Consider the following 57,671-nt stretch of genomic DNA (forward strand, 5'->3'; position numbering starts at 1 on the left):
CGGACACCCGACCTGATCAACGACATTGAAAGACATATACGTGCGTCCTTCCCGGCCTACAACATCTATATCTATATTGAAACGGATAAGTACCGGAAAGATTACAAGAGATGAGAACAAAAGGTTTCTTCCGTCAAATGCGTGGATGCTTTTCACATAGCTTTAACGGGAGAACCGAAGTGATCCATTCAACAAAGACATGACCAAGACCGTCCTGGCTGTATTTTCTATCATCATCATCCGATACAAAAGCCCTTTCAATTTAACACGTTGAAAACGCAGATATGATTTTGAAAAACCATTACATAATTTCAAACAAATCATCTGCAAATAAAAAGAATACGTGTAAAAAGCAAGTCTGTAACAAGCAGTCAATCAGTTGGTTATTAATCCGCTCGTAAAAGGTGCCTGATTGGACTTCAAAAGGGCGTTAATAACACGCTAAGAGAGCACCTGTTGCAGGTCAATCAGGCATCTTTTAGAAGCCGGAAGAGCATGTGTTGCTTTGGACTGCATGAAAATGGTTTACAAACAGCGATGATATGAGAATAAGTTGTCTGTAGAAGACGGAAAGAAATGCTGATGGACAGACATCGTGTCTATTTGCCTTTCCTGCATCTTATCTTTCAGTTTATCCTCCTTTGTAAGATCATCTGATTTTGGACAGCCACGCCCTGCAAGTGCATAAGCCTTTATTCTCCAATCTACGCATTTAACGGAAGAACCAACAAAAGCCACAAGCCGGGAAGCATAAAGAAAAAGAGACCGCCATAATGACGGCGCAGCAGGGAGAGGACAGCCGGGAGAGAATACCTTATTGACCCTCTGAAATAAAAATGGCAATGGAAACCTATTCATCAAGTTTCCATTGCCATTTCTTCATGTCTACACATCCGTTCGGACGGAAAGTGATGCCCTCCGCTTCCAACAGGAGGCGCTGCTCCGGCCAGCCGGGAGCTATTCGGCCGACACTGTTGACGACCCTGTGACAGGGTACCCCTGCGCCTACCACAGTCCCATGCAGCACTCTCCCGACCAGACGGGCATGATCGGGACAGCCCACAAGCCAGGCCACCTGCCCATAGCTAAGTACATTTCCACGGGGAATAGAGGCCACAACACTATATACCTCCTTGCGGAACAAAGCAATGTCTACTGCCATCGGTATACCGGGAATCGGAGGGAGTCAAAGGGACTGATCCGATACAGCGGACTCGATTTCCCGCTTATATCATCTGCTGTTGCCAGATCGGAAGGGGCATAGGATGAATTTCATCACCTGCCGCCGTCCGCCATAACGCATCCATCACTACCTCATTTTCAAATCCATACAGACGGCACCGGAGCCATCTGCAAGTACGGGTTTAGAGTTCTGCTTCGACGGCCTTCCGTACCTCTTTGAGGTCGACTGTCGGCTCGAAGCGGGCTACCACCTCGCCGTTACGATTGATGAGGAACTTGGTGAAGTTCCACTGAATATCATTCTGCTTGCGCGGCTCCGTATTCGCCTTGTTGTACAGATCCTCCATGATGGCAGCCAACTTCGCCTCATAAGCACCGCCGGCATACCCCTTCTCACTCTTCAGCCATGTATAGAGGGGCAGCTCGTTCGCACCGTTCACCTCGCTTTTCTTGAACTGCGGGAAGTCCGCACCGAACTTCATCGTACAGAACTCATGGATTTCCTCATCCGTACCGGGAGCCTGATGGCCGAACTGGTCGCAGGGAATATCGAGAATTTCCAGCCCCTTGTCCTTCAGGCTGTGGTACATAGCCTCCAGGTCTTCATACTGCGGGGTAAACCCACAACCGGTTGCGGTATTGACAATCAACAGCACTTTGCCTTTGTATGTCTCGAGACTTACTTCATTGCCTTTCTTGTCCTTCAGATTGAAATCGTAAACTGTTGCCATAATTCTTTTCCTTGTTTAATTCTAATAGTGTTTTCTTATCATCCAAATTTCCAACAGAACCGTTCCTATACCGAACCTACATCCAGACACAGAGCATTCATGCCCTGAATGCTGCACAGATTCGTACATAGTAATTATTCCAATTTCTGTTTGATGCTGCAAAGATAGGACAAAGTCATTACACCGCTGACGATTACGGTCAGATTTAACATCATTTCGCAGCAGATCTCAATTTACACCATCACTGTTAAGCCGACTTAACAGTCTGTCCGTTTCCTGCAATTGCGGAAGCCGGAACTGCCTGACTGCACATCCGCCCGTCACTTTCTGGACAATATAGAAGATAAAGAAAAACGCCCGGGATTCCGACAGGATACCCGGGCGTTATGGTATTTGAGAAACTCAAAGGATGCTGCCACTATGCTGCGGCTGCAATCCACTCATATACGAAGCTGCATACACCGAAAAGGAGAATGCCGGCCATGCAGACTGCCAAAGCGAACTTGGTGTTGCAGTCGCTTCTGAAGGCCGGCAGCGGATTGTCGGTGCGGACAATGTACATCGCCTTGACAATCTTCAGATAGTAGTAGAGTGAGATGACGGTGTTGATCAGTGCGATGAAGACCACGGCGTATGCCCATGCGCCCATCGTCGTGTTGATGTCTGCTCCGTTGACACCTGACATGAATACGAAGAACTTGGAGAACATACCTGCAAACGGAGGAATACCGCCGAGTGAGAACATGGCCAGCGTCATCAGGAAACTGAGACGCGGATTGGTCCGGTAGAAGCCGTTATAGTCGCTGATATTGGTCTTTCCGCCATTGTTCTGCTCTACGACAGAAATGATCGTGAAGACCGCCATGTTGGCCACGACGTAAATCAGGACATAGTAGCTCAAGGCAGTGACCGAGTTCGCCCAGTCGTTGCCGATGGCTGCCAGCATGATATAGCCGGCCTGCGAAATGGAACTGAAAGCCATGAACCGCTTCAACTCGCTCTGCCGTACAGCAAAGAGATTGGCGACGGTAATAGACAGAACGACTACGATCATCAGCAGTACATGCCAGTAGGCCATGATGCCGCCGAAGACATGAAATAGGATGCTCAACAGCGTGAACGCCGCCGCTCCCTTAGAGATAACACTCAGGTAACCCGTGATGGTTGTCGGTGCTCCCTGATAGGTGTCTGCTGTCCAGAAGTGGAACGGAACAAGGGAAATCTTGAAACCGAGACCGCTGAAGAAGAAGACAAGCCCCATGACCGTCAATGGTGTCGCCTGCATCTTTGCAGCAACATCAGAGAAGTAGAGCGTCCCGAACTCGCCGTACAGGAAGCTGATGCCATAGAGCATCACACCGCTTGAAAAGGTTGCCGTCAAAATGAATTTGGCAGCCGCCTCGGCAGAGTTGTTGCGATACATATCAAAAGCCACCATACATGCCAACGGTACGGACGCCATCTCCAGTCCAAGGAAGAACATGAGGAAACTGCCTGCACTCATCATGGCAAACATACCGAGGAGTGTAGAGACTATGAGCATATAGAACTCTGCTTCCTTCCCGCTCTTGCCTGCCCAGACACGGCTCTGCAGAACAACGATGAACGTTCCCAGAGAAAGAATCGCCTTCATGACATTGACGGCAGAAGACGTAACGTACATACCGCCGAACGCCGTCTGTGCTTCCATCGGAAGCAGGCATACGAACGTATTGAGCAAAAGGAGCACAGAAGCCAGCGGATTGAACCACCTGCGCTCTTCAGTCTTTGCCGTTGCGAAGTCGGCAACGAACAAAACTATCAGGATGGCAACGAGACTTGCCTCCGGAATCATCTTAAAGAAATCACTATAATTCATTTCGCCAGTTTGTTAAAGATTACCCAGTGTTGGTACATATGCGATGATATGGTCGAAGATAGGATGAACGGCATCGATGATCATGTTCTCGAAGAAGAGCGGACAAAGTCCCAGCCCTGCAACGCAGAAAATCAAGGCGCCGACGGCAAAGCGTTCGTCCCATGTGGCATCATGCAGCTCATAGAACTTCTTGTTAGGTATCGCCTGGAAGAGAATCTTTCCGACAACGCGGAGGATGTAGACCGCCGTGATGACGATGGCCGTACAGGAAATGATGGTGGCCACACGATGGAACATGCCGGCATTCTCGAATGAACCGACGAAGATGGTCATCTCGGCAACGAAACCGGAGAAGCCCGGCAGACCGAGGTTGGCAAGACCCGCAACGACGTATGACACGGCGAGGAACGGAATGACCTTCATCAGACCGCCGAGGTAGCGGACATCACGTGTTCCGGCACGGTGGTAGATCATACCGATGCAGGCGAAGAACAGGGCTGTCATCAGACCGTGAGAGAGCATCTGCAGGATGGCTCCCGTAATGGCGGTCTGGGTCATCATCAGCAATGCGAAGAGCACCATGCCGCAATGGGACACTGATGAGTAGGCGTTGATATACTTCAAGTCGGTCTGCACACAGGCAGAAAGCGCACCATAGACGACAGAGATCGTCGTCAGCACGAGGAATACCGGTGCCCATGTCTGCAACGCATCCGGCATCAGGAACATGGCGATACGCAGACAGCCGTAGCCGCCGAGCTTCATCAGCACGCCCGCATGGAGCATGGAAACAGCCGTCGGGGCAGAAGCATGACCGTCAGGAGACCATGTGTGGAACGGGAACAGCGCGCCGAGCACGCCGAAGCCGATGAAGACAAAGGGGAAAAAGATGTTCTGAACATTCTTCGGCATGGCGTGCATACGTGCCAGCTCGGTGACATCCATCGTAGTGGCACCGCTGAAATAATAGATGCCGAGAATACCGAGAATCAGCAGTGCCGAACCGCCCATCAGCATCAGGGTAAGCTTCATGGCCGAATATTCCTTCGGGCCTGTTCCCCATACGCCGATGAGAAGATACATCGGGATAAGGGCCACCTCATAGAACATGAACATCGTGAACATATCCGTAGAGATAAAGAAGCCGAACACGCCGGAAGCAAGAAGGACAAACCAGAGGAAGTACTCCTTCTTCATCGGTTCGAGCTGCCAGCTGGCGAACGTTCCTGTGAAAACAATGACTGCTGAAAGCAGAATCATGACGACAGAAATCCCGTCTACACCTACCGAGAAGGCAATGTTCAGCGGTTTGAACCACATTACGGAGTTCGCCAGCAGCATCGCATCATGATTACCTGCGTTGCGCTGCTGGACAAAATAGACAGTCAGCCAGATGGCACCTACCAGAAGTGCCGTAGAGCCGGCCACCATCACACCGCGTACCTGATTATCGTTCTTGGCAACCCAAAGGCCGCAGAGCATCAGGACGGGGATAATTACAAATACAGTTAATATCCAACTCATTTCTTTAAATCAAGCAAAGTAATACCAATGTTAATGCTACTGTACCGGTGATGAACCATACGGCATACTGGCGGACATCGCCACTCTGCCAGGAACGGATGGACTCTCCGGCCTCCTGCGTACCCCAGGCCATGAAATTGAATGTACCGTCGATGACGTGGCGGTCGAACCAGGCGATGGGAATGGAGAAACAGCGGAACACGATCTTGTGTGTGAAGAACTGCCAGGCATCATCAATATAGAATCTGTTGAGGGCAGCCTTGTGCAGGCGTGGGAATGTACGCTGCAAGGCATCAGCAACAGGCTGCTGCTTGCCGGCATACATCCAGGTGGCAAGCGCAATGCCGATGACAGCCGCAATGATACTGGTCGTGGCAATGCTCCAGTCGATGTGGATGTCATAGTTCAGTCCGTTGGCACTGACAAAGTGGCCGAATGGAATCCAGCCCGCACAGACTGAAACGGCTGCGAGGAATACCAGAGGTCCCCACATGACGAAAGGAACTTCCTGCGGACGACGGCGGTTCTCGGGATCCTGCTCGTAATATGAGCTTCCCCAGAAGATGACATAGTAAAGCCGGAACATATAGAATGCTGTCATACCGGCCACGATGGTCATGATCCATTTCAACGCCTGACCTTCAACACCCGGCAGCGCATTGCAGGCGGAGATGATCTCATCCTTCGAGAAGAAGCCTGCAAAAGGAGGAATGCCGGCGATTGCCAGGCAGCCGATCAGGAAACAGATGTTGGTGATCGGCATGTACTTGTGCAGCCCGCCCATATACTCCTTGAAGTTGCTGCCGATGATGACAATAATGGCACCGGAGCAGAGGAAGAGCAACGCCTTGAACATGGCATGGGTGAAGAGGTGGAACATGGCTGCCATATAACCGAGGCCGCCATGATGGAGATACTCGGCACTGTTGAACGAACCGTTCCTGCTGTCATAGAAGCAGACACCCAGTGCAACAAGCATATAGGCAATCTGCGAGATGGTAGAGAAAGCCAGACCCCGCTTGATGTCACGCTGTGTGCAGGCTACCGCAGCGGCATAGAAGGCGGTGAACGCCGCAATCCACGCAATCCAGTGAAGCTGTTCCTGCGCACCGAACTGTACGTAGATCGGCAGCAGTGAAGCGACCTGGAACACACCGGCAACGACCATGGTGGCCGCATGAATCAAGGCAGAAACCGGCGTCGGACCCTCCATGGCATCCGGCAGCCAGATGTGCAGCGGGAACATGGCCGACTTACCGGCACCACCGATGAACATCAGGAAAAGTGCCGTCGGCAGTACCCAGGCAAGTGCCGGATTAGCGGCCAGTGCCGTCAGCTTTCCGACAAGACCGGGATTGACATTGAGGTCGTAGTTGAATGTTCCTACATAGAAGCTGAAGAACAGGATACCGATCAGGAAGAACAGGTCAGCGAAACGTGTGACGATAAAAGCCTTCTTGCTGGCGTGTACCGCCGTATGCTTCGGATAATAGAAGCCGATCAGCAGATAAGAGCATACACCCACCAGCTCCCAGAACAAATACATCTGGAAGATATTGGTAGCCACCACGAGTCCGAGCATGGACATCGTGAAAAGCGACAGGTAAGCATAGAAACGCTGGAAGCCGTGCTCATACTCCTCGAACTTATAGTGCTCATCCCGTTCGGCCATATAACCGAACGAATAGATGTGGACCATGAAGCTGACGGTGGTAATGACAATCAGCATCATCACACTGATAGGCGAAAGGCGCAAGCCAATATTGAAGGTCAACAGCTCTGTAAACTTCAGCCAGGTGAGGTTGAAAGTCGTAACAGTCGGGTACACACCACTTGCCAGACGGCCGTCAGTCACGCTGAAGGTCTCGCCCATAGCCGCATATTCGCCGGTATAGAAGAAATAGCGATAAGCGGTATAAAGGCTGAGCGCAAACAGCATACCCACCACACAGGTGCCGATGATACCGGCGACCTTGCGAGGCATCTTCATTCCGAACAATCCGAGTACAATCGCACTCAGGAACGGGAGAAGAAGTATCAAAAATGCGTAGTCAAACATATTTGTTTTCTCTTTATAATTTCATATTTTCAATACTGTTCACCTGATCGCTGTGGAAATGACGGTAAACATTGATGATAATAGCGAGTGCAACAGCCGACTCGGCCGCGCTTACACCGATGGAGAAGAGCGTAAAGAACAGCCCCTCGTAGCCGTCAGGGAAAAGCAGACGGTTGAACGCGGCGAAATTGATGTCCACGCTATTGAGAATTAACTCTACGGAGATCAGCATTGCAACGAGGTTGCGACGGGTTACGAAGCCGAATACTCCGATGAAGAACAGCAGTCCGCTAAGGACAAAGAAATATCCTACTGGTATCATTTGCTTTCCTCCTTTTTCTTATGGTTCAAAATAACGAGACCGCCGATGATGCAGGCCAGAAGGAATACGGAAATGAACTCGAACGGGAGCACATACCCGTATTTGTCGGCACTCATCAAGGTCTGTCCGACAGTATCCATCGTCAGTTCCCTGCTTAGGCTGTCCCCTTCCACGACAGTATTGCGGATAAGTTCGTTCTTCAGAAGAACAACGACCACCGTCGCGAATCCCGCCAAGGCGATAAAGGCAGCAAGGATAGTGCGCTTGCCCAGCCAACGTTCAGAGAGTCCCTGCAATGTTCGCTTGCTCACCAGTTGGATCGCGAAGATGTACATCATGGTGATACCGCCAGCATAAATGCTGATCTGTACTGCACCCAGGAAAGTATAATCGAGCAGGAAATAGAGACCTGCAACGCCAAAGAGCACAAACAGCAATGCTGTCGCCGCCCGCATGATACGCTTCGTCGACACGCAGAACACGGCGGAAGCCAGTATTACCACGGCGAGAACCGCAAACATAATCAATCTTGCCATATCTCTACCTCTTTATTTCTTTTTAGTATTGAATGTCCCGACTTTCCAGTCTGCACCGCCATCGATGAGATCCGGCAGCGAACCGCCCTTATAGACCTCCTTGTCAAGATGGAGAACCAGCTTGGAACGGTCGAAGACAGAGTTTTCAAAATCGTTTGTGAATTCGATTGCATCGAAGTTGCAGGCATTGACGCACAGCTCGCAGAACATACAGTCCCCCAAGTCGTACTGATAATCCAGAAGCTGCTTCTTCTTACGGCCTGTCTCCGGATTGGTGACCATCTCCGATGCTATCTTGATAGTACCGTTCGGACAGGCCTTCTCGCACATGGTACAGGAAGTACACTTGTAATTTCCTTCTTCGTCACGCTTGAAGACCAGACGGCCGCGGTGACGCTGGGCGACGTGCAGGGTTGTCTTGCGGTTCTCAGGATACTGCTCGGTAGACTTCGGTGTGAAGTATTCCTTCATGGTCACCTTCATACCCGTAGCAAGTGTCTTGAGCGCACTCCCGACCTCACCAAAATATGATTGTTTTTTATCTTCCATTCTCTTTAACCATTAATAGTGAATAGTCCAACCAAATGCTACGCACACAGTCATCAATACGAGGATAACCAGTGACAGCGGCATAAGATACTTCCACTCTAATTTCAGAATCTGATCGATACGGAGACGTGGGAAAGTCCACTTAATCCACATCAGCAGGAATACTACAACGAATGTCTTACCAAGGAACCAAACGAGTCCTGGAATGTAATTCATAATAGCATCGAAGCCATCTAATCCAATGTTCAAAGGAGCCCAACCGCCTAAGAACACAGTAGTTGCAATACCTGATACAACAAAAAGATTAAGATACTCAGCCAGATAATAGAAACCGAAGCCCATACCACTATACTCAGTGTGGTAACCTGCAGTCAACTCACTCTCAGCTTCTGCCAAGTCGAACGGACCACGGTTAGCCTCTGCATTACCAGCAACACAGAATACGAGGAAAGCCAAAGTAGCAGGAACATGTCCCTGCACGATCAACCACCGCAAAGGACCAGTCTGAGCTTCAACTATACCTGAAACCTGCATTGTACCAGTCAAAATAACTGCTGAAATCAAACAGATACCCAATGAAAGCTCATAGGAAATCATCTGTACGGCTCCACGCATGGCGGACAGGACAGAGTACTTGTTGTTACTGCCCCAGCCTGCAAGGAAGATACCGACCACCCCGATGGAACTGATTGCCGTCACGAGGAAGATGCCCACATTGAAGTCCAGGATATTCGCACCTTTGTTCCAGGGAAGGAAAGAGAAAGTGCCGACAGAGGCGATGATGACCAGGAAAGGAGCTAGATAATAAAGCAGCTTGTCGGCCTTGTCAACGGCGAAAATCTCCTTGATCAGCATCTTCAGCACGTCGGCAAAGACCTGCAACGTTCCCCACCATCCTACCCTGACAGGCCCGATACGGCACTGGAAGTAGGCGCAGACCTTGCGTTCCATGAAGATCAGCACGATGGCAAGCAGGGCATAGGCAAGCAGTATCGCCAGTCCTACCACCACGCACTCAATCAGAACGGTCCAGAAGTTACCCAGGCCACAAGTGACGCGGAGCAACTCATCGAACCATGTTGTTACTATTCTAAAATCGAACATAGTATGATTTTAATTCTTAATTGATTACTTTAATGAGAACCCCGTCAGCGGTCAATGTCAGGAATCACGAAGTCAAGAGCGGCACCTGTCGTCACCAGGTCGGCGATCTTCTCACCACACAGCATCTTGTCCATCGCACCGACAAGCGACAGGCCCATCGGACGGAACTTCAGACGATAAGCCGTCTTGTCGCCACGAGAGTCCAGGTAGGCGCCGAACTCGCCGCTGGCACCTTCCACGGAGAAGTACCACTGTCCTTCCGGCACCTTGATGATGGGCTTCTGCTTGATGTAGAAATCGCCCTCCGGAATATTGTCGACGAGCTGTTCGATGATATTGAGACTCTGGTAAATCTCCTGAATATGGCAATAGTAACGGTCCATGGAGTCGCCGTGAGACAAGGTCACCTGCTCGAAGTCCACCTTGTCGTACATCGCATACGGATGGTTCTTGCGGACATCGTTCTTCCATCCGCTTGCGCGGCCGGCAGGTCCCGTCACGCCATAACTGATGCAGTCCTGCTCGCTCATGAAGCCGATATTGCGGAAACGCTGGTGCGTAATGACGTTGTCGCCGAAGACATCCAGATATTCCTGGACCATCGGGCGCAGATACCTGCACAGCTCCTTGACATTCGAAACGAAATGCGGATCAATGTCAGCCTGCAGGCCGCCGATTCTATAATAGTTCTGGATCAGCCGGCCGCCGGTCGTCTCCTCCATCACATTCAGCACGTGTTCACGGTCGCGCATTCCATAAAGGAAGGCCGTAAGCGCACCCAGGTCCTGGGCACAGCAGGCCGTATAGAGGAGGTGATTGTCTATGCGCTGCAGCTCGTCCATGATGGTACGGACATACTTGATGCGGTCGGACAGTTCAATGCCCATCCCCTCCTCTATCACGCCGACCAGCGCATGCCGGTTCATCATGGCCGACAGGTAGTTCATACGGTCGGTCAGCGCCAGCGTCTGGGGATAAGTGAACTGCTCGCAGAGCTTCTCGATACCGCGGTGGATATAGCCCAGATGCGGATAGATCTTCACGACGGTCTCACCGTCCAGCACCGTCTGCAGACGGAGCACACCATGCGTAGAAGGGTGCTGGGGGCCGATGTTCACGACGAAATTATCGTCCGTGAACAGAGGATGCGGCGTGCCGACCAGCTCGCCGTTCTTGTCCAGGTTCCACTCCGTAGTCGTATCGAGTTCCACGTCATCCTCCGTCGTGTACATGTTCTTTGCGGGATCCATGTCATAATCCTTGCGGAGGGGATAGCCCTTGAAGTCGTTTCTCAGGTAGAGACGGCGCATATCCGGGTGACCGAGGAACTTGATGCCGTAGAAGTCGTAGACCTCGCGCTCCAGCAGGTCGGCATCCGCCCACAGCCGGCAGACAGAGGGGACCACCGACTCCTCGCCGACTTTCTTAGCGAGCTGCCTTACAGAGCAACGCTCGTGTGTGTCCGTATTCTCAAGGATATAGATACATCCAAGACCTTCTTCCGCACCAAAGTCTTCGCCGACAACAGTAACAAGGTAATCGAAATGCTTCTCATTCTTCAGCTTTGCCATCTCGGCGGCAAAGCTATCAAAACCGAATTCTTTGTTTTCTAATTTCATTCTCGCGTACCTTATATATTATTTGTTAGTAGCACTCTCGCCGGCAGATTTCCCGGCAGCGTCGATCTGTTCGATCTCCTTGCCCAGTTTCTCCACATCTTCTTTCGTAACCGGCCGGTTCACGACGATCGTCTCCTTTCTGGGAGCGGCAGCTTCAGGAGCAGCAGCCGGCTTTGCCGGGGCAGCGGCTTTCGCAGCGGCCGGACGTACAGGCTTGGGAGCCGGTTTCCTGGCAGCCTCCCATGCCGCCTCGCGCTTTTCCTTTATCTCTTCGGGGTTGATGCCCAGCTTCTCCTCGAAGATAAGTTCCTCGTTGCTCTTTCCGAGTTTACGTTCTTCCGCCGTCTGCTTGTGATTGACCCCGCCGAAGAATTTCTCGATCTTCACTTTTCGCTGGAGCTGCATCATACCGTAGACGATCGCCTCCGGACGCGGAGGACAGCCCGGGATATAGACATCTACCGGGATGATCTCGTCGATACCGCGCATGACATGATAGCTGTCCTTGAACGGACCGCCGGAGATGGCACATCCGCCTACGGCAATGACATACTTCGGTTCTGCCATCTCGTCATACAGACGCTTCAGGGCGGGCGCCATCTTGTTCGTGATCGTACCGGCGCACATGATCAGGTCGGCCTGACGGGGAGAGTTACGTGTCACCTCGAAACCGAAACGCGAGAAGTCGTAACGTGCACAGCCGACCGCCATGAACTCAATGCCGCAGCAGGACGTGGCAAAGGTCAGCGACCAGAGAGAGTTGCTGCGGCCCCAGTTGATCAGCTGGTCCAGGTTGCCGAGGACGAGGTTGGTACCGCCGTCGTTCAGTTCGCTTGCCATCTTGCTAAGCGTATCATTGTCCTTCCAATCCTCGTATGGAAGAGACTTGATTTTTGGCTTCCTTATTTCCATTCAAGCGCTCCTTTCCGCCAAGCATACGCAAGGCCAAATACTAATACCAGCATAAAGAACCCGATTGTGGCGAGTGCCCAAGGTCCAATTGTCTTTACAACGACTGCCCACGGGTAGAGGAAGACGGTCTCCACGTCAAACATCAGGAACAGGATGGCAAAGAGATAGTAGCCGACATGCATTGGTAACCAAGAGGTTCCATGAGTCGGAATACCACACTCGTAAGGCTCACCCTTCGCCGGATTGTATGACCGCGGGCCGATCAGCTTGGCGATAGCATACGCTGCCACTACCAGGAATGCGGCCGTCATCAGAACGGTAACAAAAAGTGTGAAATACATAAACTTATATAGCTATAATTTAAATGTGCAATCTTGCCCTGGTTAGACATGTTTTAAAACGTGTGCAAAGATACAAAAATATTTGAGAACAATTGCAAACAAAACAGAAAAACATACGAGTTTTTGCAAACTCCACATTACAAACCTACCCGTCACAGGCATACTGCCTGTTCGCTGACCAGTCTGTACCGTTGGCGGAAAGTCTGGGATCGGCGCAAGAATGTATGACAAATCATCTTCTGGAGGGGGTAGACAGTTGCAGAATGGCAGCATCTCCCCCGGCAATCGTGTCAACAGACCGCCTCTCCTGCGCATGGGCACATCCCTCCCGGCGGCGGGTTGTCAGGCAAAGAGTTCCTTGATTTTCTCCAGGTTCTCCAAAGCCGTCTCCCTGCCCTGGTCGTATGTGGCCTGCATCTCAGCAGGGTCGTGTGATATATGCCCGATGGCCAGCTTCCCTTTCGGACGGAGCACGAGCGTATTGGGCTTCTTTTCCTCCTCGCGCACATAGTCAAGCTCCGCATTGTACATGACGTGCCGCTGTTCCAATGCCCTTACGATACGCGGATGGCGGCGCAGCCATATCCGCATGAGGGGCATGAGCGGGTTCGGCGTTTTCACGAAGCCCTCCGGCTGGGTAAGGACGACAAGGTTGCGTGCATAGCCCTGTCCCTGGAAGAAGCGGAGAGGAATGGAGTCGGCTATGCCGCCGTCCAGCAGTTTCCGCCCATCCACGGTAACGATGCGGGCGGCGATGGGCATGGAGGCTGACGCGCGGATATACTCCAGGCACTCGTCGTCGACCTCCTTCAGCTGCCGGTACTCCGCCTTGCCCGTCCCCACATTCGTACAGACCGCCCAGAACTCCATGGGATTCTCCCGGAAAGCATCAACATCGAAATAGTCGACGTGCCGGGGCACATAATGATAGGCATACTCGCCGCCGAAGTAATCGCCGGTCGTCAGGAGCGACCGCAGGGAGGCATAACGCCAGTCGTGCGCCAGCTTCTGGTTGTACCGGAGCACGCGCCCGGGCTGTCTCGACTTCATATTGCAGCCGAAAGCCGCACCGGCCGACACGCCGATCACACCATCGGGTGCGATTCCGTTTTCCATCAGAACATCCATCACGCCGGCAGAGAACAGCCCGCGCATCGCCCCGCCTTCCAGTACGAGTCCTTTTTTCATGATTTTTTGTCCGCTTTTATGTTCTGACATATTCCAAGAATTCCACATTGACCGGCCGGTCCAATGCCCGCCTTCAGCCCTTCCGTCTCTTCGTCTTGTCGCAGCTTCCCGGCCCTGCACCTCCCGGCCGTACAGCCTGTCCTGCGCTTTCAAGGAGAAAGAAGAACCTGCCTGTCTGAAAGGCTGCTTCCCGAAAAAGGTGTCGCCGGAGCGCTTCCGTTCATCATTTCCCTCGACCGGAGACGGCATTGGGAAAGCCCCGGACCCGGCCTCCGTCGTCCCATGACCGGGGATGCCTGCCCTACGGTTCTTTCCGTATGACAACGGATGCAAAGTTACACAATTCCGGTGGAAAAGCAAGGCTATGCGCCCGATTATCATACGGAAGAAGCCCGGACAGGGAACGACCCGACCGGATGGGACAGCTGTTCCCGGCCGTCGGGAATCCTGTTCCCGGCCGTCGGGAATCCTGTTCCCAGCCGGTTGGGAATCCTGTTCCCGACGGCCGGGACCTAATCAGGCCGTACAAACAAGCGTACAGAGCGTTCGTTTGTTTCCGTTTTATTTCGTACTTTTGCAACGGACAAAAGATTAGAATATGAAACTTTCAACTATTGCACTCACCATCATGTTAGGACTCAGTTCTTCCACCATGGCACAACAGAAAGACATTACCCTCCAACTCATAGAGACCTCGGACGTTCACGGTTCGTTCTTCCCCTACGACTTCATCACCCGCAAGCCCAGAAGCGGCTCCATGGCGAGGGTCAGTACCCTGATAGAAGAACTGCGGCGGAAAAACGGCAGAGAAAACGTCTATCTGCTCGACAACGGGGATATTCTCCAGGGGCAGCCTGTTTCCTACTATTACAACTATGTGGTTCCCCAGAAGGAGAACATTGCCGCCAGCGTGCTGAACTATATGGGTTATGACGTGGCGACCGTGGGCAACCACGACATCGAGACGGGTCATGCCGTCTACGACAAATGGTTCAAGGAACTGAATTTCCCCATCCTCGGAGCCAACATCATCCGGACGAGCACCGGCAGGCCCTACCTCCTGCCTTATCATACCATCAGAAAGAAGAATGGTATCAAGGTATGCGTCATCGGCATGCTGACACCGGCCATCCCCAACTGGCTGAAGGAGAAGATCTGGAGCGGCATGCGCTTTGAGGAGATGGTGTCGTGCGCGAAGCGGACGATGGCCGAGGTGAAGGCAAAGGAAAAACCGGATGCCGTCATAGGACTGTTCCATTCAGGATGGGACGGCGGCATCAAGACGCCGGATTACGATGAAGACGCCTCGAAGAAAGTGGCAAGAGAAGTGCCGGGATTCGATGTCGTCTTCTTCGGGCACGACCATACCCCCCACTACTCCGTCGAGAAGAACGTCGCCGGCAGGGAGGTCGTCTGCCTCGACCCCGCCAACAACGCCCAGCGCATAGCCCTCGCCACGCTGACCTTCAGCACGAAGACGGTGAAGGGGAAGCGGCAATACACCTTGAAGAAAGCGGCCGGCAAACTTGTCGACGTCAGAAACCTGAAGGCTGACGAGACCTTCATCCGCCATTTCCAGCCCGAGATAGATGCCGTAAAGGCATGGAGCGGGCAGGTCATCGGCAGATTCGAAAACACCATCTACACCAAGGACAGCTACTTCGGCAACTCCGCCTTCAACGACCTGATCCTCGACCTGGAGCTGAAGATCACCAAGGCAGACATCGCCTTCAATGCCCCTTTGCAGTTCAACGCGTCCATACAGGCAGGGCCGGTCACCGTGGCAGATATGTTCAACCTCTATAAATATGAGAACAATCTCTGCACCATGCGCCTCACCGGCAAGGAAATCCGCAAGCACCTTGAAATGAGTTATGACCTGTGGTGCAACACGATGAAGACACCGGACGACCATCTGCTGCTCCTCTCTGACACACAGAACGACGCACAGCGGCTGGGCTTCAAGAACTTCTCGTTCAACTTCGACTCTGCCGCGGGAATCGACTACGAGGTGGACGTCACAAAACCTGACGGAGAGAAGGTACACATCCTCCGCATGAGCAACGGCGCTCCGTTCGATGAAAACAAGTGGTACACGGTGGCGGTGAACAGCTATCGTGCCAACGGCGGCGGAGAGCTGCTGACGAAGGGCGCCGGCATCCCACACGACTCCCTGCAGAGCCGCATCGTCTGGGAAAGTCCGAAAGACCAGCGCTATTATCTCATGGAAGAAATAAAGAAAGCGGGCGTGCTGAACCCACAGGCTCATCACAACTGGAAGTTCGTCCCAGAAGCATGGACGGCGCCCGCCGCCGAACGCGACCGCAGACTCCTGTTCGGAGAACAGAAATGATAAGGAGGGCGGAGGCAGATGCCTTCAGCCCTTCTGAAACACAGACATCGACACATGGAAAAATACTGGTTTGTTTTCTGCAAGACGGATGTCCTGCTGGAAAAAACAGGTGACAATTATACCATTCCCCTTGCGGAAGACCCTCCGGTCGCTCTGCAGCCCTGGATGCACATCATGCACATCACGCACATGGAGAACGGCACAGAGGTCAGAGCCGTCATGGTGGACCAGCCGGTAACAGACGACCCTCGCTATGAGATGTGCGGCCTGCGGCCGTCGTTCTACCTGCTTTCCACGGAGTTCTATCTCAAGGCCGGCAAATGCCGGGAACTGCTTTACTGGGACCAGAACACCAGGTTCTGCGGAGTGTGCGGCGCACCCATGAAGATGCACACCGACATTTCCAAACGCTGTACCCACTGCGGGAAGGAGGTCTGGCCGCAACTGACGACAGCGATCATCGTCCTCATCCACCGCGGCGACGAGGTGCTGCTGGTACACGCCCGCAACTTCAAGTCCGACTTCTACGGACTGGTTGCCGGCTTTGTAGAGACAGGCGAGACCCTGGAGGAGGCCGTACACCGTGAGGTGGCAGAGGAGACGGGCATCCGGATAAAGAACCTGCGCTACTTCGGTTCGCAGCCCTGGCCCTATCCCTGCGGACTGATGGTAGGATTCAATGCCGATTATGACGGCGGGAATCTCCACCTGCAGCACAGTGAGCTGTCCAAGGGGGCATGGTTCAGAAAGGACAATCTGCCCAACATCCCGGAACGGCTGTCGATTGCCCGGATGATTCTCGACGACTGGATAAAGGAAACTTCCAAAACTGAATCCGAACGGTGTCTCTGACACATTCCGGCCGGCCGTGCAGCCTTCGTTTCCTGCCTGAAAACGCATAGGCGGTACGTCCGGAGGAGGAAGCCGAGACAGAAGGCACACGGCGCAGACAGCCTCCGCCGCAGCGGCGTGCCGATGCGGAGCCGCCGGAAAATCGCTGAAATAAACCCAAGCATATTTTAAACCATTTAAAAATGATGACTTTCTTAGAAAAAACCCTCGGATTTGATCCGAAGTCCATGAAGCTCCGTACCGAACTGATTGCAGGAGCGACCACCTTCCTGACAATGAGCTATATCCTGGCCGTCAACCCGGCCATCCTGTCGTCTACCGGCATGGACAAGGGCGCACTCTTCACCGGCACGGCACTCGCGGCGGCCATCGCCACCCTGCTACTGGCATTCATGGCGAAACTGCCTTTCGCACAGGCGCCCTCCATGGGACTGAACGCATTTTTTGCCTACACGCTCTGCCAGACGTTGCAATACTCATGGCAGCACTCCCTTGCCATCATGCTCATCGAGGGCATCGTCTTCATCATCATCACCTTCTTCAATGTGCGTGAGATGATCCTCCATGCCATCCCTGCCAACCTCCGTTATGCCATTTCAGCAGGCATCGGTATGTTCATTGCATTCATCGGTCTGAAGAATGCCGGAATCATCGTTGACAAGCAGGCGACCCTCGTCGGGCTAGGTGCCTTCACCCCGACCTGCATCCTGGGCATCATCGCCATTCTGCTCAGCGGCATCCTCATGGCGAGGAATGTCAAAGGGGCGCTGTTCTGGAGCATCATCATCGCCACTGTCATCGGTATTCCGATGGGGGTGACGGTAATCCCCGGCAGCTGGATGCCCGTCTCCGCTCCCCAGGACATAAGTCCGGTATTCTGCAAGTTTGACTTTACGGGACTGCTGAATCTCAAGACGGTCCTGGTGGTCTTCTCCCTGCTCCTGATCAACATCTTCGACACCATCGGCACGCTGATGGGACTGGCGGACAAGACGGGAATCGTCGAAACGAACGGTAACATCCCCCGGGTAAAGGAGGCGATGATGAGCGATGCCATCGGTACGACCTGCGGTGCCATGCTGGGCAGTTCCACCTTGACCACCTACGTCGAGAGCGCCAGCGGCATTGCCGAAGGCGGTCGGTCCGGTGTTACCGCACTCACGGTGGGGCTGTTCTTTCTCTTCGCCCTCTTCCTCTCCCCTGTCTTCATGCTCATCCCGAGTGCCGCGACGAGCGGAGCGCTGGTCATGGTCGGCGTGCTGATGATCGACTCTGTGAAGAAAATCAATCTGCAGGATATTACCGAAGCGTTCCCGGCCTTCATCACGATGATCACCATGGTGCTGTGCTATTCCATCGCTGACGGAATCTGCCTGGGGATTCTGTCGTTCGTCATCATGAAGGTATGTACCCAGCGGTGGAAAGACCTCAACTGGACACTCTGCATCCTTGCAGTCCTCTTTGTCCTGAACTTTGTCATTGATGCGTAGAGGGTGCCCGACAGGCTGCTTTCTCCGGACGGCATGCCCCCGCTCTTGCCGGCTGCGGTTCTTTCTCCCCCATCACCGCTTTCCACAGAGGAAGTCTTGAAAAGCAGATGCCGTTCTGAACCTGCGGTCTGAAACAACCTGATAAAAAGAGACCATTTCCATACTCGCTTTTTGAGTAGAGAAATGGTCTTTTCCCTGATTCGGACAGGAGGGGTCTGACAGGAGATCTACATCCAGAAAAGGGTTGTCAAGCGGCGGTGTCACACATTGACACCCGCATGGGAGAACACTTCCTCCGGCAGTGTACGAGAAGGTTTCTACTGTTCCCGCCCATGAGAATTATCAGCAAAAAAACCTGCTAAAGTTTGCACAGTTAAAAAAAAATGACTACTTTTGCAACCGCTTACGAAAAGTAAGGGCGTTTAGCTCAGCTGGTTTAGAGCATCTGCCTTACAAGCAGAGGGTCGGCGGTTCGAATCCGTCAACGCCCACCACAAAGGGGGTAGTTTCCAGAGTGGCCAAATGGGGCAGACTGTAAATCTGCTGCTTCTAGCTTCGGTGGTTCGAATCCATCACTACCCACGGAAGAGCTGCAGTCACATGACTGCAGCTCTTTTTTATTTCCCTCAAGGCAGATTCAAAAATTTCCTGCCGCCTCCTTCCAGAAAGGACACGGCAGGAGCGGACTGTGCGACCGAAAGAGAAAGCAGAAGATGCCGCGTAGAAGCGCAACAACACAAAGAGTTGACAAGATTCCTTTCAACGACAGACCAACGTGGATTTTCAGAACACGTCTTCATGTATTTTCTGCAAGAGCGGGCTTTACATGGCATAATTTTTGTATCTTTGCCAGCTGAGAATCCATCACATAAAACATAGAAGAGAATGAAGACAAAGGAGACACCTGTTCTGCTGCTTACAGGCTATTTAGGCAGCGGTAAGACAACTTTGGTAAACAGGATACTTGCCAACGAGAAAGGAATCAAGTTCGCCGTAATCGTCAACGACATCGGCGAGGTGAACATCGACGCGAATCTCATTGAGGCAGGAGGTGTCGTTGACCAGAAAGACGACTCGCTCGTCGCTTTACAGAACGGCTGCATCTGCTGTACACTGAAAATGGATCTGGTACAGCAACTGAACGATATTGTCTCACAGGGCAAGTTCGACTATATTGTAATCGAGGCAAGCGGTATCTGCGAACCGGCACCGATAGCGCAGACCATCTGCGCCTACCCGCAGATGTACCCGAATCTGGCAAAGAAAGGAAAGGCCGTACTGGACTCCATCGTGACAGTCGTGGATGCCCGGCGGATGTGCGACGAGTTCTCCGCCGGCAACGACCTGCTGAAGAAAGACCTGCAGGAAGACGACCTCGAGAACCTGCTCATCCAGCAGATTGAGTTCTGCAACATCATCCTCCTCAATAAGGTTGATGACGTCAACCAGGAGGAACTGGGGCTGGTGAAGAGCATCATCCGCTCATTGCAGCCCAAGGCAGAAATCATCGAGTGCAATTATGGCGATGTCAGCCTCGACAAGATCATCAATACCAAGGCGTTCAACTTCGACGAAGTGGCCACCTCCGCCTCATGGATTGCAGAGATTGAGGGACGCGACGAGGGGCACGAGGACGGACACCACCACGACCACGAGGAGGACGGGCACCACCATCATCACCATCATCACCATCATCACGGACTGGAGAACGAAGAGAGCGGGGAGGCATTGGAGTATAACATCCAGACCTTCGTCTACTACGCACGGAAGCCGTTTGATATCAATTTCTTTGACGACTTTGTTGCACGTCAGTGGCCGGAGCAGGTTATCCGCTGCAAGGGGCTCTGCTATTTTTCCAATGAGAAAGACGTGTGCTATGTCTTTGAGCAGGCCGGCAAGCAGGTGAATCTCCGCAATGCCGGACAGTGGTATGCCACCATGCCGCAGTTCCAGCTGCGTGAGTTCCTGAAGAACAACCCCAAGATAAAGAAGGACTGGAAAGAGCCTTACGGCGACCGTATGCAGAAGCTGGTGTTCATCGGGCAGAACCTCGACAAAGAGGCGATCACCCGGACACTTGACAAGTGTCTGACAGACTTCTAAGGAGGTCGGCAAAGGAAAAAGACGGGCATATCATGTTATCGTAATATGCCCGCCTTCGGCTTTTTCTGTTCAGGAGACAGGTTGCTCCAGCTCTTTTAGACCCTGGGGAAAATCAGTACAACCGTACTTCATCTCCCATACGGAGTCCACGCTCGGCAATCTTCTCGTTCTTCTTGACAAGACTCTTCAGCCGGATGCCATACTTCTGGGCAATATCGTACAGACTTTCCGATTTACGTACGTAATAGGGATGGTGTTTGAAATTCCTTGGAGCTTTCCGCCGTTTCTTCTTCAGCCAGACGAACTCGCCAGAGACAAGACGGTCTTTCTTCTTCCGTTCGTTATACCTCGCCAGTTTATGACTGCTGATATCCAGTTCCTTGCCCAACGACTTGAAGGTGTCTCCCGGCCTTGCAACGACATAGTAGTTCTCATTATACTTGTGGATGGTATGTGCACCTGCCAGCTGGACGGCTGCCGGCAGACCGCTGTCCGGAACACGGACGGCTGTATCTTCCCCACTGTGGCGGGCCATGAAATGATCGAAATGCTTCGCCTGGTCATACTCGTACAGCTTATAGAGTTCGATGATACTGATCAGGTTCTGTGCGTACGTAGGACTCGTGGCATACCCGGCGCGCTTCAATCCGTATGCCCACCCCCGGTAATCGGTCTTGTCCAGGCTGAACAGGCTCCGGTAACGCGGACGGTCGCGGAGAAACTTGCAGTGGTCTTCGAAACTTTCCAACGCACTGTCGTATGCACGGAAACACTCTCCCAGTTCGTCGTCGTCATGGCTGATGGTACGCCCCGTCCAGCCATGGCACTTGATGCCGAAATGGTTGTTGCCCTGAAGGACAAGCGTACCCCGTCCGGCTCCGCTCTCCAGCAGACCCTGTGCCAAGGTGATACTGGCCGGTACGCCGTACTTCAGCATTCCCTCGATGGCCATGTCTTTGTACTGGTCTATATACGTCTGATAGGCCTGATTCCATCGGATCGGGCCGCCTGCCGCGGCAGACAACATCGAAAGGAATGAGAGAAGGATAAAGATATATCGCCTCATAAAAAAGTTCTTTTGGACTATATGAATGCAAAAGTACACGTTTTATCACATAATCCGAAACGATTTGTCTTAAATTCTCACAAACATTTCAAAACTTGTACTTAACCTTCCGTAACTTTCCGCCAAAGAAAAAGCATTTTATCCCTCCGACCGGCTTATAGTTCGGGAATTTTGTCTAATTTTGTATCATATGAAGATGATCATTGCTCTTGGTTCCAATCTCCATCAGGAACAGAATCTACTCAAAGCAAAGGAACTGCTGGGACACAGCTTTGACGGCATTACATTCTCTGAACCGGAATGGACAGAACCGATCGGAATAAAGTCGGACAGATTCCTGAACTGCATAGGGACTTTCGAGGCAGAACTGTCACGCACAGCAGTAGAGAAAATACTGAAGCGGACAGAGCAGGTCATGGGCGACTCGCACCAGAACCACCAGCTGGGGAAAGTGCTGATAGACATCGACCTCATACAGTATGGCAATGAGACGATAAGGAAAATCGCATGGCTCTGAAAGGGATTATCAAAAGACTGGCACTCTGCCTGCTGCTCTCCGGGATGTGCTTTCCTGTCTCCGCTCAGAAAAGCAAGGATTCGGAAGAACTGGGGAAAGCACTGGACTACTTCGCATCCGCCAAATATCATGAAGCCCTGCTGATTTTCCAACGCCTGGACAAGGAATACAACCTCAATCCACGGTTCAAGGCTTATCTCGGTCTGTGCTATTACCACGAATGGGACTACAAGACAGCCGCCAGACACCTTGAAGCGGCAATCCCCTATCTGGATGCCTTCGCTCCGCATGAGCGGTCTGTCTATTATTTCACCACAGCGGAAAGCCTCTTCAACATGAGACAATACAGACAGGCCATCCCGTATTATGAAAAGACACTTGCAGTATGCTATGATCGTGAAAAGGGGGATGTGTACTACCGGATGGGGCTGTGCTATATGTTCTTGCAGGTATGGCGACCGGCATACGACCTGTACATGAGCGCAGAGAAAGCCTACCAACAGTATGGGACGAGAGAAGAAGTGCAGGCAAGACTTGCACAGACCCGTCGGATGGCAGTTGCATGCCGGGCAAATTACGAAGCCGAACAGCCGCTGCATCCTTTGTCGAAAGAATCGGACAACACGACGGAGAAAGACAATGTGACGACGCAATTAAAAAGTATATCGACAATTCTCAAATCATTGACTTCTACGATGTTATTGCAGTCCCTTCAGCCCATAGCTATAAAGGATATTATCAAGGAAGAAGAGAGAAAAATAATCCGAAAATGACGACTACTTTTCTTGTATTTTCTTCGTCCGTTCATTTTTTTTTAGTACTTTTGCGCCATATACTTTTAGACAAACTATTTACACTTAAAATATAACCGTCTGTCATTTCTGTTGATTGACAGTATAAGCAAATTCTCAGTCCTACGACCATCAGCATTACATTCCAATGACTCTTGCATTGAGTTGACAGATTTTGCAAACAAGATATTGCCATAATCTAGTATCTATGGGGAAACACAGGAAGGGCTGGCACCGCAGACACGAAGATCTACGACGTCAGCCCTTAAAACTGTTTTCTTTAAAGAGGATGCTTACTCGATAGCGCCCTTTATTGTCTCCACAATATACTTCACATCTTCGTCAGAGACCAGCGGGCCGCTCGGCAGACACATGCCGACCTTGAAAAGACTCTCGCTGACACCATTGACATACGCAGGACAATCCTGATAACATGGCTGCCTGTGCATGGGCTTCCACAGAGGACGGCTTTCAATGTTCGCCTTGTCAAGAAAGACACGCATCGCCTCGACATTCGCATTCGGCTCGCAATCTGTATGGGCGTTGCCTACGGAATGGACGACACCGGCAGCACCGCCGACAGCACCCTTCACAGTCGTCTTGTAGGCACTCTCCTGCTCCTTCACTTTAACGGAAGGCGCAAGTGTAATCGTATTCAGCCAATAATTGGAATCATATTCCGGTGAAGGATTGCCATGGAAAGTGACGCCTTCTATCTCGCTGAAAGCCTCGTCGTACAGACGGGCGATGTGCCGGTGGTGGGCGATGTGCTCGTCGAGCACCGTCATCTGTCCCCGACCGATACCCGCACAGACATTGCTCATGCGATAGTTGTAACCGATCTTCTCATGCTGATAATAAGGGTAACCCTCGCGCGCCTGTGTCGCATAGAACATCACATTATTGCGCGCTTCCTCATCAGGACAGACCAAAGCCCCGCCACCAGAAGTGGTGATCATCTTGTTGCCATTGAACGACAGGACACCATAGGCACCGAATGTTCCGCACACCTGCCCTTCATATCTTGAACCCAGTCCCTCGGCAGCATCCTCAACCAACGGAATATCGTACTTCTCCGCCACGGCAAGGATCTCCCTGATCTTTGCAGGCATCCCATAGAGATAAACTACGATGATAGCCTTCGGCTTCTTACCGGTCTTGGCTGTTCTGTCCTTGATAGCTTCTTCCAGCAGCACAGGATCCATATTCCATGTTTCCTGCTCTGAATCAACAAAGACAGGCGTAGCGCCCTGGTAAGTCACGGGGTGTGAACTGGCACAGAAGGTGAAACTCTGGCAGATGACCTCGTCACCTGCCGTCACTCCCAATGCCACCAAAGCGAGATGTACGGCTGCCGTCCCCGAACAGAGTGCCACGACGTGCTTCTCCTCCATCCCTTTTAAGGACTCCCTCCACAGGTCCTCCGGGTTGTTTTCATGTGGCATGATCGTCTGTGGATATACCTCCTTCACAGAGGCGTCCCCTCTCCGGGAACGACCGGAGGATGCCGCAAACCGCTTCAGATCTGCTTCAAACCCATTGACATTCGGCCCCAATGGCACCACCCAATTGGTATCAAACGCCTCTTGGATGTATCTCATCTCATTACCGCTCATGTGAGCGAGACAAAGTAAAATACGTTTTCGTTCCATCTTTGTTTCTTTTATTTCAATCTATAAAGTGGGAAGAAGGATGCCGTCACATCAAAAGATGGCGTAGACATCTTCCGAAGCTTTATCAGATCTGAATATTTTTCCTTATCAAAACAATCCTTGGAGATACAAAAACCTAAATCCCCTTTTTTGTTAAATGTTTTTTTAAACTTATATAACGGATCCTCACCACTCCCCACGCCACCTCCGAGATGCAAAATCTTATATCCATGTCGAGCTCCATACCTGGCAGCTTCATAAAGAATAAGATTTGTAGCATTAAGACTGCGATACTCCTGCACATTACCTGATAAGTGATAATGCATCCTGCCATTGCACATAAGAATAATACTCATGGCAATTATTTCACCTTTGAAGACAGCATAAAACATCTTCCAATTTCCAGGCAAATCCTTGGCTACAGACTCGTAGAAAGAAGATCCAAAATAATAATACGGATCTGCGTTATCTTTATCCATCGTAGCATTATAAATACTACGGAATTTATCAAATAGAGAAAAGTCTTCACTATGCTCCACCACTATCCCCATCTTTATAGCTTTTCTTATGGTTGTACGATCCTTGCTTTTCAGGTTCTGGAAAATGACCTCTTCCGAAGAACAATCTATGTAAACTGTTTTACCCAGGTTTATGACATTTGACCATCCTCTCAAAAGCTCTTGATTTTTCAACCAGGGACACCAACGGGTAAAGGCCGCAACAATATGATGCGCCCTCATGAACGTGCTTATTTCTGACCAGAAAGTTCCTACCTGTTCCTCTGAAATATTTCCATCTAAAAGCCAACCGCCATATCCGTATGGGGTAATAGCATCAAAAAGAACACCTTTTCCAATATACCTTTGTGCCCATACCTCATCATTTAAATCCCGGAGCATAAAGGCACATACGGCCCTCAATCCCCCTCTCTGGTAATAAACCAAGATAGGCGTTCCATCACCATGAACTTTAAAAGATGCTAAATAACCACTAAGGAAATATACATCATAATCAGGGAAAGACCTGACGATTTTGTCCCATTCCGTTCTATTTTCAAAATCAATTATCCTCGTCATTCTTCAAAAGATTTTAGCAAAGTACAGATTTGGCATCCCATTTCTCCTATTTCATCAGCACTATATCTAGCATCACAATGTATTGATAATATTCCATCCGAAACAATTCTAGACTCACGAGAACAGGTCTCCGGTATCTCCCACAAGACAGCCGGATAAATAGATTTGCTTATCAGACCTTTCCTAAACCGCTCACGCTTCATTTTATCTGGGAACAAAAGCAAAAGTGAGAAAGGGATCAAGGATTCGCTTTCCGGCACTAACAATCGAATTCCGTTTTCCTTCAGGAGGAAAAATAATTGCTTCACCACTATCTTCCAATTTCGGTTTCTCCTCTCACTCCAGTCCTTAATGTCAATTTTTTCTAAGACCTGTCTGTCCAGAGAAGAAATACGGCTAACGGGCAGACTACCAAAACTTTGTTCTGTCCGAAGAAACTTTTCTCTGTAAGAGTCTTTCAGGTCAGGGATGGAGGCTTCATTATCCTGGGAAAGATACAGTGCCTTCTCTGCCATCGCCTGCCATCTTGTTCGAGCAACCTTTTCGTTCAACAGGGTCTCCTTTATTGTTGAACCTAGCTCTGACAAATCCTTGCTGTTACTCCAGAGTATACCGCCTTCTGCCAAAGGTAGTGTCTTCCGTAAAGACGCTATACAGAATTCCGCCTTACTTTTCCGGACCCACTCGCTGAAAATATTATGGGAGTGGTCCTCTATGACTGGAATGGGAACGTTGATCCGTTTTATTTCTCTTAACCCGAAATAATTCATCCACAACAAAACATCCCCTTCTTGGAAGGGTAGATGACCAACAAATTGATGGTCTTTGACAACAGGGTTATCCTGATATGTTTTTACTTCAATCTCACAATGTAGGAGAATATACGCAATGATTTCCCAGCAGAAATATTCAGGTATCCAAATTCGTTTCCATTTATAGTAATTTATCAGGGATTCAATGGCCTGTCGACCATCAGCCAAGAACACAGCATTTGGGTAATAATCAAACAGAGTTTTTCCACCAGCAACACATGGAAAGTTCAGAAAATGAAAATCAGAACCATATTCTTTCATCTACCATTCCTCCTTAACTGCCTGAGTTTTTCACCAAACCCTAAATCATCAACCATCTCGTCCTGCACTTCTCCTTCTCCTACTCCTTCTCTCTTTATGACATTAAGAAAAGTCATCCATAGAATCTTCAAGTCAAGTGAAAAAGAGAGATTATCAACATACCATACATCGTATTCAAACTTTTTGCTGTATTTCACAAAATTCCTGCCATTTACCTGCGCCCATCCCGTGATGCCAGGCCGCACTTCGTGCCGTCTGATCTGAAAACTATCGTAGCACTTCAAAAAATCAGCATACAAAGGTCTTGGCCCGATTAATGACATCTCTCCCTTTAACACATTGAGTAATTGGGGAAGCTCGTCCAAAGAAGTGCTGCGGACGAATCGGCCGACTCTCGTCAATCGCTGTCCATCAGGCAGAAGATTTCCCTCTTCATCTCTCTCATCGGTCATGGTCTTGAATTTTATGACATTAAACACCTTGTTATGCCATCCTGCCCTCGAATGCAGGAAAAACGCTCCTCCACCTTTATTTGCGAAATGCAGCCATATCGTGACAGTCAACAACAAAGGTGAGAAAACCAGCAATGCAACAAGTGCAGCGCTGAAATCTATTGCCCGTTTGAAGAAACACCTATACATATACTAATCAAGTGATGTGTACATATTTTTCAAAGCCTTCCATACATCTTTCTGCTCATATTTTTCCTGGATGATCCTACGGCTGTTCTGAGCCATCCGTGCCACATCTGAGGGGTGCGACAACGTCCATTCCATGACAGCAAGCAGAGCTTCTGGATTACGAGGAGGAACAATACGTCCGTTTATTCCCTCTCGCACAATCTCGTTACTACCATTTATATCAGTTACGATAGACGGTAATCCCATACATCCCGCCTCAAGGACCACATTAGGAAACCCCTCTCTATAAGAAGGGAACACCAAGGCATCAGCAGCAGCAAGATAAGGGCGCACATCTTTCTGATAGTTTACAAATCGAACCGAAGGATTATGCATGAAGAAAGATGTATCTTCAGCATCCAGTGGATCGAGTTCTGGTTCAAAGTTCCCAACCAGAAGCAGTTTCGGCCGAAGGGGGTGTTTTCCTCCAAGTAAGCCCTGCATAGCAAAAGACAGTTCCCGCATTCCTTTGTCATTGACAATTCTGCCGACAAAAACAAAAACGAAATCCTCCGACTCGAAGCCGAGTTCCCTGCGGAGGCTTTCTTTCACAGAGCTTTCCCTTGGAATATCCAAAAGTTTCCTCCCATTATCTAAGCTGCATTTTTCACGCAACCTCTCGACAGAGAAGTAAGAAGTATCCTTTCCATTAATATTACCATTCCAGATTACCTTCAGTGGCTTCTTCGTGACATGGTCTTGCTTTAAAGTTTCAAGAACCCCCTTTCCTTCCGGAATAACCTTAGACGCACAGGCACAAGTTATTTTCTCCATAGTCTGCAAGATTATTCTCAATCCCCCTGTTGCTCCCTGATACCTAAGGCCTGTAACCGTATAAATCCGATGTGGGACACGGCAGAACCAGGCAGCCACCATAGCCAACAGAGATCCCTTGGGTGTATTGGCATGAACGCACCATGGTTTTTCTTTCTGAAAGAAAAAAAACAGCCAGACTAAAGAAACAAGATCTTTCCATAAAGAAATTGGACGTTCTATAGGTGCATTGACTACTCTGACTCCCTCTCTACCTCTTACCTTTTGCAACCGACCATCATCTTTTGCGACCGCAACAACATCGAAATGCTGATTAAGGTACTTCAACTGTCCTACCAAAAGGTCATCTAAACTCTCGCCTGCAGTGGTCAGTCTTACTATTTTCTTTTTTCCCATAACGGCTTATACAAATCAATATAGCACTCTTTTTAGGCTGGTTCTAAAATTAAGATGTCGAAGACAATTTACATATAAGCAACTCAGCCGACAACACTCATAAGTTTGCTTAGTAATTTCACAATTGAAGATGTAATCCATAAACAATAAATACTCCTGTAAGGCTGCCGGGATCTATCCGCCGCCCAAACTTTCTATCTCTGCCGAAGTCCAGAATATACCCCGCTTCCATACCGGTTGTAGTCAGGCAGCTATTAACTGAGCAGAATGTTCTGTTGAGAATACAGGAAGCAGCCTTTAACCCGACAATTACTTTGCTCTCGACTGCCATATCTGCTACGAAATTTCCAATATCAAGTTGCTCCTTGTTTATAACACGTCCGTCGGATATTGCTCTTCAACGGACAGTCCTCTTCTCCGGATCTCATATACAAAAGCACGTTCATATTACGCAGGCCGTAAAAACCAATACCATGAGAAGTCTATACATACTCATTCAATCACACCGCTGAAATTCAATTCTTCCCAATGTGAAGACATCTCGATAATGCGAAGCACATTCAGTATATTTTTCCACCGATAAATTCAAAGTGCTGATCCAGCAACTTCAGCAGCCCTTTCAACAGACTGTCCCAAGATAGGTCTGCAGCAGTAATGCGAAACAACCTCCCCTACCTACTTTAGAACTCAACACGTTCAAAACTCACATTCCCGATCCTTGCCGCATACTCAGGGAATGCACTCTTCCACATTCCTTCATGCCATAAGCTATATACCTTTTGCGCACCGCTGATCAAATAATAATCTGTGAACATCTTTATATTCTCCGAATCATCAGTTTCACCGGCAGTATCTATATGCTTTACCGTTCCGGGCACTATATATACATCAGGCATTGCTTTTTTTATTTCCTCAATAAATACCATAGAATCCGAAGCTATCAGGACGTTCATACCGAAATGCTGCGAAGAGATCTTTTTTATAGCATTGACGGCAGAAGCCACCAGCGCATTCTTCTGGCTGTCAGAATCCAGCTCCGGATTAACTGCTGTCTCGGTCTTATCGCCCAAGAGATTCATAAAGCGGGTATGAATTGCAATATAGCTGTCTCCTATCTCCGTCCGATAACGTTCCAGATAACGCTGAAGATAAGCCGTCGGGCGGAAGAGTTCTCTATACAACTCCCCCCACTTATAATCTGTCCCAAAATGAGCATTCACCTTGTCCAAGGAGTCATAGCCATAATAGAAATGCGTCTCCGACGAACGTTTCTTGCATAAGCGGGAAGGATTTACGATTTCCCCGTAAGCTATAATATTCTTATATGACAGAAGGCCAAAGGTCATTTGGCTTTCATCAATTATCCAATCATACTTATTCGGCTCAAGGTATTTGCTTAGTACAAACGGATAGCTCCAATTCAACCTGAACGGTTTACCTAATGCTTTGGAAACAGCAAAAACAGTGATAAGTCCTTTAAGCCTGTCGAACATCCCACCATGCGGAATCCTGCCGTCAACCATAAATACAAACGGACAAGTATTACTCGTTCTGTACAAAGAGAACCCTTTCTCCTTCATTATCCTGAACTTCATCAACGGTTCACGATAACAGCAATCTATGAGCTTGACGAAAAAATCTCTTCTTAGCATATATAGATATTCAAGTCTGACAATTCCTCCCGAATGGATCTCTCGTCCTCGCAATCTGAAGCTGAAACAAACAGTTTGGAATACTCATTCATTGACCCATCGGCTACATTCCCATGTCATTTCAGCCATAGAGACCCGACTGCAAGTAAAAATCCTCCTAAATTCCATATAGGAAAAGGAAACATCAATGTGATTATCTTACATGTTTCTCACTCCACACCGTGCCGGGCACAACTCCAGAGGGGATCAGAAAGAGAAGGGCATCACTTCTGTCCGCCATAAAAAAGGATGTTTATTATCTTAATGGGCTGCGTTAGTCGAACCACATAATAACATACAAAACACATGACACTACCGATCAGAGGGATAAGAACAAAGTCTGTAAAAGCCGATGAAATAAAAACTTCATTCCATTTTACATATTCTGTCAATGTCCGCTCTATCATAAAAGTCTGGACGACATATATGCCCAGAGTATATCTTCCAACCGTACTAAGCCCGGATAAGACATGCCTTCCTATCTGTTCATTCCCAAATATCTTATAAATCAGCTCGCAGATTCCTATGACAACTATTGAACCAGTAAAACCTACCAGAAGTTGAATCATAAACTTCATCGGACTGTAAACAAGTAAACTGAGATCAACCTTATCACATGGATTTGCCCAACGCATGCAGACTGCAATAACAAAAAAGAAAAGCGAAACACAGAAAAGAGCAACCCGATAGGTTTGAAAGCCCGTCTGATATTTATGAATTAAATATCCCATACAAAAATAGAAATACAGGAAATTTATCATCAAGGTTCCACCCGATGGAATGATTAAAAGTGCTACCCATGAAAGCAGAAATGTAATCCCTACAGGTTTTTTAATATATTTGGCAACTCTTGCTATTAAATAGCAAGCAAAAAGAGTTTTAAGAAACCAAACACACCCAATTATTTCTCTACAAATCCCCCCCCACATAGACAAACGGTTGCAACTGTACAGGATATAACCGGAACCAACAACTGTTTACACTTTTTTATAAAAAGAGTTCTTATAGGGACTTCTAAGCTGCGACTGGAGAAATACCCGCACAGCAACATAAACAAAGGCATGTGGAAAGAATAAATAACAGCTCTGACAGAACTCTCCAATGCCTGTTCCATAACATAGCAGTGGCCCACACATACAAGGAGCATCGCTGTGAACTTCACCAGATCCAAGTATGCTATTCTATCTTCTGCCATTAGAGATTACGTCGTTATAAACAAAACTATATCCGCTCACCATTCTGTTGATATCAAACTCCAAAGCTCTATTGTAACAGCGTTCAGCTATCTCATTATAATAAGCTTCATCACTTGACAAATGATTAATTTCATCTGCCAGCACCTTAGCATCCTCATGCGGGAAAAGGAGGCCATAGCCCTTTGTCACTTCCCGCAGTCCGTTCACATCCGATGCTATGAACGGTCTGTGCGCGCTCATGCCCTCCACATTGCTAAGGCTCAATCCTTCCCAGTGTGAAGACATCACGATAATATCCGCTGCCCGCAGCACATTCGGTATGTCCGTACGCAATCCAAGAAACCTCACACATTTATCAACACCTAAGGAAACTGCCAGCCGTCTTACAACTTCCATTCGCTCACCTAGACCAGCAAACCATATCTCGAATTTATTTTGATCCAGAAGTTTCAAAGCCCGAATAATAGTATCTTGATTCTTTTGTTTACGAAATCCAGCTACCATCAAGATTGACTTTCGATTTCCCTTTAATTCTAGGAGATTCTTGCAAGGGACTGCCTCAGATATAACACCAACGTCTATTCCATTGTTTATGGTAGTAATTCTCTTATACTTGTTTGAAGAATTGACAAGCCACTCTCCCCCCATATACTCTCTTAGTTTCTCTTCTGCTATCTCACTGATACATATCACATGGTCGTATCTTCCATACATCCAGCTTTCTATCGGACGATACCATTTCCAATTTCGCTTTCGGTTGGATGTATTATGTTCCGTAGAAACAAGTCTCGTTGTATTATATAAGCTGGCAAGTGCCACGAACAGCTGCGGGGAGGAATTATGTGTATGGACGATATCATATCCGCGCATGATCTTTGCCAGTTTGAGAATGTAGACAGGATTATAAACACCACGTCCCAGCGAATAGATCTTCACCTCCGGGCACATGCTTCTAAGCCTCTGCATCAGCGGTGTCTCCGTACCGTTGAAAACACACAAATCCACCGTATGTCCCAATGCCCGCAGCCGTGGTATCAGATTGACTACCAAGGTCTCTGCCCCTCCCATCTCCAAGGATGTTATGACCTGTAATATTCTCATTCGCCTTTATCTTATTCCATTGACAAAAAGCCCGCCTCATGCCTGTCAATGGGAATAGTGTTCCCAAGCAGCGGGAATGTCATTCCCGGACGTTGGGAATCCGATTCCCAACCGGTCGGGAACACAACTCCCAATGGAACTTACGCACTGCAGAATCTATCATTCAGAAAGCAAACCGGTATAAGACACGGGGGACTATGCGTGAGAGACACATGCTATCCTTAAAAGATCTGTCAAATGAGCCAACCATCCTAATGGAGCGACAAGATTCCATCTTCCCCGCAATCTCGGATACTCTTTACGGCCGTGGAAACATAATCGGAACCTCCAGTAATTAATTGCGGCTTTCATCTTATACCTCGCAGGGATGTCAAGTTCATTCAATTCGGCATAGCATATCATCGAAGCAACAGGACTATCCATCCTTATCCGGACAATCCTGGAAGTCAACCCCCCCGCTAAATAATCGCGGAAATAGATTACCTTATCAAAAAAACGTAATTGATATTTCCTTGCGATTCTGTTCCACACCAAAGCCTCCGGACAGAACCTCTCATTGTTTATCTCCGGGAACGGATATTCTCGTAAAACCTCGGTCTTAAATACTTCACAGACATCTCCTTCGAATCCATACCTATAACGCATGTCAATGGAACTTAAATCCATAGACTCAGCTATCCTTCTTCTTCCTATGACAGTGCCGTCATGATGTGCCATGACACCACAGACTCCGCCTACGGCAGGGTTGTCCTTAATCTTCAAATAGTATTTATTTATCGTTGACAGAGCATCCTCCGGAAGACTGTCATCACTATCTACTATCAGAACCAGACTACCATTGGCTTCCTTCACACCTCTGTTCAAGGCTCTGTGCTTTCCCCCATTGTTCTGTTTTACATAAGTAATCTTCATCTTGCCCTCACAGACGAACCTGTCCACGGTCACTCCGGTAGCATCTGTTGAGCCATCATCTACAACAACCCACTCAAAATCATTAAAGTCTTGATTCAACAGGCTTATATACAACTTCTCCAGATAGGCTGCCCTGTTATAAGAAGGGGTGAGAACTGTTATCATTTCTTATAGAATTTATCAACCGCATATCGACTGTCATATTCGAATCTGTCGTAGACAGGATCATAGTCGCGCACACCGTTTGTAAAGAAAGTCTTATAAGGTGACAGCAGATAGCCCCATTGCATGACGATTCGGGCAAACAGGCCGAAACAGATTGCCAAGACAATTATTTTCGTGCTCCTGCTTACATGCATGTCATTGCAAATGGTTGACAGAGTAGCGATGACGCCGATCAGGTAATACCATCCTAAACGACCCCCATTCAGAGACTGCACAAAGAGCAACAGTATCGCACAAAAACCAAGCATAACATTGAGTAAAACAGAATCCTTTTCCGTATCAGGTATCCTATCATAATTCTTTATTACAATATAAAGGAAGATGAATGCCTCGATAATATACTCATATCTGAAGCCAACTTCCTGATCTGCATAAGAAATGGAGCGCAACTGCATATCTGCAACATCACCATATATATTGAACAAAGCAGAAGGTACTGCCGAAAGTCCCAACAACAGACAGAAAAACATAAAAACCATAATATGCTTTGTGTTAAAGCGTTTCAGCGGTACGAAATATAAAGGCAACACGATAATGGCTGAGTTATGGAAGGTGGCAGCCAGCAAGACACATCCAATGAACTTATACGGATTCCTTTTATATATGTACTGCAGCCCCAGCCAGACAATCCCGACTCCTATCATCTGCCTCAGGTAGGTAAAAGTAAAGAAGAACATAAGACCCAGGAAAAGAGCCACCGCAAAAAAGAAGTTGATGCAATATTTCTTTAATGAATAGTAATACAAGGTATAAATAACCAGGGTCGTCAATAATATAAAGACATACCTGTTGCCGGATATACTTGAAATGAGGATGTTAAAACCGGCGTATCCAAACTCAGAAGGATACAATTTAAGAATAGTTGCATCATTATAACTGCTTCCTATATGTGTATTAATATAAGCAACCTCATCAAACAACTCTCCATATATATACCGGTCGTAGCCTCCAAGCATGTCAGAGACACCGACAAACACCGACAAAACAAGAAAAGAAAGGAACAATCCTTGTATCTGTCTGGTCTTATGTCTGTCAGCCAGATAATTAACAAGAAGAATAAAAAAGAAAAGTCCTATATACAGCAACATGGATTACTTAAGATTAAAAAAAACAGACATTACCATAATATGCCGGGCGCAGCAATAAATCCGGAAGATACTATCTATACTGGTTACCGCACATAAAATACATGGTACGCTGTCCGAAGACATTGAACGAAGCATGGTATATGATTGCATCAACGTCTTGTCTTCACATGAGAACTCATAGAGCCATGCCTTATCCAAAGATTTATCATCGTATTTCAGAATAGTACGGAAATGCGTCTGCCTTGTGTCTCAGCTTACGCCTCCGGATGAATCAGCCTATCATATTTACAGTTCTGCCCCCCTCGGGCTTCGCTTATAAAAAAGCGAAACAATCTCCTCCCGCACAAAAGGTCATGTCTTAAAGTCAGTGCTGCACACACCTGTCGGGATACTTTTCCCACAGCTGGTTCCAACATCTTCAGAACAAGAAAACTTATTCAAGGGTTATGCCTGCAATAAAGAAAACATCTGTTGTGCGGTAAGTTCCCCATCATGAAAGCGCAGAACCGATTTCCTGCCACTTTGCGCAATTTCCTCATAATGCGAGGGACATAAATATATTTTTCTCAACATCGAAATGACTTCATCAACAGTACGGTACTGCAGACAGGAAACACCGTGCTCCACAGCTATATTCTCCAACGCATACCAAGAGCCAATGACCAACAATCCGTTTGCTATCGCATCAAGCACCTTTCCCTTGGTGCCCGTACCGATGCTGATCGGTGTTATCTGGATATCGTGCTTTATAATTTCCTCTATATAGTTCGGTGCAAACCGAATATGATGTACCTCGTATCCAGCTTCTTCAAGATGCCGGACATGGGTATCCCATCCTTTCCCTAAGAACGTTATCACGTAGTGCTCTTTCAAATCTTCTGTGCATCTGGACGAACAAAGACAATTGATTAATTCATCGGCATCCTGCTGCATATACAAATTATATTGCCCTGCGATCAGCAACTTTATTTTGGGAGAAAAAGCTATGTCCTTGGGCGGGTCTGCCAGCTGATAATGGGGATGACGCAGGAAATGAGCTTGGATACCGGGGATAATTTCCTTTAGGAATCTAACGTCAGCTTCACCAACCAAATGATAATGTATATTCGAAGAAGTGTCAAAACGCCTTTCCATGTTCAGGAACTTGGGATACATAAAGGCAGATCTCCAATATCTCTTTCTGTCCTGCATTGCAAAGCGTTTCCCTAACATTCTGTAATAATACAAAGACTCGCAATCAGGCAATGTATGTACCCGCTTAAAATCCTTTAACTGGTTACTGACACAAGATAATTCTTCTCCATAAATCCATATACCGTCAGCATTCTCCTTGCCAATAATATCTAATTGTACTGTACTTAAAGAGATATAATTTCCAATAGGATTCTTCAAAAAGATTCTAAAAGGCAAAAGGAATCTAAGTACAAAATTATACCACCACGGTACTGGTAATAAATGGATCTTTATATTCAGTTCTTTTGCGACAGAGTCTATCTGTACCTTGGATAACCTATTTAAATTATACGAATACAAAATCACCTCTATACTTTTATCTCTACCAGCCAGCAAATGGTAAGGCAATGCACTCGTACCGCGAATATTTTCCACAGCAGGCATCATCACAGATATCATAACAATTTTCATGTCAGTATATAATTGGCCTAAAGTGTTTTATCAAAATCACATAATAAAACGAAGGATGTTAAGGTTAAATCTAATGAATATGACTTTTACAGGAATAAAACTTCCACACATTGGATATAAGTTCGCTTTCCTAAGTTCAGCAACGATAGCGGAATTAATCCCTTACTACGCCAAATCTTCTTATTCTTATATAAAGAAAAAACAAACCAAATAATGCGCTCTAACAACGATCGAATATTCTTGCCTTGACAAATGGAATGAATGCAGGCTTCCAATCCTTCTGATTAATCCGATACGGATATTCAAGTCTTATGTGTACCGTCTCGAATAAGTCGAGTTGTATTTCTGCGCCGATATATCCCTTATCTCCGTATATGCTGCAATCGTGATAAGTCAACTTCCCATCTTTCATGTATTTTGGGTCAGCGACACTGGCCTTTGACAGGTCGCAAGAATGTATGATACCGGTCAACCCAAAGAGAGTGTGCAACTTATACCCGAAATAACAAGTGTTACGGAAGCACAATAGCCAAAATCAGGAGCTTGTGAAAAATCACCGGTCCTTCCCATCCTGCAACGCTTTCCCCTGGCGACACGGCAGACTTCTATGGGTTGGGAATCCACAAAGAACAGTTCTTCCGCACCGCCCATTTTCATAGCCACCCGCCTGCATATTTCTTCGCATAAGCCTGCTGTATCCTTTCTGCAATCATTGAACTGCCTGTGTGAGATGAGGGTGAGGAGCTTGTCCTTATACTCTTGTAGCCTATAGTCAACCAACCACTTCTCGCTGTCAATGCTTTCTGACTCTGCTGCCAATGACAATGCCACAACTTCCAAGACCGAGAACTTTGGAATTGGACCACGCCAAGAGATATTGCCATGTTCATTGACGAGAATTTCAGAAAACAGCTTTCATATCTCGAGGATTTTGACGAATTTTGTGTAAAGGTTGTGCATATGTTGGTTTGAAATTAATGATTTATACACCACTAAGTTGCTAAAAATCAAAGATATGTGCAACTTTTTAAGCATATTTGGCAACTTAATTTAATTCCGCCAAAAGGTTATACTTATAAAAAAAGGCACAATAAACTTACCATAGCAAAAATAAATTTTCTATATAAAGGGACAGAACTGCGTACCATATTTAAACTACTATTTTTCAAAATTTTTCGAAGTTTTCCATTTACTTCTTTTATGAAAGAAATAGAGAATTTATGACGTACCAATACGTAAACTAAATTGATAGACTCATTTTTGATATGCTGCTTTAATAAATATACATTATTTATCTTCTTTAAATATAATGTTTTTTTTTCAAGAATAGTAAGATTATCAAGAACTCTTTTCTTTGATAGTGAGGAACGACTTATAGAATTCATATCACCCAGATAATAATTATAAGTCACATGAGGACAACCTATGATATTCTCAACATAGGTTGAGATCTCAAAACTCCACAAAACATCCTCATGTGTAATTCCCTGTAAAAAAAAAGTTTTGTGCTTACTGAATATATCTTTACGAATAAGTTTATTACATGCTATAATATTCCAACTATTATGGATATAACCTTTAAAAACATCATCATTACATCTGAAGTTTTCCGTCTTAACATCATAATAACTATCATCAGCCAAAATATGTCGAGTAATACCGGATACTATTTCTGGATAATGATATTTTTCTGCCTCATGAACAAGTTTCTCTATGGAATCGTCAGGAATACTATCATCACTATCTAAGAAAAAAATATAATCGCCTGAAGCCTTATTAATACCGGTATTTCTTGCAGCTGATAAACCCTGATTTACAGAATGTTCACATAATACAAACTTAACAGCCCCCTTGTATGCATCAACAAATTGTTTGGCAATTCGCATACTATCATCTTGCCCCTTATCATCTACTAAGATACATTCAATATCTGTATAGGTCTGTCTTTGCACTGATTTTAAACAACGGATAATATATTTTTTTACATTATAAATAGGAATAACTACTGACACTCTCATAATTTATGTTTAATTTTTCAAAAATCATTTAAGTTACAATAAGTGCAATTTCTTCCTTATTAGTAGTAATGTCATTTCCCGTGTATGATGATCAAAAACCACATAAAATGACAATAGTATAACCAATACACTAGAAACGATGGTTATCATCACTAAAGCATATAGATTATCACTGACAAAAGAATTTATTCCCAAACATAAACCTAAGACGAAGCAACCTATTAAGAACATTGGAGATATTGTACGTAGGAAATATTCAGAAATATTAAATTCTTTCATTTGTTTCTTCAATATATATATATATACAAAGCATGTACTAAAAGCCCCTGTGAAAATGCCAGCAATTGTTACAAAAATGTATGAATGAGTAAAATAAAGAATTGAATAAGTGATTGGTAAACTGATTAGATACAGAGCTCCACAAAGTATATTCACCCATTTAACATTACCACTGGCCGTTATAGCTGTATAGGTAAGCGGATTAAAATTATTAAAGAAATTTCTTATCAAAAGTATTTGACAAATAATAACAGCACCCTCCGGAACTTTGTCAAGCCATAAACCCATCAAATAATCCATTTTAACAAATACGGGAATAGATATTAAGAGCGTCATCAATGATGTTAATTTCGCACCCATTATTATTAGCTCATTTACTCTACGATAATTCTTTTGCGCATACTCTTTTATAACTTGTGGATTAAATGCTGTCATTATATTACTAGCAAAAGTATTTAAAGTAGCTTGTACCATACCAGCGATTCCAGCTGCAGCTATAATAGCATTACCAAGAAACCAATTGTATAAAATATTAGTTCCTTGCTGGCAAAATGTTAAAGAAACCGAACTTAACAAATTCCATCCAGAATATGAAAGCATTCTCGGAAATAATGCTCGATCAAACGAAGAATTAAATTTAGTTTCAGCATAATGAGTGGCACAAAATCTTCTATAAAAAAACATTATACCAATAGAAACCACACCATAAAGGATACTATAGAGAATTAAATTATCAAACGAGTTGTTCAATAATACAATTAATGCTATTCCCAATTTTAAGAAAGAGGATAAAATATCGATATACGCATATATCTTGAAATCTTCATGTGAATTGATAGCTGCATTATATGGCGCTTGTGTAATACCCATAATAGTACTACATATAGCAACTTGATAAACCCAGTTAGCTGCTATTAAACGATCTGCAGGAATTACTAATTGAGTATTTATGAACCACAAGCCTACTGTTTCTGCAATGATTAGAAATATTCCAGATAAAGCCAAATGTATTACAAGAGCCGTAGAGAAGGTCTTAGACAATTCTTCGAAATCACCATCACCAAGAGCTACAGTTATATAACGTGAGGTAGCACTACTCAAGGATCCACTTAAAACATTAACCAAAACGATTATTCCTCCAACAAGATTATAGAGTCCATAATCTTCTACACCTAAAGCCTGCAATACTATTCTTGAAGTAAAGAATTGAATTACCATACTGATAAACATACGTATATACAGCATGGAAGCATTTTTGGCTATTAGTCGATTATTTCCTCTTTTTTCCTCCACCGGCTTACAAATTATTTCCAAAAAGCAGTGGATGAATGTGTCTCACGTTCATTTTCAGCAGGCAACTTCATATAATCACCATAGTGTTGCTTCAAATAGAGATCATATGCAGAAATACACATAAATCTCTTGTTTTCAAAATTAAGATATTCATATTCTTCAAAAACATTTTTAGAATGAATCTCTTTCATTCCGTATCTTCCTGTAAGTGCACCAACAAAACTGGATTCAGAAAAAGAATACATCGTAGTGACTTTTTCTATTACAGCAGTAATAACCTTTCTACCGATGACTTTTGCACATAGGTATTTTATTTTCGACTTTAAATTATATCCTGAATTATTTTGCTGCCAAGATAAATAAAAAAGACTTTTTAAATAGCCAACAGCGAAAATAAGAAATTTCTGCAACCTACGATTACTAGGAAGCCCATCTATAGGAAATATATCTATATTTATCCCATAGCAAGGGAATGGAATTCCAACTTCTGTCATAAGGGTACGTAGATCTTCTACTTTCTGCCACAAAAAATAACATTCAAATAAATCGGTTTTTACACTATTAAAACTATGTAAATTTTCGCAGAATCCATTGAAATGTTTCTTAAAAAAATCATAATCTTTTCTAGGCATCATAATATCAACATCGTCATCCCATGGGATAAATCCTTGATGTCTAACTGCGCCCAACAAAGTACCTCCAGCTAAAGAATATCTAAGATTATTCTTCTTACAAAATTCATCAACTTTACAAAGAATATTCAATAATATTTCATGCTGTTTATCTAATGTTATTAAATATGGTTGCATAAAAAAAAGAATTTAAATAATAACTAAACATATATGCTTTACATATTGCTTAACTGAAAATTTTAAAGACAGGAACAAGAATTCTGAGAATAACAGAATTGAAAAACAAGACTTCCCCTACAAACAATGAACAGCTTGCAAGTTGAGACTACCACGGTTTCTCCACATAAAACGAAATGACAAATAGGCATATACGGTAACAAACATAGCACACAACCAATGGACTCTGTTGATAAATTTTGTAGCTGGTTTGTTCTCTGAATCTTTTTGTTAAGTCGATTAATTTCTAGAATATCCTTAAATTCATTTGTAGAATTTTTCAATTGAAATCACATACATCTCACTACCGCAAGGATAGCTCATTGCTGCTTCAATTGTTTCGTAACACAAAACGGCGTGAGACCTTAGTTTGTAACCAAAGTTTCACGCCATTGTTTTCATAAGAATATTGGTCTATTCGAAAATCCCTGGTGACAGACCGCCTGTAACCCCGAAAGTAGAGGTTGTATATAGTACGTACTATCCCAGAAAATGAAATTCACCAGATTTTTAAAGTTGCTTATATGTAGTTCTGTGAGTCCTTCTGAAGAGGTTATGGTCAGACAATCAGTACAGCAGATTGGGATCGCACCCCTGTAAAAGCCCCACACACATTACATTGCTATGTGCCAGTCTACATTCTCTGTTTTCATTTCTCCAGCTTCTTCTTTAAACGAGATTCCCCGCCCCTTGGAGCCTTCCACCTTGATATTGACGACAGTCATCACATTTCGTTTGACCGTCAAGGTCTTGGTTGCCTCTTCAACGCTACCGTCAGCCTTTGTCCATGTAATCTTCATGTCCAATTCCGTATGATAATCAGACTGACAGGCTCTTTCTATATCGTAAAAAGAATAGGGTGACGCATCATCATAAGCCGCATCTCCCTTTTTCAAGCTGATGAGCCAAAAAGGATAATTAACCACCAATGTCCCCTCCTCCGGAGGCGACACTTTGAAATGCAGCCCAAAAACGGTACGTTTCAGGTCGACCGTCAGTTCCGTCTTCCCCTTGGGGCTGAAGTCTGCAAGACTTCCATAGAGCTTCACAAGGCGAGGATAATGAACAATCCGCCCGCCCTCGATCTTCGTTTCACCTTTCTTTATTTCATTGAGATTAGCCTCTTTGGAATAAACAAACGAGTTAGACACCTTCGTAAGTTCCTTTGTCCCATGCACCAACGGGAGATCAAAGCTATCCTTAACTGCGAACAGCCGCCCAGGCCCCTCTTCTATCTTCAGACATTCCACCTTGTAAAGATTCCTCTCGTCCATCTTTACAGACATCTTCGAGAGACTGGTAAATAATCCATAGGCATACTTCAAATAGGTTTCCCCACCGGCTTTTTTCTCATAGACATTGACGGCATAAATCTTTTTCAGGTTCTTGTCTCCGGCCCTGCTCAAAGGCTGTCCCTTCACATTCATAGGGGTCTCCATTGTCTCTACGGCCAGTTCTTCTGCCGGATGAATCCGCACAACTCTCGTCGACTTGCTTTTAGACTTACCAGTCGGCTTCACACCGTCAGCATCTTCCAGCACAGGCTTTTCACAGGCTGCCAACAAAAGAAGACACAGCAAAGCCCAGATCAAGGTTACTTGTTTTTTCATAATAAGAATGTTTTAATTGGTATATTAATTTAAATGAACATAAACGAAGAATACTATAGAACCCGATAAACTAAGGCAACGCATCCAATAGGGTGAATGATGTCGATCTCATAGACCTGTCTCCTCAAAACACTTCTAAATGATTTTTCTTCTCAGATGAGCGACTCCATCTTCATGAAAGAACAGGGAGTAAAATACGGCTGAAAGAGCAAACGCAGACTCCATATAAGGAAATATTCTAAAAATTCCACATCGATCCGTCGCTGACGGGGATATTGTCAACTCCTTGTGTCTTCGCTTTTATGCGCATCTTCAGCTTTTTCTTTCAGCTGGGAGTGCATCACATCCCCATTGCAGGAACCGTCCCTCCCTTCCAAGAAGAAAGCAGAATCTGCTCCCTTAAAAAGCGAACATCCATCAAAGATTATTTTTAGAACCAGCCTGAAGGGAAAGTTCTCAGATTAACAAAAATCTCACACTGCAGATATGCCACCATCGACTTTTGGACATATTTCTGTAAGGGCGAAGATGAGAAAGGAGGATACTAGAAAAGAGACTGCCTAAAGAACAGCACAGAATCACCGTCCGTCTGAAAGGACAGGCGACAACCCTTCCTCCCTGCAGGATAAGGTCTTACTGCAAGTTTGGCAAACTATTAGAGGATTTTCCGCCTTAGAACGAACAACGACGGACAACCATTCGAGGTCCTGTCATGAATCTGTCAGTTGGTTTTACGGACAGACCGATAAATCCGCTCGCAGAATATTATCTCGGTTCTATAGTTTTGTTTTTTTATGTGGCTACAAAGTTAAACAAAATCTTTGATAACGAAAACGATTTAATCGGATATTTTAACTCCGCCAATGCAAAAACAGCGTAAGTGAAAGCATAGAAGCCCTCGAAAGAAAAAGTAAATGTTGTAAAGAATTGGAGAAAATCGTAATCTTCCTTCCAAAGAAAAAGCATTTTCTTTACCAGACAGGCTTATAGTTCGTGGATTTTATCTAAATTTGCAGCAAAAACCAACCACACGATATGAAAAGAACTATATTGACTGTCGTCATCTTTCTGGGCGTACTAACGAGTTCTCAAGGGCAGATATTCAACAAGAACAACACAAAGCGCATCGGACAAAACATAAAAGAAAGCTATCAGAACATCAAGAAAACTCTTGTGCAAGACACCCGACCGTCGGGAGAGCACACAATATGGGACATCTATATCGCTCCTAAAATAGGATTGGATCTGTCCAATCTGCCTGGCATCGACGGGAACGTCAAGTTAGGCGTTGTGGGTGCGGCCTACGTAGAAGTATTCGTTGCAAAGAACATTGCCATAGACGCAGAAATGCAGTACAGCCGCCAGGGCTCGTCCGGTGTCTACCGCAATCTGCATACGACGGATGCCGCAGGAACCCCCACTGTCCGTGAATACGGCCCATACGACTTCAAATTAGACTATATCAACACGAATTATCTGGTACGCTGGTATCCATGGGCCGATCTGCCTTGGAGCTTCACAACAGGTCTGCACATGGGTTACATTGTAAGTGCCCATGCGAAAATGAAACATGGGGCCGATAAAAACATTAAAAGAGATATTCACAGTGGCGACCTCGCCCTCCCGCTTGGCATCAGCTACGAATGGAAGCAATGGCAACTGGAAGCACGCTATAATCTCTATTTCCGAAAGCTGGCACGCAGCCATGAAGCCGAAGTGCTGATGCGAAATGCGCACAACAACATGCTTGAAGTGACTCTGGGCTACAGAATCAAGATGTTCTGACAAGTATCACATCCATGCTCCTCACACTACTTGCGGCATTGTTCTTTGTGCCTGCACCGACAGCGATAGCAGAAGCCTCCGACTCCGTCACTATACAGAAGACCGGTATAGAAATACGCTATACTCCTGCCCGGACGCTCACGCCGGGCAAAGAGCCTCGCATCTGGACAAAGACGAAAGAGACACATGCGATTGCAGCACAGGTGAATGTCACTCCGACAGAGAACAGTTTTGCAGCGGAATATAATTATCCGATTTTCTCCGTCGGCCTGCGTTACAACCTGAATCATGGCACGACCATGCGCCGTGACACCCCATGGGGAGAGGCCCAGCCTGTGGAGTATACAAGCAAATTAGGGAATCTTCTCACGCTCTACGGCACTTTTAACCGTCCCATCCATCGCGGCCGCCGCTGGCAATGGGGCTATTACCTCGGTACAGGAATCGGCTACACGGCCTTAAAATACAACCGGCAGAACGATATAGACAACGAGTACATCGGTTCACATCTGAACATCTTCTTCACGGCAGGACTATACGGGCAATATCAGTTTGCAAAGGAATGGAGTGTCAAAGGCGGACTGGACTTTGCCCATCACAGCAACGGTGCAATGGAACGGCCGAACAAAGGGGCAAACTACCTGGGGCCATTCGTCGGTGTCGTGTACGAACCTGATGCACAAACGACGAAAGCGGCAAAACGGAACACGGCTGTCACAGAACCTTTCCAAAAATACTGGTTCATGGAACTGACACTGGGAATAGGGGGAAAGACGCTGCTTGAGGAATGGCTGCAGACACAATTCGGAACGCCACAGGGACAGCCTGATTACAGGAAAGAACGGTTTACCTTGTACGGTGCCTATTCTTTCCATGCCCATCTGCTCTATCGCTACGCCCGACGCTGGGCATCAGGCCTCGGTTTCGGCATCTTCTATGGAGATTACGCCAGCCGGATCGCACAACTTGATGAGACGAACGGATATATCGGAGAGAAACACAGCCCATGGTCAGCCAGCATAGAAGCGCGCCACGAAGTCTATTACGGGAATCTGTCTGCCCGGGTCAGCCTGGGTTACTACCTTTACCGCCACATGGGGTATAAATCTCACAACGGACTGGAAAAGCCCTACCACGAGCAGGTCGGCGTTTTCTACAGCTTCCCGAAACTGAAAGGCATCACTTTGGGGTTCAGCGTAAATGCGCATGCCACCAAAGCTGATTTTACAGAGCTGCAGATAACATTCCCCTTCAGACTTCGGGAACGTGGAGGGCATGACCGTCTCTGACCATAATCCTGTCAGACCCCTGACATAGATACCTTGATTCTAAATTAGCTCTAAATTATCAGTGTCCTATAAGAAAAGAATCAATCCTTCCATAAGTCTTTCCTTATCGTCAGTACAGACACCCCCGGACTATGGAAGAACACTTCTTGTCCCGGATAAACTCTGAAACAGGGTCTTCAGGGGTTTCAAGTGATGGCGGCATGATTGATGACTTTGGTGAATTGTCACACAGAGGCTGGGAGCGAACTCTAAGGGTTCTATAACGGAGACGCCATCGGCGCGCGGTGCAACGGAGATTATCAGAGAGTTTTATCAGATCATTTGTCCGGGAGAATCATGAATAGCGTTTATCCGGGGAAAAAGAAACCCGCACGCTACCTCTCTGTCGCTCTTTTGTGCCGTCAGCACCGCCGTGATGGTTTTTCCTTCTGTTTCCCCCCGCTTCTCCGTATGCCTTATTATGTAGTAGTCTTACTTTATCACTCCATATTTCGGAAGAGCCTAAAAACAGCTCTGGTTTCAGCTGATAAACTGATACTCGCCCGAATGACAAAAAGGCATCAAAGGTCTTTTTTAGAACCGGTCCATAAAGTGATGGCGTTTTTCATTGTATCAATATGCCTGTATGGATGATCAGAACATGCCATCAAACCCCTGATCTGTTTTCTTTTTCAGTTGCTGCATTTTTTACCTCACATAAAAAACACGTTACAAACTACTTACAATGCATCAGTGCATGACGGAAGTGACAGCAACCTTCAAACATCCCTCACACCGGGGGGATTACCCTGAGATAAAAATTCTGATCAGACACCGACCGTAACGGACAAGGGACAGATACCCTCTCCGGCCCACAGCCCGATGGCTTCATCGGACCGGCGAGGATGTCTGCCCCCTATTATTTTAGGAACCACTATTTCTCCAGGTTCTGCCCTACTCTCCTGTATAGAACTTGATCAGCTTCGTCAGTCCCAGACGACAAGCCGGACAGAACTCCGGATGCGTGTTGGTGCGCATACGGCAGTCGGGGAAAGCCCGATAGACACCGTGCTGGGAATAGCCGGCCGGTTCGTAAGCCCCCACTTTCCACTTGTCACGCCGTGCATTCGGCTTGTCCAGATCGGAAGGCTGCGGAGTCGGCAGCGGAGTCTTCTTGTCAATGAGGTTTTCCCATTTCCCATGGAAATCAACAAGCGTGGTAAGGTTTGGCTCCCATGGCTCCACGTCTGTAGGATACATGCTGATCTGCTCCTGGTCATAAGCATATTCATCTCCCAGTCCTGCAAAGGAATGGCCGAACTCATGAACGACGACCGGCTTGAAATAAGCATGATGCGCCATGGAAAGATTATAAGAGTTCAGAATACCGCCACCGCCGTACTTCTCGGTATTCACGAGTACGATGATATGCTCATAAGGCGTCCCTGCCAGCCAGTCGTGGAGGTCTTTCAGGTGAAGTGTCGTAAGATACCGGTCACTGTAGAACGTATCGAAATGCGAGTGCAGAGCGGTATTTTTCCAGATGCCCTTAGACGGCTCGGATGTACCGCTTTCCACCGACGGAGACTTGACTGCTACGATATTGAACCGCTGTCGCAGTGACTTGAATGGCTCGTGGGCAAAGAGAGCTTCCATTGCTGTACGGCAATCCTCGATAAAGGTCGGCATTTCCGCCTCCTTGTATCCCTCGGCAACATAGGCGATATGGATGCAGTGTGTAGGGTCTGCGGCTTTCTGCAGGGTCTCGTAAGCTGTCACGGACCGCTCGCCGATGTGTCGGATAAGAATATCCTTCGGCGCAACCGTATGTGTCATCGAAACCGTTACCTCCCGCCGGTTGTTCCGCAGATCAATGGTCACATCCACCGTATCTTTTGGATATGGAACAAGAAAGACATTCTCAAAGGATTTCCCAGACGGTCTCTTTGCTTCATCATACGTCAGCCACTCCTGGAAAAGCGTTGAGAAAGAGTTCCGGTAGACAACCTTCTGTGTGCGGTGGTCGCGGACGGTCACCTGTCCGTTTCCCTCTACCGGCACTTCGGCCAGTCGGTCGTGCTTGCCATACCAGTGTGGAATGCGCGACAATTCGTCTACGGCAATCGTCTGGTGCTCCGCATTGCCGGCAAAGATGTAGTCAAGCCGGAGTGTCGCATCCTCAAAGTAGCGGTCAAAATCCTGTGCCGCAGCAGTCAGCGCAACAGCCAGGAACAGAAAAGTGATGATTTTTCTCATAGGTTAATCATTAAATCAGGGTTATTAATTCTGTTTCTCCAAATCCATCGGTCCGGCGGCGACATTGAATCCGATTTCCGGATAAAGCGTTTCCAATCGTCACCCCCCCTTCCGGATTGCAAAGTTATCAATAATAATGGGAAAAGCAAAGAACAGAAGAAGATTTAATTACGTTCTGATAGAAAAAGAGACAACTCTGTGTGAGTCGCCTCTTTGCTGAAGATAAACGATGCTGAGCGGAATACGGGAATCGAACCCGCCTCCCAGGCTTGGGAAGCCCGTGCACTACCGATGTGCTAATTCCGCATGGAGCCGATACCCGGACTCGAACCGGGGACCTACGCATTACGAATGCGTTGCTCTACCAACTGAGCCATATCGGCGGTATTGCGGTGCAAAGATACGGCAAAAAAAACAAACAGCCAAATTTTGAATTGTGATTTTTCAATTTAAAGCAGGTTCTGAAAATCATCTTTGATGGATTTCTGCCTTTCAGACGACCCGATTCCGCCTTCTACCTGAAAGCGCAGAGCAGGCTATACGGCTGAAAGTGAAGGCAGAATATGCTGCTTCAAAGGCGAAAGACATCAGAGATGACTTCCAGAACACACCCGATCACTCCTTTTTATTTCTCAACCGTATAATCAGCATACTTCCGGTCTACCACGATCAGGAAGAATGGCTGTGTGGTGAAAGAACGCTGTTCCCCCTGCTTAAGTCTGTACTTCAAGACAAGGTGCGCCCTACCTTTCACTGTGAGCGAGAGGGGTGAGAATTCCGTCTCCAGGCTGGTTTCCGGGAGGATATAGGCAATGACGAAATTCTTGCTGAAATCGATCTTCGTCGGCTGTCCGCCCTTGCCCATGTGGGTTGCCTCGCCAAACTCCTTTTCAAAAGCAGCCTGCGAAGTGATTTTTTTTACTACCGGTGCAGCCTCTCCCCCGACATGGAAATAGTTGCGTGCTTCGGTGAAACGGACACGGTTGACACTGTCTGATACGAATTTGTCGGTGCTGCACGATGTCAACAGCATCGTCGCCACAACGAAAGAAACAAATAGTTTTTTCATTGTTAATTCTCTTTATACATAAATGTTAATACCCTTTATATAATAAGGTGGCCTCACGCCCGTATGCCTGTTCTCCTATAATGTCGGAATGACACTTCTGTGACTGACAGAATGCCACACCAAGACATCCTTGGAAACAAAAGTAGTCTTTCTAAATGACTTATCCAATATTCCCCATCAAAAATAAACTAAGTTAACAGATGGCACAGCATTTGTTCATGGATAGTCCGGACAAAGAATTTCTTTGTCAGACAGTACACACAAAAAAAAGAGAAAATATGGCACATGGACATGATGTCCTTCACATGATGGAGGGAAACAGTTATGCAACAAAAGAGGAACTGGTAAAAGCTATCATCGAACATTTCGGAAAAGACGAGCGTTTCCACACCTGTTCTGCTGAGAATATGGATGCCGCCGAACTGGTCGACTTCCTCACTGCCCGCGGCAAGTTCATGCCTGCGGAAGACGGTTTTACCGTAGATGCAAGCAAAATCTGCAATCATTAAAGCGAAGGAATCAGATCGGCATCTGCCACAGTCCGGGTGGAGAACGGCCAAGACCTGTAAGTTAAGTCAAGACAGGCTTCTTCCGGGCAGCTCTGGCGGTTCCATGCTTCCGAGACGATCAGCCCCGGCCCTTTCCGTGAAAGGGACAGCAGACCATACGGCAGAAAGTGTATGCCGGGCATACCGCAATCATGAGGGAAAGCACGAAGAGCCGAAGGTTCCCATCGTATCAACATAGCAGAGAAATCATTTTTTTAGAATATCTTTCAAATCCCAGTATAGATTATGATCAAGATTTATGGAATGAACACCTGTCCCGACTGCATTGCCGTTGACAGGCAGGTTGAGGGAGATGACCGCTACGAGGTCATCGACATTGGCGCACACGTAAAGTACCTGAAAGAGTTTCTGCGCCTGCGCGACAACCATGCTGTATTTGATGATGCCAGAAAACAGGGCTATGCCGGCATTCCCTGTTTCGTGCTGGAGGACGGTACCGTAACGCTTTCCCCGGAGGAGGCAGGCATACGGCTGGATGCCACGCCGGCAGCTTCCTGCAGGCTGGACGGTTCCGGATGCTGACCCGTCCTGCACGTGGCAGGCGTCGGAACACACCGGCAGTGGGGAAACACGGGAAAGGGGACATCCCGGGAGAGCATGCAGACCGCATGCCCGTCCGGGATGTCCCCCTTCCTACGTATATTGCCCTATGCCAGCTGCAGGCTCACCTTATGCTCCCGCACCATCCTCCTCAGATTCAGGATGGCGTAGCGCATACGTCCCAGACTGGTATTGATGCTGACCCCTGTCGTCTCGGCAATTTCCTTGAAAGACATCTCCTGGTAGAAACGCATGAACACGACCTCGCGCTGTGAGGCAGGGAGCAGGTTCATCAGCCGTTTCACATCGGAGAGCGTCTGGCTGTTGACAAACTGGCACTCAACATCAGCGATCACGGTATCATCCCCTCTGACATTCGAAAGATCATTGTCCTTGGGGGCGTCAATCACCTTGTCAGCACGCTGCGAACGGTACCAGTCCATAATGACATTATGGGCGATGCGCATAATCCATGCCGAAAACTTCCCTGTCGGCGAATACCTCCTCTGCTGAAGTTTTGTAATGATCTTCACAAAGGTCTCCTGAAACAGGTCGTCAGCGACATCCCTGTCACGCACGACAAAGAGGATATACGAAAAGAGCTTCGACTGATTGCGCAATAACAACTGATCGAAAGCCTCGTTACTACCTTCTATGTATGACAATGCCAACTGCTCGTCGGTCATCTCATTCAGATTCTCCATTTCTATTATCTTCTGATGAAGTAAAGATGTTTCGATAGGCTTTTCTAACTTTTGTTCTTATTTTGCTTGCAAATATAAGCATTTTTATTTTTTACCGCAAATGTTTCACGCAAAAAGTCACTCGTCCAGCCATTCACTCGCTACGACATGCTTCTTCATACCGGGGATTCCCAGATATTTCTGCTTCACACCATAAAAGGCAATCGGCCTGCCATAGTTCTCTGGATTGTCCGCCAAAGCGATCTCTCGCTTCATCTTCTTTCCCACCATCTGGATGGAGATGACTTTCGCAGGGTCTGTCTCGCCGGGACTGTCTGCCAGAAGAACGGCAGCCTCAAGCGAGAAAGGCGGCTCCCATTCAGCCTGCCTGATGCTTCTGCTGCATGCCCCTACGATGTAGCCTTGCACCCAGACATATCTTTCGCCGAACGAACCGCTGCGGAACGCTGCCACACTATACACGTCCTGTTCAGCCTCATCGTCTGTCGAAGCCGCAGGCACAGGCCCGTCCTTGTCGTCTTCCGAGGGCAAGACGGTCTTCCCGCACCCCACAAGCAGGAGGGCGGAAAAGAGAAGTACTGTCAGTTGATTTCGTTTCATAGGATAGGAATTCGATTAGGTGTTGCAAAGTTAGAAAAAGATTCCCGACATGTCAAGTCCGACGGGAAAGAAACGGAAAAGAAAAGAGGTTGGTGCAGGAAGCTACCAACCTCGAATGCGATTTAGTAAAAAATCTAAATCTTGAAAAACACGTCACAAATATAGGTCAAATTGAACGACAATGCAAATTTTACAGTAAGAAAATAGCGATTTTAACATTGTAAGCGCACACAGTACGGGAGAGGATGAGGAAGTCATCCGGCTGGGATGGAGGAAAAATATACGTCATTAAGTTGCATACCTCATGGGAAATACCTAATTTTGTACGATTATAAACCTTTAAAACAAATTATTATGAACAAAATTCTACGTTTGACGTTCATTGCCATACTTGCAGCAATGAGCTCCTTATCTTTTGCACAGAAAACTGTGACATTCAGTGCGGAACAAGACCATGGAACAACACCAAAAACTGTTACCAAAGATGGCATTACAATTGCTATTACCAAAGGCGCTCTTGACAACAAGTATGCCTACCGAATCTACAAGGGCAGCACATTGACCGTATCATCAGCCAAGGCGGATATCGTGAAGATCGTTATGATATGCGATGATTATTCAAGCGGCGCCTATCTGGCTGATGGTTTCAAGACTGGTCATGGACAGACCATTTCCTCAGACAAGAAGACTGCAACATGGGAAGGTAATACAAAAAAGGTTGAGTTTACGACATCAATACATCAGGTACGTGTAAAAAACTTTACCATTACTTTGAAAGATGTCCCGTCAGGCATTGCGGAAATCAGCAATGCCTCTCTGAACGGGGAGACCCCGATTTACAACCTCGCAGGACAGCGTGTGGGCAAGGAATACAAGGGTGTCGTCATCCAGAACGGAAAGAAGTTCATCAAGAAGTGAGGCCGTTCACACAAATAAGAAGAACAGAAACAGCCCGGCAAGGTTCCGGACAATAATACTTAGGGCAGACAGAGATGTCTGCCTTTTTTAGTTCCGCACGCCCGTGTGGGAGATTCACAGAGACGCATCGTGTACAAGGTGCGTCAGGTTTTCAATGAACCTCCCAATACATCTTGATTTAATAGAGAGAAAACCCGACGTACCGGGAGGAGATCCAGACGTCTTTCCGTTTTGTCTTTATTTTTTACTTCCCACTGAATTGGATAGAGTATGGGGATATATCTTCGACAAGTTCAACGAAAGTAAGCGAAATAGAAGAGAAAAGGGAAATATAGTGTAATGTTAATTTGCTTATAAACAGGAACTTGACCCTTCCATCAGAACAGGTGCTTAGTTGCGATGCAAGAGAGCGTCAGTTGGCCTGCAAGTAAGCACCGATTGACAGGCAGACAGGCACTGATTGGAACACAGACAACGGCCGTCTTGCCAGCACGACCTGCCCAACCTCTGTTCTTTGTGTGCCGGCATGGAGGAAAACCGTTATCTGACAGGCACGATATGTAAAACTATTTCATAGCTTTTCTCCCACCAGTTCCCTGCGCTTTCCGTCTTGAACCGGATGGACACGACTGGATTTAATCCGCTCTCTGCCGTCAATGACCGCATAAAATCCTGTCTTCCATGGGAACATTTTGTCTGCCGCCCGACCGGGCGATTCATCCATTGGCAGCAGTCTCCCGGACAGACGGGTGAGCCATGAGAAAGCGAAAGCCGGCAATCCGTCTGACACAAAGGGATTTTCCTTTCCTTTTTCTTGGCTAATTGACAAATTAATCCTAATTTTGCGGAACTTTGATGGTAAACAACATCGCTTTTTAAATAAGGAAGGGCTGTCTTCCGGCGTTACCCTGCCAGAAACAAAGGATATAGTCAATATCACCTAAAAATATGGATAAGAAAGAATATCTGCGTTCATGGGCTGAGGCCTACAGGAACGACCTGACAAACAACATCATGCCGTTCTGGCTGAACCACGGATGGGACAGAGAGAACGGCGGCATCTACACCTGTCTTGACCGTGACGGATCGCTGATGGACACCACCAAGTCGGTATGGTTCCAGGGACGATGGGCTTTCATCTGTGCCTTCGCATATAATAATGTGGAGAAGAATCCGACATGGCTCGATGCGTCCCGGTCCGCCATTGACTTCCTCGAAAGACATTGCTTCGACAAAGACGGACACATGTATTTTGAAGTAACGGCAGAAGGGAAACCGCTCCGCAAACGCCGTTACGTATTCTCAGAGACCTTTGCAGCCATCGCCTTTGCAGAATACGCACTGGCGACAGGTGACAGGCATTACGCCGAGAGAGCCCTGCGGGTCTTCCACGATGCACAGCGTTTCCTTTCCACGCCGGGTTTCCTGCCCCCGAAATACGAGGCAGGTGTGGAAATGCAGAGCCACTCTATCGTCATGATCCTTATCAACGTGGGATCACGCCTCCGCGAGGTCATCGACGACCCGACGCTGACCCGGCAGATCGACGACTCCGTCTCGCTGCTCCGCCGTTACTTCATGCACCCGGAGTTCAAGGCACTGCTGGAGACGGTGGGGCCGAATGGCGAGTTCATCGATACCAATGCGGCACGCACCATCAACCCCGGACACTGCATAGAGACTTCATGGTTCATCCTGGAAGAGGCGAAACTACGCAACTGGGACAAGGAGCTGCTCGATACCGCCCTCACCATCTTCGACTGGTCGTGGGACTGGGGATGGGACAAAATGTACGGCGGCATCATCAACTTCCGCGACTGTCGCAACCTCCCTCCGCAGGACTACTCACAGGACATGAAATTCTGGTGGCCGCAGTGTGAGACGATCATCGCTTCACTCTATGCCTATCTCGCCACGGGCGACGACGAATACCTCTACCGCCATCAGCGGATCAGCGAATGGACCTATGCCCATTTCCCCGACCCCGATTATCCGGAGTGGTATGGTTATCTCCACCGTGACGGGACCGTCGCACAGTCCGCCAAAGGAAATCTCTTCAAAGGCCCGTTCCACATTCCCCGGATGATGATCAAGGGTTACATGCTCTGTCAGGAAATTCTGAAAACGATGGAATAGAAAAAGAAGACTGTCCCGCCCCCGCCTTTCCGGAATGCCGGAAACAGAATCCCCCATGGCATCCTGCCGACAGGATGCCATGGGGGATTTTTACAGCAGACAGGATATTGACGGACATCTTGACGGAGAGGGTGCTTCCACTGCCGCCCTGTCAAGTCTCACAAAAGATTCTTCAACTGCGAAAAATCATCCAGCCTCATCAGGTGAGGATGATCATACTCTTCAACGACTTCATGCTGCCATACTGTACGGAAAGGGATATGAGCGGCCCAGCCGCCGAGTTTCAGCACCGGTTCAATATCAGACCGGAAGGAATTCCCCACCATCAGCAGCTGTCCCACCTTTATGCCGAACTGACGGCAAAGCCGATGATAAGACGATTCCGTCTTATCCGACACCACGACAAAATCATCAAAATAAGCATGCAGTCCGGAACGCTTGAACTTGCTTTCCTGATCAAGCAGTTCTCCTTTCGTAAACACCACCAGATGATATTTGCCGGCATCATGCAACGTCTTCAGCGTCTCCTCCACCCCGTCTATCGGCTGGGCCGGCAACTGCAACAGCCCCTTTCCAAGCCTGATAATCTTCGTCACTTCGTCAGCCGTCAGCTGCTCGCCGCTCACCCGGGCGGCATTTTCCAGCAATGAAAGTATAAAAGCTTTACAGCCATAACCGAAAAGGGGCATGTTCGCCGTCTCCGTTGCAAAAAGCGCTTCCGACACCTTGTCCGCCGGTGCGTAAGGGGCAAGCAGACGGCAATACTCCTCCTCCACTTTCTCAAAATAAGACTGGCATTCCCACAATGTATCATCAGCATCGAAGGCGATCAGTGATATATCTCCCATAATCTTCACATTTCAAACTGCAAAAGTACGTTTTTTAAACAGGTGTTCAAAATTAATTGCGCACAAATTTAATACAGCCTCTAAAAGCATCACTTCATCAAAAAAGGGCACGTTCCTAACAATACGACAGCTGAATGAAGCCGATGCAGAGAGAACACAGCCGGCAACACGGCGGCTGGCAGAGAGCGGAATGAAAAGAGGCGGTTATACAAGGCGGCGAAACCGACGGCTTCCATCGCATCGACATACGGCTTCATGCGTTTTAAGGAAATTCCTTAAAGCATCTGCTGTCCCTTATTTCGTTTAATTCCAGCGAAGGAAGCTATCGCTTGCTTCAGAACTACCATTGTAAAAATCTGCATTGAAGGCACGGATGTCATGTATCCGAGACATCTTACAGCACACTTCGCCCACACGGAATAAAGTACAACTACAACTCTAAATCTTAAACCTTTATCTTACTGACATTTGCACATCCCGACCCTCTGAAAGAGGCGAACTTTTCAATATTTTTAAGACAGACAATACTTTGAAGAATGAATACTTTTATCTAACTTTGCATCATCGAAGTTTATCAAAACGGAAAACTTTTAGAGAACAGAAAACAAAAAAGTTGTCCAAAACGGACAACTTTCACCTCTACTAAAGACATCATCATGCACGCTGCGGCAAATATCATCCGACTCCGGCGCATTCCCCTACTGATGCTGTCCAATGTCTACACAGTATTCACCGACGCCTAAAAATAAAAGCAAAGCAATGGAAATAAAGAACTTCACAATTACCAAACGCGACGGGTCGAAGGAACGGTTCTCCCTCGACAAGATCATGAATGCCATTCTCAAGGCATTTGAGAGCGTCAACGAACCGACCGACCTGGGAACCATGTCGAAAATCCTCGCCGATCTGGACATCCAGAACGACATCAAAGTAGAGGACATCCAGAACCAGGTGGAGACGGCACTGATGAAAGAAGGCTTCTACAAGGTAGCAAAAAGCTTCATCGTCTACCGCCAGCAGCATACCGAAGACCGCGAGACACTTGAAAAGATGAAGTTCCTTTCGGACTACTGCATTGCCAAGAACGCCGCCACCGGCTCCAAGTTTGACGCCAATGCCAACGTCGAACACAAGAACATCGCGACCCTCATCGGCGAACTGCCGAAGCAGGGATTCATCCGCCTGAACCGCCGTCTGCTCGTCGACCGCATCAAGAAGATGTACGGGAAGGAACTGGCCGAGGAATATATCGACCTCCTCACCCACCACTTTATCTACAAGAACGACGAGACGAACCTCGCCAACTACTGCGCTTCGATAACGATGTACCCCTGGCTCATCGGCGGGACAACCTCCATCGGCGGCAACTCCACAGCACCGACCAACCTCAAGAGCTTCTGCGGAGGATTCATCAACATGGTGTTCATGGTCTCCTCCATGCTTGCCGGAGCCTGCGCCACACCGGAGTTCCTGATGTACATGAACTACTTCATCCAGAAAGAATACGGCAAGGACTACTGGAAGCGGGCCGACGAAGTGGTGGACCTCAGTCTCAGAAAGCGTACGATTGACAAGATCATCACCGATGACTTCGAGCAGATTGTCTACTCGCTCAACCAGCCTACCGGGGCACGCAACTACCAGGCCGTTTTCTGGAACATCTCTTATTACGACCGTCCGTATTTCGAGTCGCTTTTCGGGAACTTCTACTTTCCCGACGGTTCACAGCCCGACTGGGAGAGCCTGTCATGGCTGCAGAAACGTTTCATGACCTGGTTCAATCAGGAGCGTCTGAAGACCGTGCTCACCTTCCCGGTAGAGACCATGGCACTGCTGGCTGAAAACGGTGACTGCAAGGACAAGGAATGGGGCGACTTCGCCGCAAAGATGTACTCAGAAGGACACAGCTTCTTCACCTATATGAGCGACAACGCCGACTCACTCAGTTCCTGCTGCCGGCTGCGCAACGAGATCCAGGATAACGGCTTCTCCTATACACTCGGGGCAGGCGGTGTCTCGACAGGTTCAAAGAGCGTACTGACCATCAATCTCAACCGCTGCATCCAGTATGCTGTCAACCACGACCTCGACTACAAGGAATACCTGGAGCATGTGATCGTATTGTGCCATAAAGTTCAGTTGGCGTATAACGAGAATCTCAAGGAGCTGCTGCACAACCACATGCTGCCACTCTTCGATGCAGGATACATCAACATCGACCGTCAGTACCTCACCATCGGCATCAACGGACTGGTAGAGGCTGCGGAGTTCATGGGTCTGGACATAACTCCTAACGACGGCTACAAGAAGTTCGTACAGACGGTA

General features: G+C 47.4%; 49 protein-coding genes, 4 tRNA genes and 2 pseudogenes (2 of these 55 only partly in view). 17 read left to right on the forward strand and 38 right to left on the reverse strand.

All coding sequences use genetic code 11. The annotated features are described in order from the left end of the window. Positions 1-114 carry the 3' portion of a cation diffusion facilitator family transporter gene (locus J4864_RS02510; protein WP_211814479.1) on the forward strand. It extends 828 nt beyond the left edge of the window, so 114 of the gene's 942 nt are visible here — the last part of the coding sequence; the start codon falls outside the window, past its left edge; it ends in the stop codon at positions 112-114. Positions 115-850: 736 nt separating this feature from the next. On the opposite strand, the gene J4864_RS02515 is transcribed toward J4864_RS02510, so the two are convergent. The 13 genes from J4864_RS02515 to J4864_RS02575 all read right to left on the reverse strand — a co-directional run bounded on the left by J4864_RS02515 (position 851) and on the right by J4864_RS02575 (position 13,925). Beyond that, on the reverse strand, positions 851-1,162 hold the full coding sequence (locus tag J4864_RS02515; RefSeq protein ID WP_211814480.1) for an MGMT family protein: 312 nt from the start codon (positions 1,160-1,162) through the stop codon (positions 851-853). Positions 1,163-1,364: 202 nt separating this feature from the next. Continuing rightward, complete coding sequence (locus J4864_RS02520) at positions 1,365-1,913, reverse strand: glutathione peroxidase (RefSeq protein ID WP_211814481.1); 549 nt, start codon at positions 1,911-1,913, stop codon at positions 1,365-1,367. A 418-nt stretch (positions 1,914-2,331) separates the two neighbouring features. Next, entirely contained in the window at positions 2,332-3,771 is a 1,440-nt protein-coding gene (locus J4864_RS02525) for an NADH-quinone oxidoreductase subunit N (protein ID WP_211814482.1), read from the reverse strand. A gap of 12 nt (positions 3,772-3,783) precedes the next feature. Continuing rightward, positions 3,784-5,295, reverse strand: coding sequence for a complex I subunit 4 family protein (locus J4864_RS02530; RefSeq protein ID WP_211814483.1), 1,512 nt, complete (start codon positions 5,293-5,295; stop codon positions 3,784-3,786). A gap of 4 nt (positions 5,296-5,299) precedes the next feature. Continuing rightward, positions 5,300-7,354 carry an NADH-quinone oxidoreductase subunit 5 family protein gene (locus J4864_RS02535; RefSeq protein WP_211814484.1) on the reverse strand — a complete coding sequence of 685 codons (2,055 nt, stop codon included), beginning with the start codon at positions 7,352-7,354 and terminating at the stop codon, positions 5,300-5,302. 13 nt (positions 7,355-7,367) lie between these two features. After that, on the reverse strand, positions 7,368-7,676 hold the full coding sequence (gene nuoK, locus J4864_RS02540) for an NADH-quinone oxidoreductase subunit NuoK (RefSeq protein ID WP_007368630.1): 309 nt from the start codon (positions 7,674-7,676) through the stop codon (positions 7,368-7,370). Next, the gene (locus J4864_RS02545; protein WP_007368631.1) at positions 7,673-8,212 is read right to left on the reverse strand and encodes an NADH-quinone oxidoreductase subunit J family protein; all 540 of its coding nucleotides are present in this window, start codon (positions 8,210-8,212) and stop codon (positions 7,673-7,675) included. Before J4864_RS02545 ends, nuoK begins: the two co-directional genes overlap by 4 nt. 12 nt (positions 8,213-8,224) lie before the next feature. Then, on the reverse strand, positions 8,225-8,761 hold the full coding sequence (locus J4864_RS02550) for a 4Fe-4S dicluster domain-containing protein (RefSeq protein WP_007368632.1): 537 nt from the start codon (positions 8,759-8,761) through the stop codon (positions 8,225-8,227). Between the two features lie 12 nt (positions 8,762-8,773). Beyond that, positions 8,774-9,865 (reverse strand): NADH-quinone oxidoreductase subunit NuoH, encoded by a 1,092-nt coding sequence (gene nuoH, locus J4864_RS02555; RefSeq protein WP_007368633.1) that lies wholly within the window; start codon positions 9,863-9,865, stop codon positions 8,774-8,776. Between the two features lie 44 nt (positions 9,866-9,909). Then, complete coding sequence (locus J4864_RS02560) at positions 9,910-11,484, reverse strand: NADH-quinone oxidoreductase subunit D-related protein (protein WP_007368634.1); 1,575 nt, start codon at positions 11,482-11,484, stop codon at positions 9,910-9,912. 18 nt (positions 11,485-11,502) lie between these two features. Further along, positions 11,503-12,396: an NADH-quinone oxidoreductase subunit B gene (locus J4864_RS02565; RefSeq protein WP_211814485.1), complete on the reverse strand. Its 894-nt coding sequence runs from the start codon at positions 12,394-12,396 to the stop codon at positions 11,503-11,505. Continuing rightward, positions 12,387-12,737: an NADH-quinone oxidoreductase subunit A gene (locus J4864_RS02570; RefSeq protein WP_211814486.1), complete on the reverse strand. Its 351-nt coding sequence runs from the start codon at positions 12,735-12,737 to the stop codon at positions 12,387-12,389. Before J4864_RS02570 ends, J4864_RS02565 begins: the two co-directional genes overlap by 10 nt. 342 nt (positions 12,738-13,079) lie before the next feature. Next, on the reverse strand, positions 13,080-13,925 hold the full coding sequence (locus J4864_RS02575) for a patatin-like phospholipase family protein (protein WP_040555060.1): 846 nt from the start codon (positions 13,923-13,925) through the stop codon (positions 13,080-13,082). Positions 13,926-14,252: 327 nt separating this feature from the next. On the opposite strand from J4864_RS02575, the gene J4864_RS02580 reads away from it, so the two are divergent. The 7 genes from J4864_RS02580 to J4864_RS02610 all read left to right on the forward strand — a co-directional run bounded on the left by J4864_RS02580 (position 14,253) and on the right by J4864_RS02610 (position 20,723). Continuing rightward, complete coding sequence (locus J4864_RS02580; protein ID WP_211814487.1) at positions 14,253-14,441, forward strand: hypothetical protein; 189 nt, start codon at positions 14,253-14,255, stop codon at positions 14,439-14,441. A gap of 82 nt (positions 14,442-14,523) precedes the next feature. After that, positions 14,524-16,278 carry a bifunctional metallophosphatase/5'-nucleotidase gene (locus J4864_RS02585; RefSeq protein ID WP_211814488.1) on the forward strand — a complete coding sequence of 585 codons (1,755 nt, stop codon included), beginning with the start codon at positions 14,524-14,526 and terminating at the stop codon, positions 16,276-16,278. Between the two features lie 54 nt (positions 16,279-16,332). Continuing rightward, positions 16,333-17,130, forward strand: coding sequence for an NAD(+) diphosphatase (gene nudC / locus J4864_RS02590; RefSeq protein ID WP_211814489.1), 798 nt, complete (start codon positions 16,333-16,335; stop codon positions 17,128-17,130). A gap of 185 nt (positions 17,131-17,315) precedes the next feature. Then, complete coding sequence (locus tag J4864_RS02595; protein WP_211814603.1) at positions 17,316-18,620, forward strand: NCS2 family permease; 1,305 nt, start codon at positions 17,316-17,318, stop codon at positions 18,618-18,620. Between the two features lie 416 nt (positions 18,621-19,036). After that, positions 19,037-19,114, forward strand: a tRNA-Val gene (locus tag J4864_RS02600). 6 nt (positions 19,115-19,120) lie between these two features. Further along, positions 19,121-19,202: transfer RNA gene (locus J4864_RS02605), tRNA-Tyr, on the forward strand. A 303-nt stretch (positions 19,203-19,505) separates the two neighbouring features. Continuing rightward, on the forward strand, positions 19,506-20,723 hold the full coding sequence (locus tag J4864_RS02610; protein WP_211814490.1) for a CobW family GTP-binding protein: 1,218 nt from the start codon (positions 19,506-19,508) through the stop codon (positions 20,721-20,723). Between the two features lie 112 nt (positions 20,724-20,835). On the opposite strand, the gene J4864_RS02615 is transcribed toward J4864_RS02610, so the two are convergent. After that, on the reverse strand, positions 20,836-21,789 hold the full coding sequence (locus tag J4864_RS02615; protein ID WP_211814491.1) for a glucosaminidase domain-containing protein: 954 nt from the start codon (positions 21,787-21,789) through the stop codon (positions 20,836-20,838). A 190-nt stretch (positions 21,790-21,979) separates the two neighbouring features. On the opposite strand from J4864_RS02615, the gene J4864_RS02620 reads away from it, so the two are divergent. Continuing rightward, positions 21,980-22,306, forward strand: a complete 327-nt coding sequence (locus J4864_RS02620; RefSeq protein ID WP_007368645.1) for a 2-amino-4-hydroxy-6-hydroxymethyldihydropteridine diphosphokinase — start codon at positions 21,980-21,982, stop codon at positions 22,304-22,306. Next, positions 22,297-23,079: a tetratricopeptide repeat protein gene (locus J4864_RS02625; protein WP_211814492.1), complete on the forward strand. Its 783-nt coding sequence runs from the start codon at positions 22,297-22,299 to the stop codon at positions 23,077-23,079. The genes J4864_RS02620 and J4864_RS02625 overlap by 10 nt, the downstream gene beginning before the upstream one ends. Positions 23,080-23,390: 311 nt before the next feature. Here J4864_RS02625 and J4864_RS02630 read toward each other — a convergent pair whose 3' ends face one another. The 17 genes and pseudogenes from J4864_RS02630 to J4864_RS02710 form a co-directional block, all read right to left on the reverse strand. Beyond that, positions 23,391-24,749 carry a DegT/DnrJ/EryC1/StrS family aminotransferase gene (locus J4864_RS02630; protein ID WP_211814493.1) on the reverse strand — a complete coding sequence of 453 codons (1,359 nt, stop codon included), beginning with the start codon at positions 24,747-24,749 and terminating at the stop codon, positions 23,391-23,393. A gap of 11 nt (positions 24,750-24,760) precedes the next feature. Next, on the reverse strand, positions 24,761-25,825 hold the full coding sequence (locus J4864_RS02635) for a lipid II:glycine glycyltransferase FemX (protein ID WP_211814494.1): 1,065 nt from the start codon (positions 25,823-25,825) through the stop codon (positions 24,761-24,763). Continuing rightward, positions 25,822-26,898 carry a hypothetical protein gene (locus tag J4864_RS02640; protein ID WP_211814495.1) on the reverse strand — a complete coding sequence of 359 codons (1,077 nt, stop codon included), beginning with the start codon at positions 26,896-26,898 and terminating at the stop codon, positions 25,822-25,824. The genes J4864_RS02635 and J4864_RS02640 overlap by 4 nt, the downstream gene beginning before the upstream one ends. Beyond that, positions 26,895-27,539 carry a sugar transferase gene (locus J4864_RS02645; RefSeq protein WP_211814496.1) on the reverse strand — a complete coding sequence of 215 codons (645 nt, stop codon included), beginning with the start codon at positions 27,537-27,539 and terminating at the stop codon, positions 26,895-26,897. The genes J4864_RS02640 and J4864_RS02645 overlap by 4 nt, the downstream gene beginning before the upstream one ends. A 3-nt stretch (positions 27,540-27,542) precedes the next feature. Next, positions 27,543-28,748 carry a glycosyltransferase family 4 protein gene (locus J4864_RS02650; RefSeq protein WP_211814497.1) on the reverse strand — a complete coding sequence of 402 codons (1,206 nt, stop codon included), beginning with the start codon at positions 28,746-28,748 and terminating at the stop codon, positions 27,543-27,545. 118 nt (positions 28,749-28,866) lie between these two features. Then, positions 28,867-29,139, reverse strand: coding sequence for a GxxExxY protein (locus J4864_RS11955; RefSeq protein WP_394371011.1), 273 nt, complete (start codon positions 29,137-29,139; stop codon positions 28,867-28,869). Positions 29,140-29,428: 289 nt separating this feature from the next. Next, positions 29,429-30,343, reverse strand: coding sequence for an O-fucosyltransferase family protein (locus J4864_RS02660; RefSeq protein ID WP_211814499.1), 915 nt, complete (start codon positions 30,341-30,343; stop codon positions 29,429-29,431). Between the two features lie 320 nt (positions 30,344-30,663). Next, a pseudogene (locus J4864_RS11960) lies at positions 30,664-31,634 on the reverse strand (acyltransferase family protein). After that, positions 31,621-32,736, reverse strand: coding sequence for a glycosyltransferase family 4 protein (locus J4864_RS02670; RefSeq protein ID WP_211814500.1), 1,116 nt, complete (start codon positions 32,734-32,736; stop codon positions 31,621-31,623). Before J4864_RS02670 ends, J4864_RS11960 begins: the two are co-directional and overlap by 14 nt. A 195-nt stretch (positions 32,737-32,931) precedes the next feature. After that, a complete protein-coding gene (locus tag J4864_RS02675; protein ID WP_211814501.1) occupies positions 32,932-33,813 on the reverse strand; it encodes a glycosyltransferase family A protein in 882 nt (293 codons plus the stop codon). Next, positions 33,810-34,877, reverse strand: a complete 1,068-nt coding sequence (locus J4864_RS02680) for an EpsG family protein (RefSeq protein WP_246479423.1) — start codon at positions 34,875-34,877, stop codon at positions 33,810-33,812. The genes J4864_RS02675 and J4864_RS02680 overlap by 4 nt, the downstream gene beginning before the upstream one ends. A gap of 528 nt (positions 34,878-35,405) precedes the next feature. After that, positions 35,406-36,605, reverse strand: coding sequence for a CgeB family protein (locus J4864_RS02685; protein WP_211814503.1), 1,200 nt, complete (start codon positions 36,603-36,605; stop codon positions 35,406-35,408). 238 nt (positions 36,606-36,843) lie between these two features. Continuing rightward, a pseudogene (locus tag J4864_RS02690) lies at positions 36,844-37,640 on the reverse strand (IS982 family transposase); the annotation flags it as partial. A gap of 38 nt (positions 37,641-37,678) precedes the next feature. Beyond that, positions 37,679-38,623, reverse strand: a complete 945-nt coding sequence (locus J4864_RS02695) for a glycosyltransferase (protein ID WP_211814504.1) — start codon at positions 38,621-38,623, stop codon at positions 37,679-37,681. A gap of 33 nt (positions 38,624-38,656) precedes the next feature. Further along, positions 38,657-40,120 carry an MATE family efflux transporter gene (locus J4864_RS02700; RefSeq protein WP_246479424.1) on the reverse strand — a complete coding sequence of 488 codons (1,464 nt, stop codon included), beginning with the start codon at positions 40,118-40,120 and terminating at the stop codon, positions 38,657-38,659. An 86-nt stretch (positions 40,121-40,206) separates the two neighbouring features. Further along, positions 40,207-41,004, reverse strand: coding sequence for a LicD family protein (locus tag J4864_RS02705; RefSeq protein WP_211814505.1), 798 nt, complete (start codon positions 41,002-41,004; stop codon positions 40,207-40,209). Positions 41,005-41,657: 653 nt separating this feature from the next. Beyond that, a complete protein-coding gene (locus tag J4864_RS02710) occupies positions 41,658-42,653 on the reverse strand; it encodes a hypothetical protein (protein WP_211814506.1) in 996 nt (331 codons plus the stop codon). 1,035 nt (positions 42,654-43,688) lie between these two features. On the opposite strand from J4864_RS02710, the gene J4864_RS02715 reads away from it, so the two are divergent. Both J4864_RS02715 and J4864_RS02720 read left to right on the forward strand, forming a co-directional pair. Beyond that, positions 43,689-44,438, forward strand: coding sequence for an outer membrane beta-barrel protein (locus J4864_RS02715; RefSeq protein ID WP_211814507.1), 750 nt, complete (start codon positions 43,689-43,691; stop codon positions 44,436-44,438). 14 nt (positions 44,439-44,452) lie between these two features. Then, positions 44,453-45,727, forward strand: a complete 1,275-nt coding sequence (locus J4864_RS02720) for an acyloxyacyl hydrolase (protein ID WP_211814508.1) — start codon at positions 44,453-44,455, stop codon at positions 45,725-45,727. A 933-nt stretch (positions 45,728-46,660) separates the two neighbouring features. Here J4864_RS02720 and J4864_RS02725 read toward each other — a convergent pair. The 4 genes from J4864_RS02725 to J4864_RS02740 all read right to left on the reverse strand — a co-directional run bounded on the left by J4864_RS02725 (position 46,661) and on the right by J4864_RS02740 (position 49,031). Then, a complete protein-coding gene (locus J4864_RS02725; RefSeq protein WP_211814509.1) occupies positions 46,661-47,962 on the reverse strand; it encodes a M64 family metallopeptidase in 1,302 nt (433 codons plus the stop codon). 235 nt (positions 47,963-48,197) lie between these two features. Then, positions 48,198-48,268 (reverse strand) — tRNA-Gly (locus J4864_RS02730). A gap of 1 nt (position 48,269) precedes the next feature. Continuing rightward, positions 48,270-48,345 (reverse strand) — tRNA-Thr (locus J4864_RS02735). Between the two features lie 242 nt (positions 48,346-48,587). After that, positions 48,588-49,031: a hypothetical protein gene (locus tag J4864_RS02740; RefSeq protein WP_211814510.1), complete on the reverse strand. Its 444-nt coding sequence runs from the start codon at positions 49,029-49,031 to the stop codon at positions 48,588-48,590. A gap of 278 nt (positions 49,032-49,309) precedes the next feature. Here J4864_RS02740 and J4864_RS02745 point away from each other — a divergent pair, with 278 nt between their 5' ends. Continuing rightward, on the forward strand, positions 49,310-49,540 hold the full coding sequence (locus J4864_RS02745; protein ID WP_040554821.1) for a YecH family metal-binding protein: 231 nt from the start codon (positions 49,310-49,312) through the stop codon (positions 49,538-49,540). Positions 49,541-49,825: 285 nt separating this feature from the next. Further along, complete coding sequence (locus tag J4864_RS02750) at positions 49,826-50,122, forward strand: hypothetical protein (protein WP_007368672.1); 297 nt, start codon at positions 49,826-49,828, stop codon at positions 50,120-50,122. A gap of 125 nt (positions 50,123-50,247) precedes the next feature. Here J4864_RS02750 and J4864_RS02755 read toward each other — a convergent pair whose 3' ends face one another. Both J4864_RS02755 and J4864_RS02760 read right to left on the reverse strand, forming a co-directional pair. Continuing rightward, positions 50,248-50,844, reverse strand: coding sequence for a sigma-70 family RNA polymerase sigma factor (locus tag J4864_RS02755; protein WP_211814511.1), 597 nt, complete (start codon positions 50,842-50,844; stop codon positions 50,248-50,250). Positions 50,845-50,961: 117 nt separating this feature from the next. Continuing rightward, positions 50,962-51,444 carry a DUF6359 domain-containing protein gene (locus J4864_RS02760; RefSeq protein WP_211814512.1) on the reverse strand — a complete coding sequence of 161 codons (483 nt, stop codon included), beginning with the start codon at positions 51,442-51,444 and terminating at the stop codon, positions 50,962-50,964. Between the two features lie 354 nt (positions 51,445-51,798). Here J4864_RS02760 and J4864_RS02765 point away from each other — a divergent pair, with 354 nt between their 5' ends. Further along, positions 51,799-52,362, forward strand: coding sequence for a hypothetical protein (locus J4864_RS02765; protein ID WP_211814513.1), 564 nt, complete (start codon positions 51,799-51,801; stop codon positions 52,360-52,362). 948 nt (positions 52,363-53,310) lie between these two features. Beyond that, positions 53,311-54,498: an AGE family epimerase/isomerase gene (locus tag J4864_RS02770; RefSeq protein ID WP_211814514.1), complete on the forward strand. Its 1,188-nt coding sequence runs from the start codon at positions 53,311-53,313 to the stop codon at positions 54,496-54,498. 158 nt (positions 54,499-54,656) lie between these two features. Here the strand turns inward: J4864_RS02770 and J4864_RS02775 are convergent, their stop codons facing one another. Beyond that, positions 54,657-55,346, reverse strand: a complete 690-nt coding sequence (locus J4864_RS02775) for an HAD family hydrolase (RefSeq protein WP_211814515.1) — start codon at positions 55,344-55,346, stop codon at positions 54,657-54,659. A 759-nt stretch (positions 55,347-56,105) separates the two neighbouring features. Here J4864_RS02775 and nrdD point away from each other — a divergent pair. Then, on the forward strand, positions 56,106-57,671 hold the 5' portion of the coding sequence (gene nrdD / locus J4864_RS02780) for an anaerobic ribonucleoside-triphosphate reductase (RefSeq protein ID WP_007368682.1). It continues 591 nt past the right edge of the window; only the first 1,566 of its 2,157 coding nucleotides appear in the window; its start codon is at positions 56,106-56,108; its stop codon lies off the right edge, out of view.

The sequence above is a fragment of the Prevotella multiformis genome, from assembly GCF_018127985.1.
Classification (GTDB): domain Bacteria; phylum Bacteroidota; class Bacteroidia; order Bacteroidales; family Bacteroidaceae; genus Prevotella; species Prevotella multiformis.

Coding starts and splice junctions, on each gene's coding strand:
- J4864_RS02770 (WP_211814514.1), top strand. CDS start 53,311: ATGGATAAGAAAGAATATCTGCGTTCATGGGCTGAGGCCTACAGGAAC.
- J4864_RS02720 (WP_211814508.1), top strand. CDS start 44,453: ATGCTCCTCACACTACTTGCGGCATTGTTCTTTGTGCCTGCACCGACA.
- J4864_RS02740 (WP_211814510.1), bottom strand. CDS start 49,031: ATGAAAAAACTATTTGTTTCTTTCGTTGTGGCGACGATGCTGTTGACA.
- J4864_RS02635 (WP_211814494.1), bottom strand. CDS start 25,825: ATGACGAGGATAATTGATTTTGAAAATAGAACGGAATGGGACAAAATC.
- J4864_RS02705 (WP_211814505.1), bottom strand. CDS start 41,004: ATGCAACCATATTTAATAACATTAGATAAACAGCATGAAATATTATTG.
- J4864_RS02745 (WP_040554821.1), top strand. CDS start 49,310: ATGGCACATGGACATGATGTCCTTCACATGATGGAGGGAAACAGTTAT.
- J4864_RS02615 (WP_211814491.1), bottom strand. CDS start 21,789: ATGAGGCGATATATCTTTATCCTTCTCTCATTCCTTTCGATGTTGTCT.
- J4864_RS02570 (WP_211814486.1), bottom strand. CDS start 12,737: ATGTATTTCACACTTTTTGTTACCGTTCTGATGACGGCCGCATTCCTG.
- J4864_RS02725 (WP_211814509.1), bottom strand. CDS start 47,962: ATGAGAAAAATCATCACTTTTCTGTTCCTGGCTGTTGCGCTGACTGCT.
- J4864_RS02515 (WP_211814480.1), bottom strand. CDS start 1,162: ATGGCAGTAGACATTGCTTTGTTCCGCAAGGAGGTATATAGTGTTGTG.
- J4864_RS02750 (WP_007368672.1), top strand. CDS start 49,826: ATGATCAAGATTTATGGAATGAACACCTGTCCCGACTGCATTGCCGTT.
- J4864_RS02710 (WP_211814506.1), bottom strand. CDS start 42,653: ATGAAAAAACAAGTAACCTTGATCTGGGCTTTGCTGTGTCTTCTTTTG.
- J4864_RS02535 (WP_211814484.1), bottom strand. CDS start 7,354: ATGTTTGACTACGCATTTTTGATACTTCTTCTCCCGTTCCTGAGTGCG.
- nudC (WP_211814489.1), top strand. CDS start 16,333: ATGGAAAAATACTGGTTTGTTTTCTGCAAGACGGATGTCCTGCTGGAA.
- J4864_RS02545 (WP_007368631.1), bottom strand. CDS start 8,212: ATGGCAAGATTGATTATGTTTGCGGTTCTCGCCGTGGTAATACTGGCT.
- J4864_RS02620 (WP_007368645.1), top strand. CDS start 21,980: ATGAAGATGATCATTGCTCTTGGTTCCAATCTCCATCAGGAACAGAAT.
- J4864_RS02760 (WP_211814512.1), bottom strand. CDS start 51,444: ATGAAACGAAATCAACTGACAGTACTTCTCTTTTCCGCCCTCCTGCTT.
- J4864_RS02660 (WP_211814499.1), bottom strand. CDS start 30,343: ATGAAGTTCAGGATAATGAAGGAGAAAGGGTTCTCTTTGTACAGAACG.
- J4864_RS02560 (WP_007368634.1), bottom strand. CDS start 11,484: ATGAAATTAGAAAACAAAGAATTCGGTTTTGATAGCTTTGCCGCCGAG.
- J4864_RS02610 (WP_211814490.1), top strand. CDS start 19,506: ATGAAGACAAAGGAGACACCTGTTCTGCTGCTTACAGGCTATTTAGGC.
- J4864_RS02715 (WP_211814507.1), top strand. CDS start 43,689: ATGAAAAGAACTATATTGACTGTCGTCATCTTTCTGGGCGTACTAACG.
- J4864_RS02675 (WP_211814501.1), bottom strand. CDS start 33,813: ATGATAACAGTTCTCACCCCTTCTTATAACAGGGCAGCCTATCTGGAG.
- nuoK (WP_007368630.1), bottom strand. CDS start 7,676: ATGATACCAGTAGGATATTTCTTTGTCCTTAGCGGACTGCTGTTCTTC.
- J4864_RS02640 (WP_211814495.1), bottom strand. CDS start 26,898: ATGAAAGAATATGGTTCTGATTTTCATTTTCTGAACTTTCCATGTGTT.
- J4864_RS02775 (WP_211814515.1), bottom strand. CDS start 55,346: ATGGGAGATATATCACTGATCGCCTTCGATGCTGATGATACATTGTGG.
- J4864_RS02530 (WP_211814483.1), bottom strand. CDS start 5,295: ATGAGTTGGATATTAACTGTATTTGTAATTATCCCCGTCCTGATGCTC.
- J4864_RS02585 (WP_211814488.1), top strand. CDS start 14,524: ATGAAACTTTCAACTATTGCACTCACCATCATGTTAGGACTCAGTTCT.
- J4864_RS02645 (WP_211814496.1), bottom strand. CDS start 27,539: ATGTATAGGTGTTTCTTCAAACGGGCAATAGATTTCAGCGCTGCACTT.
- nuoH (WP_007368633.1), bottom strand. CDS start 9,865: ATGTTCGATTTTAGAATAGTAACAACATGGTTCGATGAGTTGCTCCGC.
- J4864_RS02520 (WP_211814481.1), bottom strand. CDS start 1,913: ATGGCAACAGTTTACGATTTCAATCTGAAGGACAAGAAAGGCAATGAA.
- J4864_RS02670 (WP_211814500.1), bottom strand. CDS start 32,736: ATGAGAATATTACAGGTCATAACATCCTTGGAGATGGGAGGGGCAGAG.
- J4864_RS02755 (WP_211814511.1), bottom strand. CDS start 50,844: ATGGAGAATCTGAATGAGATGACCGACGAGCAGTTGGCATTGTCATAC.
- J4864_RS02550 (WP_007368632.1), bottom strand. CDS start 8,761: ATGGAAGATAAAAAACAATCATATTTTGGTGAGGTCGGGAGTGCGCTC.
- J4864_RS02565 (WP_211814485.1), bottom strand. CDS start 12,396: ATGGAAATAAGGAAGCCAAAAATCAAGTCTCTTCCATACGAGGATTGG.
- J4864_RS02630 (WP_211814493.1), bottom strand. CDS start 24,749: ATGGAACGAAAACGTATTTTACTTTGTCTCGCTCACATGAGCGGTAAT.
- J4864_RS02525 (WP_211814482.1), bottom strand. CDS start 3,771: ATGAATTATAGTGATTTCTTTAAGATGATTCCGGAGGCAAGTCTCGTT.
- J4864_RS02695 (WP_211814504.1), bottom strand. CDS start 38,623: ATGAGAGTGTCAGTAGTTATTCCTATTTATAATGTAAAAAAATATATT.
- J4864_RS02625 (WP_211814492.1), top strand. CDS start 22,297: ATGGCTCTGAAAGGGATTATCAAAAGACTGGCACTCTGCCTGCTGCTC.
- J4864_RS02595 (WP_211814603.1), top strand. CDS start 17,316: ATGACTTTCTTAGAAAAAACCCTCGGATTTGATCCGAAGTCCATGAAG.
- J4864_RS02700 (WP_246479424.1), bottom strand. CDS start 40,120: ATGGTAATTCAATTCTTTACTTCAAGAATAGTATTGCAGGCTTTAGGT.
- J4864_RS02685 (WP_211814503.1), bottom strand. CDS start 36,605: ATGAAAATTGTTATGATATCTGTGATGATGCCTGCTGTGGAAAATATT.
- J4864_RS02765 (WP_211814513.1), top strand. CDS start 51,799: ATGAACAAAATTCTACGTTTGACGTTCATTGCCATACTTGCAGCAATG.
- J4864_RS02575 (WP_040555060.1), bottom strand. CDS start 13,925: ATGAAAAAAGGACTCGTACTGGAAGGCGGGGCGATGCGCGGGCTGTTC.
- J4864_RS02650 (WP_211814497.1), bottom strand. CDS start 28,748: ATGGGAAAAAAGAAAATAGTAAGACTGACCACTGCAGGCGAGAGTTTA.
- J4864_RS02580 (WP_211814487.1), top strand. CDS start 14,253: ATGCAAAGTTACACAATTCCGGTGGAAAAGCAAGGCTATGCGCCCGAT.